Annotated in this window: 47 protein-coding genes (2 of these 47 only partly in view); 30 read left to right on the top strand and 17 right to left on the bottom strand. The window is 69.3% G+C overall.

All coding sequences use genetic code 11. The features are described 5' to 3' along the window. Both zapE and CSC65_RS01250 read right to left on the bottom strand, forming a co-directional pair. Positions 1-443: the 5' end (the start) of a cell division protein ZapE gene (zapE, locus tag CSC65_RS01245; protein WP_162408245.1), read on the bottom strand. Its footprint begins 661 nt before the window's first position; only the first 443 of its 1,104 coding nucleotides appear in the window; its start codon is at positions 441-443; the stop codon falls past the left edge of the window. Continuing rightward, positions 440-1,105: an alpha/beta hydrolase gene (locus tag CSC65_RS01250; RefSeq protein ID WP_162408142.1), complete on the bottom strand. Its 666-nt coding sequence runs from the start codon at positions 1,103-1,105 to the stop codon at positions 440-442. The genes zapE and CSC65_RS01250 overlap by 4 nt, the downstream gene beginning before the upstream one ends. 109 nt (positions 1,106-1,214) lie before the next feature. Between CSC65_RS01250 and CSC65_RS01255 the strand changes: the two genes are divergently transcribed. The 7 genes from CSC65_RS01255 to CSC65_RS01285 all read left to right on the top strand — a co-directional run bounded on the left by CSC65_RS01255 (position 1,215) and on the right by CSC65_RS01285 (position 7,134). Continuing rightward, positions 1,215-2,075 carry an EamA family transporter gene (locus tag CSC65_RS01255; protein ID WP_162408143.1) on the top strand — a complete coding sequence of 287 codons (861 nt, stop codon included), beginning with the start codon at positions 1,215-1,217 and terminating at the stop codon, positions 2,073-2,075. A gap of 82 nt (positions 2,076-2,157) precedes the next feature. Continuing rightward, positions 2,158-2,985, top strand: coding sequence for an NADPH-dependent 7-cyano-7-deazaguanine reductase QueF (gene queF, locus CSC65_RS01260; RefSeq protein WP_162408144.1), 828 nt, complete (start codon positions 2,158-2,160; stop codon positions 2,983-2,985). 114 nt (positions 2,986-3,099) lie between these two features. Then, positions 3,100-3,399, top strand: a complete 300-nt coding sequence (locus CSC65_RS01265; protein ID WP_162408145.1) for a LysM peptidoglycan-binding domain-containing protein — start codon at positions 3,100-3,102, stop codon at positions 3,397-3,399. A gap of 56 nt (positions 3,400-3,455) precedes the next feature. Further along, the gene (locus CSC65_RS01270; RefSeq protein ID WP_162408146.1) at positions 3,456-3,944 is read left to right on the top strand and encodes a hypothetical protein; all 489 of its coding nucleotides are present in this window, start codon (positions 3,456-3,458) and stop codon (positions 3,942-3,944) included. Positions 3,945-4,083: 139 nt separating this feature from the next. After that, positions 4,084-4,854 (top strand): rhomboid family intramembrane serine protease, encoded by a 771-nt coding sequence (locus tag CSC65_RS01275; RefSeq protein WP_162408147.1) that lies wholly within the window; start codon positions 4,084-4,086, stop codon positions 4,852-4,854. Positions 4,855-5,062: 208 nt separating this feature from the next. Further along, positions 5,063-6,253, top strand: a complete 1,191-nt coding sequence (locus tag CSC65_RS01280; protein ID WP_238390224.1) for a glycoside hydrolase family 18 protein — start codon at positions 5,063-5,065, stop codon at positions 6,251-6,253. A 23-nt stretch (positions 6,254-6,276) separates the two neighbouring features. Next, complete coding sequence (locus CSC65_RS01285) at positions 6,277-7,134, top strand: acid phosphatase (RefSeq protein ID WP_162408149.1); 858 nt, start codon at positions 6,277-6,279, stop codon at positions 7,132-7,134. Between the two features lie 466 nt (positions 7,135-7,600). Here CSC65_RS01285 and CSC65_RS01290 read toward each other — a convergent pair whose 3' ends face one another. The 3 genes from CSC65_RS01290 to CSC65_RS01300 all read right to left on the bottom strand — a co-directional run bounded on the left by CSC65_RS01290 (position 7,601) and on the right by CSC65_RS01300 (position 9,114). Beyond that, the gene (locus tag CSC65_RS01290) at positions 7,601-7,918 is read right to left on the bottom strand and encodes a hypothetical protein (protein WP_162408150.1); all 318 of its coding nucleotides are present in this window, start codon (positions 7,916-7,918) and stop codon (positions 7,601-7,603) included. Between the two features lie 52 nt (positions 7,919-7,970). Further along, positions 7,971-8,531, bottom strand: coding sequence for a cupin domain-containing protein (locus tag CSC65_RS01295; protein WP_162408151.1), 561 nt, complete (start codon positions 8,529-8,531; stop codon positions 7,971-7,973). Positions 8,532-8,637: 106 nt separating this feature from the next. After that, positions 8,638-9,114: an Lrp/AsnC family transcriptional regulator gene (locus CSC65_RS01300; protein ID WP_162408152.1), complete on the bottom strand. Its 477-nt coding sequence runs from the start codon at positions 9,112-9,114 to the stop codon at positions 8,638-8,640. Between the two features lie 124 nt (positions 9,115-9,238). On the opposite strand from CSC65_RS01300, the gene phhA reads away from it, so the two are divergent. After that, positions 9,239-10,135: a phenylalanine 4-monooxygenase gene (phhA, locus tag CSC65_RS01305; RefSeq protein WP_162408153.1), complete on the top strand. Its 897-nt coding sequence runs from the start codon at positions 9,239-9,241 to the stop codon at positions 10,133-10,135. Between the two features lie 274 nt (positions 10,136-10,409). Here the strand turns inward: phhA and CSC65_RS01310 are convergent, their stop codons facing one another. After that, positions 10,410-11,837: an FAD/NAD(P)-binding protein gene (locus tag CSC65_RS01310; protein WP_162408154.1), complete on the bottom strand. Its 1,428-nt coding sequence runs from the start codon at positions 11,835-11,837 to the stop codon at positions 10,410-10,412. A gap of 225 nt (positions 11,838-12,062) precedes the next feature. Between CSC65_RS01310 and CSC65_RS01315 the strand changes: the two genes are divergently transcribed. From CSC65_RS01315 to CSC65_RS01325, 3 genes are all read left to right on the top strand, one after another. After that, entirely contained in the window at positions 12,063-14,180 is a 2,118-nt protein-coding gene (locus CSC65_RS01315) for a TonB-dependent receptor family protein (protein ID WP_162408155.1), read from the top strand. A gap of 127 nt (positions 14,181-14,307) precedes the next feature. Further along, positions 14,308-15,135, top strand: coding sequence for a hypothetical protein (locus CSC65_RS01320; RefSeq protein WP_162408156.1), 828 nt, complete (start codon positions 14,308-14,310; stop codon positions 15,133-15,135). Between the two features lie 153 nt (positions 15,136-15,288). After that, the gene (locus CSC65_RS01325; protein WP_162408157.1) at positions 15,289-16,491 is read left to right on the top strand and encodes an amino acid aminotransferase; all 1,203 of its coding nucleotides are present in this window, start codon (positions 15,289-15,291) and stop codon (positions 16,489-16,491) included. A 60-nt stretch (positions 16,492-16,551) separates the two neighbouring features. Here the strand turns inward: CSC65_RS01325 and CSC65_RS01330 are convergent, their stop codons facing one another. After that, on the bottom strand, positions 16,552-16,737 hold the full coding sequence (locus CSC65_RS01330; RefSeq protein ID WP_162408158.1) for a hypothetical protein: 186 nt from the start codon (positions 16,735-16,737) through the stop codon (positions 16,552-16,554). Positions 16,738-16,895: 158 nt separating this feature from the next. Between CSC65_RS01330 and ku the strand changes: the two genes are divergently transcribed. The 4 genes from ku to CSC65_RS01350 all read left to right on the top strand — a co-directional run bounded on the left by ku (position 16,896) and on the right by CSC65_RS01350 (position 22,274). Further along, a complete protein-coding gene (ku, locus tag CSC65_RS01335) occupies positions 16,896-17,837 on the top strand; it encodes a non-homologous end joining protein Ku (protein ID WP_162408159.1) in 942 nt (313 codons plus the stop codon). A gap of 6 nt (positions 17,838-17,843) precedes the next feature. Further along, on the top strand, positions 17,844-20,441 hold the full coding sequence (gene ligD / locus CSC65_RS01340) for a DNA ligase D (protein WP_162408160.1): 2,598 nt from the start codon (positions 17,844-17,846) through the stop codon (positions 20,439-20,441). Positions 20,442-20,526: 85 nt separating this feature from the next. Continuing rightward, the gene (locus CSC65_RS01345; RefSeq protein ID WP_162408161.1) at positions 20,527-21,633 is read left to right on the top strand and encodes a sensor histidine kinase; all 1,107 of its coding nucleotides are present in this window, start codon (positions 20,527-20,529) and stop codon (positions 21,631-21,633) included. A gap of 5 nt (positions 21,634-21,638) precedes the next feature. Next, on the top strand, positions 21,639-22,274 hold the full coding sequence (locus CSC65_RS01350) for a response regulator transcription factor (RefSeq protein ID WP_425501293.1): 636 nt from the start codon (positions 21,639-21,641) through the stop codon (positions 22,272-22,274). A 21-nt stretch (positions 22,275-22,295) separates the two neighbouring features. Here the strand turns inward: CSC65_RS01350 and CSC65_RS01355 are convergent, their stop codons facing one another. Further along, positions 22,296-23,345, bottom strand: coding sequence for an NAD(P)H-dependent flavin oxidoreductase (locus CSC65_RS01355; protein ID WP_162408163.1), 1,050 nt, complete (start codon positions 23,343-23,345; stop codon positions 22,296-22,298). 144 nt (positions 23,346-23,489) lie between these two features. Beyond that, complete coding sequence (locus tag CSC65_RS01360; protein ID WP_162408164.1) at positions 23,490-24,506, bottom strand: sugar kinase; 1,017 nt, start codon at positions 24,504-24,506, stop codon at positions 23,490-23,492. Between the two features lie 253 nt (positions 24,507-24,759). On the opposite strand from CSC65_RS01360, the gene CSC65_RS01365 reads away from it, so the two are divergent. From CSC65_RS01365 to CSC65_RS01380, 4 genes are all read left to right on the top strand, one after another. Next, complete coding sequence (locus CSC65_RS01365) at positions 24,760-27,543, top strand: TonB-dependent receptor (protein ID WP_162408165.1); 2,784 nt, start codon at positions 24,760-24,762, stop codon at positions 27,541-27,543. A 264-nt stretch (positions 27,544-27,807) separates the two neighbouring features. Next, entirely contained in the window at positions 27,808-30,981 is a 3,174-nt protein-coding gene (locus CSC65_RS01370) for a TonB-dependent receptor (RefSeq protein WP_162408166.1), read from the top strand. A 162-nt stretch (positions 30,982-31,143) separates the two neighbouring features. Continuing rightward, entirely contained in the window at positions 31,144-32,208 is a 1,065-nt protein-coding gene (gene pelA, locus CSC65_RS01375) for a pectate lyase (RefSeq protein WP_162408167.1), read from the top strand. 42 nt (positions 32,209-32,250) lie between these two features. Beyond that, positions 32,251-36,078 carry a LamG-like jellyroll fold domain-containing protein gene (locus CSC65_RS01380; protein ID WP_162408168.1) on the top strand — a complete coding sequence of 1,276 codons (3,828 nt, stop codon included), beginning with the start codon at positions 32,251-32,253 and terminating at the stop codon, positions 36,076-36,078. A 116-nt stretch (positions 36,079-36,194) separates the two neighbouring features. On the opposite strand, the gene CSC65_RS01385 is transcribed toward CSC65_RS01380, so the two are convergent. Together CSC65_RS01385 and CSC65_RS01390 are read right to left on the bottom strand one after the other, a co-directional pair. Continuing rightward, on the bottom strand, positions 36,195-36,476 hold the full coding sequence (locus CSC65_RS01385; protein WP_162408169.1) for a hypothetical protein: 282 nt from the start codon (positions 36,474-36,476) through the stop codon (positions 36,195-36,197). 64 nt (positions 36,477-36,540) lie between these two features. Continuing rightward, entirely contained in the window at positions 36,541-37,413 is an 873-nt protein-coding gene (locus CSC65_RS01390) for a rhamnogalacturonan acetylesterase (RefSeq protein ID WP_425501285.1), read from the bottom strand. 293 nt (positions 37,414-37,706) lie between these two features. Here CSC65_RS01390 and CSC65_RS01395 point away from each other — a divergent pair, with 293 nt between their 5' ends. Continuing rightward, positions 37,707-39,317: a family 43 glycosylhydrolase gene (locus CSC65_RS01395; protein WP_162408171.1), complete on the top strand. Its 1,611-nt coding sequence runs from the start codon at positions 37,707-37,709 to the stop codon at positions 39,315-39,317. 25 nt (positions 39,318-39,342) lie between these two features. Continuing rightward, positions 39,343-40,578 (top strand): sialidase family protein, encoded by a 1,236-nt coding sequence (locus tag CSC65_RS01400; protein ID WP_202922806.1) that lies wholly within the window; start codon positions 39,343-39,345, stop codon positions 40,576-40,578. Between the two features lie 144 nt (positions 40,579-40,722). On the opposite strand, the gene CSC65_RS01405 is transcribed toward CSC65_RS01400, so the two are convergent. Together CSC65_RS01405 and CSC65_RS01410 are read right to left on the bottom strand one after the other, a co-directional pair. Further along, positions 40,723-42,360 carry a carboxylesterase/lipase family protein gene (locus CSC65_RS01405; RefSeq protein ID WP_162408172.1) on the bottom strand — a complete coding sequence of 546 codons (1,638 nt, stop codon included), beginning with the start codon at positions 42,358-42,360 and terminating at the stop codon, positions 40,723-40,725. A gap of 2 nt (positions 42,361-42,362) precedes the next feature. Further along, entirely contained in the window at positions 42,363-43,385 is a 1,023-nt protein-coding gene (locus tag CSC65_RS01410; protein ID WP_162408173.1) for an alpha/beta hydrolase, read from the bottom strand. 181 nt (positions 43,386-43,566) lie between these two features. On the opposite strand from CSC65_RS01410, the gene CSC65_RS01415 reads away from it, so the two are divergent. From CSC65_RS01415 to CSC65_RS01455, 9 genes are all read left to right on the top strand, one after another. Continuing rightward, entirely contained in the window at positions 43,567-44,379 is an 813-nt protein-coding gene (locus CSC65_RS01415; protein WP_162408174.1) for a 2-keto-4-pentenoate hydratase, read from the top strand. Next, positions 44,376-45,401, top strand: a complete 1,026-nt coding sequence (locus CSC65_RS01420) for a TRAP transporter substrate-binding protein (protein WP_162408175.1) — start codon at positions 44,376-44,378, stop codon at positions 45,399-45,401. The genes CSC65_RS01415 and CSC65_RS01420 overlap by 4 nt, the downstream gene beginning before the upstream one ends. A 9-nt stretch (positions 45,402-45,410) precedes the next feature. Next, the gene (locus tag CSC65_RS01425; RefSeq protein ID WP_162408176.1) at positions 45,411-45,956 is read left to right on the top strand and encodes a TRAP transporter small permease; all 546 of its coding nucleotides are present in this window, start codon (positions 45,411-45,413) and stop codon (positions 45,954-45,956) included. After that, complete coding sequence (locus CSC65_RS01430; RefSeq protein ID WP_162408177.1) at positions 45,956-47,236, top strand: TRAP transporter large permease; 1,281 nt, start codon at positions 45,956-45,958, stop codon at positions 47,234-47,236. The genes CSC65_RS01425 and CSC65_RS01430 overlap by 1 nt, the downstream gene beginning before the upstream one ends. Positions 47,237-47,324: 88 nt before the next feature. Continuing rightward, positions 47,325-48,383, top strand: a complete 1,059-nt coding sequence (locus tag CSC65_RS01435) for a LacI family DNA-binding transcriptional regulator (protein WP_162408178.1) — start codon at positions 47,325-47,327, stop codon at positions 48,381-48,383. A 143-nt stretch (positions 48,384-48,526) separates the two neighbouring features. Continuing rightward, positions 48,527-49,375, top strand: a complete 849-nt coding sequence (gene kduI / locus CSC65_RS01440; protein ID WP_162408179.1) for a 5-dehydro-4-deoxy-D-glucuronate isomerase — start codon at positions 48,527-48,529, stop codon at positions 49,373-49,375. 147 nt (positions 49,376-49,522) lie between these two features. Next, the gene (gene kduD, locus CSC65_RS01445; RefSeq protein ID WP_162408180.1) at positions 49,523-50,281 is read left to right on the top strand and encodes a 2-dehydro-3-deoxy-D-gluconate 5-dehydrogenase KduD; all 759 of its coding nucleotides are present in this window, start codon (positions 49,523-49,525) and stop codon (positions 50,279-50,281) included. Positions 50,282-50,420: 139 nt separating this feature from the next. Further along, positions 50,421-51,551: a GDSL-type esterase/lipase family protein gene (locus CSC65_RS01450; RefSeq protein WP_162408181.1), complete on the top strand. Its 1,131-nt coding sequence runs from the start codon at positions 50,421-50,423 to the stop codon at positions 51,549-51,551. Between the two features lie 364 nt (positions 51,552-51,915). Then, positions 51,916-53,232: a sigma-54 interaction domain-containing protein gene (locus CSC65_RS01455; RefSeq protein ID WP_162408182.1), complete on the top strand. Its 1,317-nt coding sequence runs from the start codon at positions 51,916-51,918 to the stop codon at positions 53,230-53,232. 87 nt (positions 53,233-53,319) lie between these two features. Here the strand turns inward: CSC65_RS01455 and CSC65_RS01460 are convergent, their stop codons facing one another. The 4 genes from CSC65_RS01460 to CSC65_RS01475 form a co-directional block, all read right to left on the bottom strand. Beyond that, positions 53,320-54,630: a transporter family protein gene (locus tag CSC65_RS01460; protein WP_162408247.1), complete on the bottom strand. Its 1,311-nt coding sequence runs from the start codon at positions 54,628-54,630 to the stop codon at positions 53,320-53,322. Between the two features lie 93 nt (positions 54,631-54,723). After that, a complete protein-coding gene (locus CSC65_RS01465; RefSeq protein WP_238390226.1) occupies positions 54,724-55,557 on the bottom strand; it encodes a hypothetical protein in 834 nt (277 codons plus the stop codon). Between the two features lie 12 nt (positions 55,558-55,569). Then, positions 55,570-56,286 carry a C39 family peptidase gene (locus tag CSC65_RS01470; RefSeq protein WP_162408183.1) on the bottom strand — a complete coding sequence of 239 codons (717 nt, stop codon included), beginning with the start codon at positions 56,284-56,286 and terminating at the stop codon, positions 55,570-55,572. A gap of 164 nt (positions 56,287-56,450) precedes the next feature. Continuing rightward, positions 56,451-57,671, bottom strand: partial view of an adhesin gene (locus tag CSC65_RS01475; protein WP_425501294.1) — the 3' portion only. The gene runs 21 nt beyond the window's last position; 1,221 of the gene's 1,242 nt are visible here — the last part of the coding sequence; its start codon lies off the right edge, out of view — the gene reads right to left on this strand; the stop codon is at positions 56,451-56,453.

Raw genomic sequence — 57,671 nt, forward strand, 5'->3', positions numbered from 1 at the left:
AGCATCGCATCGCCGATGTCGGTGACGAAGAATTCGTCGAGCACCAGCACGCGCACGTTCTGGCGCCATTCGCGCGCGATCTTCACCAGCGGATCGGCCTGGCCGGCGTGTTCGCGCAGGTGTTCGTGCACCTCGCGCATGAAGCGGTGGAAGTGCGTGCGCTGCTTCTGCTCCAGCGGCAGGCCGTCGTAGAACAGGTCGACCAGGAAGGTCTTGCCGCGACCCACGCCGCCCCACAGGTACAGGCCTTTCACCGGCGCCGGACGTCCGCCCAGGCCCAGCTTCGCGCGCCAGCCGGCCGGCGTGGCCGCCAGCAGCTCGCGCTGGATGCGGTCCAGTTCGCGCAGGGCCGGATGCTGCGCCGGGTCGTCGCGCCAGCGTCCGGCGGCGGCACCTTCGGCATAGGCCTGCGACGGCAGGCGGGACGCGGCGGCCTCGCTCATGCCAGCGGCGGCCACGCCTTCACTTCATGCTGGATCGCACCGCGCAGGTCGATCAGCTTGCGGTGGAAGAAATGGCTGGTGTCGACCATGCGCACCAGCTGCGGCTTGCGCGGCAGCGCGTCGATCCAGTCATAGACCGCCTGCGCGTCGACGATCTCGTCGGCGTCGCCCTGGATCACCAGCCATGGCACTTCCGGTATGACGATGCGGCTGAAATCCCAGCCGCGCCCGGAAACGGGTGGCGCGACGGAAATGAGCGCATCCGGTTGCAGCCCGGCCGCCGCGGACAGGCTGACGTAGGAGCCGAAGCTGAAGCCCGCCAGCCACAGCGCATCGCCTGCTCGCGCGGCGCGCACCCAGTCGACCACGCAGCGCAGGTCGTCCTGCTCGCCGGATCCGTGGTCGAAGCCCCCTGCCGACTGGCCGGTACCGCGGAAGTTGAAGCGCACGGTGGTCGCGCCGAGTTCGCGCAGCGCGCGCGCCAGCATGGTCACGACCTTGTTGTGCATCGTGCCGCCCTCGGTCGGCAACGGATGGCAGACGACTGCGACCAGCGGGCGGGCCTGGTCCGGCTCGGGAAGGTCGACGGCGACTTCGAGCGGTCCGGCCGGGCCGTCGAGCAGCAGCGTTCCGGAGTCGAGGGGGAAGGGAGGTTGCGGCATGCGCCCATTGTAGGGCGGGGGCCGTCCCGCTGCTTTCGCGCGATCACGCCGGGCAACGGGGCGAGGCCCGCTCTACAATCTCGCACCCCCGGTCGGCGCGGCGTCTTCCATGCATTTGATCCTGCTCAGCGTGGCCTGCAGCGTGCTGGTGTCGGTGCTGCTGAAGCTGGCACCGCGCCGCGGCTGGGACGTGGCGCAGATGGTGACCTGGAACTACCTGGCGGCCGCCTTGCTGTGCGCCTGGCTGCTGCAGCCGCCGCCGGCGGCGCTGCGCCAGCCCGGCGCGCCCTGGATCGAGCTGCTCGTGCTGGCCGTCGTGTTGCCGACGCTGTTCCTGGTGCTGGCCGCATCGGTGCGGCATGCGGGCATCGTCCGCACCGACGTGGCCCAGCGCCTGTCGCTGCTGCTGTCGCTGGCGGCGGCCTTCCTGTTCTTCGGCGAACGTGCCGGCCCCATGAAGCTGGCCGGCCTGGCGCTGGGCCTGGTCGCCGTGGCCGGCATCCTCGCCCGCCCGGAAAGGGGAGCAATGGCCGATCGCCGCGGCTGGCTCCTGCTGCTGGTGGTGTGGGCCGGGTTCGCCGCGGTCGACGTGATGCTCAAGCGCCTGGCGATGTCGGGCACGCCGGCGACCGCCGCGCTGCTGGTCGCCTTCATGCTGGCGTTCGCCGGGATGCTCGCCTGGCAAGGATGGCGGCGCCTGCGCCACGGCGTGCGACCCGGGCTGCGCCACATTGCCGCCGGTGTACTGCTGGGCGTGCTCAACTTCGGCAACATCGTGTTCTACGTGCGCGCCCACCAGGCGCTACCGGGCAGCCCGGCCGTGGTGTTCGCCACGATGAATATCGGCGTGGTCCTGCTGGGCACGGCGGTGGGGGTGCTCGCGTTCGGCGAGAAGACCTCACGCCTGAATCGCCTCGCCATCGTCCTGGCGGTGGCGGCGATCGCGCTGATCGCGCTGGCGCCGCGCTGAGCTCGCTGCCGGCGGATCGTGGGCTGCGCGCGGGCCCGCCGCAGCCGGCTGCGGTTCGGGCATGCGCGACTAGAATGGGCGCATGAGCACTCCGCACGATTCCAGCCTGGGCCGCGAGGTCGCCTACCCGACCGGGTACGACCGCACCCTGCTGTTCCCGATCCCGCGCGCAGGCGCACGCGCCGAACTCGGCCTGGCCGGCGGCGCAGCGCTGCCGTTCGCCGGCCACGACCGCTGGCATGCGTACGAGCTGGGCTGGCTTGACGGGCGCGGCAAGCCGCGCGCGGCCGCCGCGACCCTGCAGGTACCCGCCAGCTCGCCGAACCTGGTCGAATCCAAGTCGCTCAAGCTCTACCTCAACTCGCTCAACGGCGTGCGCTTCGACAGCGACGATGCGCTGCGTGCGCGGATCATCGAGGACCTGTCGGCCTGTGCCGGCGCGGCCGTCGCCTTCGATTTCGGGTTGCCGCCGATGGCGGGCGGGCGCGACGCTGGCGAGGGCCAGTCGCTGGATGCGATCGAAGCGGACTTCGACGCCTACGGGCCGCCCGACGCCGCGTACCTGTCGGCCGATGGCGAAACCACCGTCGACGAGTACCTGCGCTCGGACCTGCTCAAGTCCAACTGCCCGGTCACCGGCCAACCGGACTGGGCCAGCGTGCACCTTCGCTATCGCGGTCCGCGCATCGATCGTACCGGGCTGCTGCGCTACCTGGTGAGCTTCCGCGAGCACGCCGAGTTCCATGAGCAGTGCGTGGAGCGCATCTTCCTCGACGTGCTGCAGCGGTGTCGTCCCGCCAGCCTGTCGGTGGAGGCGCGTTACACGCGACGCGGCGGACTGGACATCAACCCCTGGCGCGGCAGCGTCGGCATGCCGCCCCCGCCTGCATTGCGTGACCTGCGCCAGTAACTCGGGCACGCGGCGGCGAAAAACAATAAAGACTTCACGAGCCTGAGATGCTTTGTTAACAGGCGCTGTGAGACCGTGGCCGCGCTTCCCCAACTCCCCACAAGGGCCACGCGCATGGGTACCGGAAACAAGCCGGACTTCTCCAACGTGCAGGGCGGCGCGCGCAGCACCGAAACCGAACGCCCGGATTTCTCCAACGTGCAGGGTGGCGTCACCTCGACCGAGGAGATCGTCAATCCGCCGGAGCAGACCTATACGGTCGAGAAGGGCGATTCATTGTCGAAGATCGCCAAGCAGTTCTACGGCAAGGCCAGTGCGTGGCCGCAGATCTTCGAGGCCAACCGCGACCAGCTCGACGATCCGGACCGGATCAAGCCGGGCCAGGTGCTGAAGATCCCGCCTGCACAGGCCTGACCTCCCAGGACCGTTCATACGGATCGGCCTTCCCGAACAACAAGGACCTCCCCGACATGAGCCGCACCCGACTGCTGTACCCGCTCTCTGCCGCGCTGGCCACCGCGCTGGTTCTTTCGGCCTGCAAGAAGCCCGAACCCACGCCGGCCCCCGCGCCGACCGCGACCACGCCTGCGCCGATCACGCCGGCTCCCGCCGCCGCGCCGACCGCCAGCGTCACCGCGCTGGACCTGGGCAACAGCGTCGGCGCCGACAATCGCGTCGCCGCACCCGCCACCACGTTCGCACCGAAGGACACCATCTACGCCTCGGTCACGACCCGCACCAGCGATGCCGCGGCGACGGTGCCCGGCAGGCTCGGCGCGAAGTGGACCTTCCAGGATGGCCAGACCGTGCATGAGGACAGCCGCGACCTGAGCCTCACCGGTGACGGCACCACCGCTTTCCAGATCAGCAAGCCGGACGGTTTCCCGCCCGGTCGCTACAAGGTCGAAATCTCCCTCGACGGCACGGTCGTCCAGTCGAAGGAGTTCGAGGTGAAGTAGGGACGCTCTCTCTCCTGTCTCTCTCCCAGCAGGGTGAGCAAGCTTGGGCGCGGTGCGAACCGCGCCCGTTTTTTTGCACGTCGCCCTTGATTCGTCGCAGCATGGCCGCCATGGATCTGGTTCGAACAAGGGAGTGAACATGAGCCGCGACCCGCTCCAGCCGTCGAGTGCCGCCGAGCGCGACCGTCGCCGGCTCCTGCTCGCCTTCAACCTCAGCCTGGGTTTCATCGGCCTGCTGCTGCTGGTATTCGTCCTGCAACCACGCCTGCCCGTCGGCGCGCTGGCGGTATCGCCTCGCGATCCGGCTGCATTGCTGGGCCTGCTCACCGCCCCCTTGTTGCATGGTTCGGTCGCGCACCTGGCCGCCAACGCGACCGCGCTGCTCATCCTGGGCACGCTGGCCGGCAGCGTCTATCCGCGCGCCACTTCGCGTGCACTGCCCCTGATGTGGCTGGGCTCGGGCCTGGGCGCGTGGCTGCTCGGCGAAGACGGCACCCGCCACCTCGGCGCCAGCGGCGTGACCCACGGCCTGATGTTCCTGGTGGTCACCCTGGGTCTGTTGCGCCGCGACCGCCCGTCCATCGCCGCGGGCATGATCGTGATGCTGTTCTACGGCGGCTCGGTACTGGCGGTACTGCCGCATGGCGATGGCATCTCCTGGCAGTCGCACCTGGGTGGCGCGGTGGCCGGCGTGCTGTCCGGCTTCCTGTTCCGTCGCCTCGATCCGATGCCACCGCGCAAGCGCTACAGCTGGGAGGTCGAGGAAGAACAGCGCGAGGCGCGCGATCACACCGAGCTCGAACCCCCGCCAGCCGAGCATGTGCCGGTGCTGTGGCAACGCCGCGAGGATCCGGCAACGGGCAAGGTCCTGAACTTCCCGCCGCGGCCCCCGCAACCGCCACCGGAATGAGACCGACACGCCAGCGCCACGCGCGCCAGCAAGACAGACGCGCCATGACGCGACCGGCCACGCCTGGTCCGGAAGGATGTCCGGATCCTGTCTCGCGGCGCTGCATTTGCAGCCACCCGCCCGCCATCGGCAGCGACACGCGGCGAGGTTGAGGACGCGGAGGTGGGAGCGCCTATAGTGGCCGGCCTGCAATCGTGATCGGAACGGCATGGCCTCCAGGCTCTCTCGCGCTTCCGTCCTTCTGGCCGCGGTCCTGCTCGCCGCGACGTGGCCGGCGATGTGTCCTGCCTCCAGCGCCTGGGCCGGATCGTCGCCCGAAGTTACGCGACTGAAGGTGATCGGTTACGTGATGGATGGCCCGGCGCTGCCGCAGGTCAGCGCGCACAAACTCGATGCGATCAACTTCGCCTTCGCCCTGGTCGATGCGCACGGCGAGGTGTACCTGCCCGGTGATACCGCCTCCCGGTCGCTGGCGGGACTGACCGCGTTGCGAAGCGGGAATCCGCAACTGAAGGTGTTGGTCTCGATCGGCGGCTGGGGCGCGGACCATTTCTCCGAGGCCGCGCTGACACCGGCATCGCGCGCGCGCTTCACCGACAGCGCGGTGCGGCTGATGCTCGAACACCGGCTCGACGGCATCGACATCGACTGGGAGTACCCGACCCTGCCCGGCCCGGGCATCAGCCATCGCCCGCAGGACCGGGAGAACTTCAGCCTGATGCTGGAAGGCGTGCGCGCGAAACTCGACGCGCTCGGGCGCGAACAGGACCGCCACTACCTGCTCACGATCGCCGCCGCCGACGGCGAGGCCGCGCGCGGCCTGGAGCTGGCGCGGATCGCGCCCGTGCTCGACTGGATCAACCTGATGACCTACGACTTCCATGGCAGCCTCAGCGAGACCACCGGCCACCACGCCGCGCTCGATCGCTCCGCGCTGGCGCCGCCCGGCAGCCGCACCACGATCCGGGCGGTGGACGAGTTCCTCGCCGCCGGCGTGCCGGCGCGCAAGCTCAACGTCGGCGTGGCCTTCTACGGCCGCCAGTTCGCCGACGTCGAGCCGGTGCACAACGGCGTGCACCAGCGCTACGGGCGCTACGTCGATGCCCTGCCGTGGCGCGACCTGCGCGGCATGCCCGGCCGCGATGGCTACGTGCGCCACTGGGACGCGCAGGCCCAGGCGCCGTACCTGTGGAATGCGGACACACGGCATTTCATCACCTACGACGACCCGTATTCGCTGGCGGCAAAAGCCGAGTTCGTGCGCGAGCGTGGACTCGGCGGCATGATGTACTGGGAACACCGGCACGATGCCGGCGACGAACTGCTCGATGCGCTGCGCGCCGGGCTCGATGCGGCCGCCACTGCGACGGACGCCACACCTGCCGGGGCCACGCGATGAAGCGCCTTCAACCACCGATCCGGATGCCCCGCGCGAAGGCGCGGGCATTTCCCGCGCTGCTGGGCGCCCTGCTGCTGGCCGGCTGCACCAGTGCTCCTGCACCGCGCGCGGCGGAGGCGGCGCCCGCACCGGCAGCGGTGCCGGAAATCCGGCCCGGCGTCCCGGCCGGCTACCTGACCGCCGCCGCGATTCCCGACAGCCTCGCGCTGGTGCCGGCGCCGCCGGCGGCCGGAAGCGCGGCCCTGGCGCAGGACCATGCCGTGATGAAAGCCGCGCTGGCGTTGCGCGGCACGCCGCGTTTCCAGCAGGCCACGCAGGATGCCGACCTGGACTTTCCGTTCGCCGCCGGCACCTTCGCCTGCGCACTGGGCGTGGGCCTCGACGCCCAGCACACGCCGGCGACCGTGCGCCTGCTGCAACGCACGCTGATGGATGCGGCGATCTCCACCCGTGCCGCCAAGGAGCGCTACCAGCGCACGCGGCCGTTCGTGGAGAACGCCGCACCGACCTGCACCCCCAACGACGAAGCCGCATTGCGCGGCAATGGTTCCTATCCGTCCGGGCACGTCGCGATCGGCTGGACCTGGGCACTGGTGCTCTCGCAGGTCGCGCCCGAGCGCACCGACGCGCTGCTCGCGCGCGGACGCAACTTCGGCGAGAGCCGGCTGGTATGCAATGTCCACTGGCAGAGCGACATGCTGCAGGGACGCTTCATGGCCTCGGGCACGTTCGCGCGGCTGCAGGCCGATCCGGTCTTCCGCGCCGATGTAGCCGCAGCGACGAGGGAGCTGGCCGATGCCCGCGCGCAGGGCCTGCCCCCGGGGCGCGACTGTGCGGCCGAGGCCGCCGCGCTGGCGCAGCCGCTGCAGGGCGCGCTCTAGCCGGGCGACCCGTCACGGGTGATCGCCGCGGCGCAGGAAAGCCCTGCCCGGCATCGACGAAGTCGCAGCAGACGCTCCCGCAGGTGCGCTTGGTGCGGGCGCCCGGGTCGGGCGCAGGCCGTCATCCGGCCGGTGGCAAGGCGCAGTAGCGATCGAAGGCCTCGACGGTGTTGTCGAAACCCTTCGCCTGCGCCAGTTCCCACGGACGCTCGCACCGGGCGGTATGCCCGCACCAGCGGTAGCCCGCGGCAGGAAGACAGCCGTGCCCGTCGCGATCACCGCCGATGGGTCGTGGCGCCTCGGTCGCGGCCGGCGGCGCGGGCGCCACGGGCGGTGTGCCACATCCGCCCGCGAGCACGCCGGCTACCAGCATGGCGCCGGCAACCCACGGCTTCACCCGGGACCGGGCGAACATAGTTGGAGTCGCACCCATCGATTGCCCTCGCTTGTGCATGCGGCGCACCCGTCAGCCCTTCGGATCGGCGACCGAGATCGACGCGTGGCGCTCGCGGGCGCCACGGGCGATCCGGCACTCCACCTTCACGTCGCGGCCTTCCACGCGCAGGCGGCCCTCGACCGAAAGCGTGTTGCCGCGATCGCTGTATGACGCGCTCCACTGGTAGGTGGTCTCGCCGCGAGCGGTGTAGCGGGCTTCGGCCTCCTGCCGGCACCACGGCACCAGTTCGCTGGCCTGGTGGATCTCGCGCTCGTGGCTGTCCGGATCGTGGGCCAGCGCGGGCAGTGCAAGCCACAGCAGCAGTCCGGTGCCGATCACCTTGCGCATGGTCGCCTCCACGGGATGGTGTTCCCGCGATCTTATCGCCATGTCGGAGCTGTCACGGCGTCGCCGCACCCGATGGCGCTTCGGCCGGCTGCAGCCAGCGTCCATGGCGCATCGCCAGCTTGACCATTTCGTCCTGGAAGGCGGGGTCGCCCCGCTGGACAGTCTTGTGCAGCTCGGCGCGGTCGATGAAGAACTGTTCGAAGCCACCCGGCGTGATGGTGAGCAGCAACCGCACCGGCTGCGCGGTGCGATTGCCCTGCGCATGCGCGGCACCGGGCGGGATGGTGACGTAGGAGCCGGCCGGATAATCGCGCGTGCCTTCCGCGCTGCTCAGGGTGAGCGTGCCTTCGGCGACGTAGTAGCGCTCCTCCATCGCGTCGTGCCGGTGCCAGGGGGTCTGGTAGCCCGGACCCTCGACCAGCTCGATCACCGCGAAGCGACCGTCCTGCGATTCGGCGGGAACCAGCAGCCGGTAGACGCCGGCGTCGTAAGGCACCGGCGGCGTGGATTCGATCGTCCGCGCGGCCACCTGCGCCTGCGATTGCGCCGGTGTCGCAGCCTGGGCCATGGACGCCAGCAACATGGGCGCCAGTGCGGCGGCCAAGACGGTCATGCTCTTCATCGTGGCTCGCCCCTTCACAGTTGGTGTGACCAACGCGCATCGCATCCGTGCGCGGTCACCAGGTCCGGCCAGGACAGCGAGGGCCGGATCGCGTCCCTCAACCCGGCAATGGCAGTCCGCTGAAACCCTTCACCGTGCGCAGCACGAAGCTGGAGTTCACGTCGGCGACGCCTGAGGCGTTGAGCAACCGGTCCAGCAGGAAGCGCGAGAAGTGCTCGAGGTCGCGCACGTACACCTGCAGCAGGTAGTCCATGTCGCCGGTGAGCGCGTGGCAGGCCACCACTTCGTCCCAGTCCTGCACCGCCGCGATGAAGCGTTCGATCCCCGCGGCGCCGTGCTTTTCCAGCTGCACGCGGACGAAGGCCTGCAGGCCCAGGCCCAGCACCTGCGGATCCAGCCGCGCGCTGTAGCCGGCGACCACGCCGGTGGCCTCGAGCCGCTGGATCCTGCGCAGGCAGGCCGAGGGCGACAGGTTCACCTGCGCGGCCAGGTCGGCGTTGCTGGCGCGCCCTTCGCGTTGCAGCAAGGCCAGCAGGCGCAGGTCAGTGCGGTCGAACGTGGGTGCATCGGCCATTTGTTGCTCCGCAACATGTCTTTCGCGCAACAAGATTGCATCCAGAGCCAACATTGCTGCAACTTTGCAATCCTGTTGCGCCGCTTCCCCCCTAGGCTGGGACTCCACCGCAGGATCGACCGCCATGTCCGAAGCCGCCTCCCCGCGCCGCGTCGAACGCGAACAGACCGACAAGGGTTACGTCCCGGTCTACACCACCGCCGTGGTCGAGCAGCCGTGGCTGGACTACAGCGCCGATGACCACGCCACCTGGGGGACCCTGTACTCGCGCCAGCGCGAACTGCTGGCCGGGCGCGCGTGCGACGAGTTCCTCCAGGCGCAGGACGCGATGGGCATGGACGCGCATGCGATCCCGCGCTTCGAGCAGCTCAACGAGGTCCTCGGCGCGGCGACCGGCTGGACCCTGGTCGGCGTGGAAGGCCTGTTGCCCGAGCTCGACTTCTTCGAACACCTCGCCAACCGCCGCTTCCCGGTGACCTGGTGGATCCGCCGTCCCGAGCAGATCGACTACATCGCCGAGCCGGACCTGTTCCACGACCTGTTCGGCCACGTGCCCTTGCTGATGAACCCGATGTTCGCCGACTACATGCAGGCGTACGGCGCCGGTGGGGTGAAGGCGCACGCGATCGGCCCGGACGCGCTGCAGAACCTGACCCGCCTGTACTGGTACACGGTGGAGTTCGGCCTGATCCGCCAGGCCGATGGATTGCGCATCTATGGCGCCGGCATCGTCTCGTCCAAGGGCGAATCGCTGCACTCGCTGGAATCGGCCGCACCGAACCGGATCGGATTCGACCTGGAGCGGATCATGCGCACCCGCTACCGGATCGACACCTTCCAGAAGACCTACTTCGTGATCGACAGCTTCGAGCAGCTGATGGACGCGACCGCGCCGGACTTCACCCCGATCTACGCACGACTGGCGGCGCAGGACACCCTTCCGGCCGGCGGCATCCACGAAGCCGATCTCGTGTACCAGCGCGGCAGCGGCGAGGGCTGGTCCAGCGACGGGGACGTGTGACCGGGGACGGGACGCCTGGCGAGCCATCCTCGTCCCGTCGCGACTGATCCTGACGCCGTCCCTTCGCAACTGTCCCGCCGCCTGCCGCCCCGTTCCCGCTGCCCCTCGCGGCTGTCGTAGGAGCGGGCATGACCGCGACACCGAGGCGGCCACCAGATGCGATGCGTGGTTCCTGCTGGCATGGCCTGCACGCAGGAACGACGGCCGGTGGTTTTGGCTGTGTCGGTGTCGCGGTCATGCCCGCTCCTACGGGAAGAGCTGGCGCCTCGGCGGCCTAGCCGCCGGCGCCCGCCACTCGCAGCGCCGGCTCGCGCGCACGCGGTTGGTACGCTTTCGCCGCCACACCATTCCTGAGCAGCTGCTGTGCCAGCTGCCGCGCCGCCACGCGCAGTTCCGGCACCGCCGTGATCTCCCACAACTGCCCGCGCAGCAGCGGGCCGATGCAGTAGAGGCCGCGCACCGGCGCACCGTGCCGGTCCAGCGCCTCGAACTGGGCGGTCGCGCGCAGGCCCAGGCCGAGCGGATCGGCGCTGATCGTGCCGGCGTCGCGCAACTGCCCGACCAGCGGATGGCTGGTGCGCTCGATATCGGTATCCAGGCCGGTGGCGCGCACCAGCACGTCGTACTGTTCTGCGCTGGCATGCGCCTGGCCCCGGTCGCGGACCAGCACTTCCACGGCCGCTTCGCCCCGGCTCGCCCGCAGCAGGCGACCGGCGCGGATGCGCAGCTGCCCCTGCGCCTGCAGCGCCTGCAGCTCTTCATGCACGCTGGGCGCGATCCGGTGGCGGACGATCTCCCAGTAGGAGCGCAGGTGCCGCAGGAAGCGCCCGCGCTGTTCGTCGGGCAACGTCTTCCAGTAGCCCTGCAGGTAGGGACGCAATGCATCCACCAGGCCACGCCAGTCCGGCACGATCGGCGCGAGGCTGCGCAGCGCGCGCAGCAGCAGGGCGACATCGGCGCTGTTGAGCGCGTGCAGGACGGTCGGCGGCAGCGCGATCGCCGGCCCCGGTTCGGGCAGGTGCGGATGCGGCAGCAGGCCGTGGCGCGACAACGCGGTGATCGGGCCCTGGTGTCCGCGACGCAGCAGGGTGACCACGGTGTCGGCCATGGTCAGGCCGGTGCCGATGATCAGCACGCGCGCATCGTTGGGCACGCGTGCCAGCGCATCCTCGCCGCGCAGGTTGCGCTGCCACGGCCAGGCCACGTACCCGGGGTCCACGAGCAGGCGCGGCCCCACGCCCTGCAGCCGCTGCGGCGGCAGCGTGCCCACCGCCAGCACCACCTTGTCGGTGAGGAAGTCCGAACCGTCGGCCAGCGTCACCCGGAACGCCTCGCCTTCGCGGTCGATCGCCACCGCTTCCCGGGCGACCTGGTTGAAGCCGGCCAGCGAGACCTGCGCGGCCGACTGCAGGCGCGAGTACAGGTATTCGCCATAGACCAGCCGCGGCAGGAAGCTCTCCTCCGCGCGCCGGGTCAGGTTGAGCCAGCGCGCGAACTCGGCCGGCTGGTCCTGGGTTGCGCCCAGTTCGCGTGCTCGCACGTTGAGCAGGTGCTCCGGCCGGGCCTCGCCGTAGGCCACGCCGCGTCCGTAGCCGTCGGGCGTACCGACCAGGCACAGGTCCACGCCGGACGGCGCACAGCGCGCCAGTTCGGTGGCCAGCACGCTGCCGCTGAAACCTGCACCGATGATCGTGATCCGCATGTCCGCGCCCTCCTGCCTTTGCGAGGACGCAGTAGACCCGCGTCCTCGCCGGGACAGGTAAAGTGCGGGTTATCCGACGCACTTTCCATGGCAACCGTTCGGAAGATGCACATGGCCGATTGGAATGATGGTGATTGGTTCTGAGCCGTCGACTTCGCGTCGAGGTGATGCAGGACACGCGTGCGTGGACATCGGCTCACGTCCGCCCCGCTTACACTGCAAGACATGACTCCCCGGATCCGGCGCAACGCCGCCTGCGCGCTCCTTGCCGCCGTCCCTGCACTCGCGTGCGCCACCGATGGCGCCACGCCGTTGCCACGCGTGATGGTGACCGCCAGGATCGACTCGGCACCGGCCTTCGAACTGCCCGCCTCGCTCGACGCGATCGACCTGGTGGATTCGAAGCGGGCGCAGGTCAACCTGTCCGAAGTGCTCGGGGGCGTGCCCGGGGTGCTGGCGCGCGACCGCCAGAACTTCGCGCAGGACACCCAGCTTTCGATCCGCGGTTTCGGCGCGCGCTCGACCTTCGGCGTGCGCGGCGTGCGCCTGTATGCCGACGGGATCCCCGCGACCATGCCCGACGGGCAGGGCCAGCTGTCGCATTTCGCCCTGGCCGCCGGCGACCGGGTCGAGGTGATGCGCGGGCCGTTCTCCGCGCTGTACGGCAACTCCTCCGGCGGCGTGGTCCAGCTGTGGAGCGCCGACGGTACCGACCCGGTGCAGGCGGACTTCCGCGGCACCGCCGCACACTATGGAACCGTGTCCGCCAGCGCTCGCGTACGCGGGTTTGCCGGCGCCACCGGCTACCACCTGGCGGCATCGGCGTTCGATACCGACGGCTATCGCGAGCACAGCGCGGCACGGCGCGAGTCGGCCAACCTGAAGCTGCATCGGGACTTTGACGGCGGCGGCCGGCTGGAGCTGGTCGGCAACCATTTCAACGCACCGCATGCCCAGGATCCGCTGGGCTTGAACCGGGCACAGGTACGGGCCGATCCCCGCCAGGCCACCGCGGCCGCATTGCAGTTCGACACGCGCAAGTCGGTCGGCCAGGACCAGCTGGGCGCCAGCTGGCGGCAACCGCTGGGCCGGACCGGACAGTTGCGCGTGACCGGCCACGGTGGCGCCCGCGATGTGGTCCAGTACCTGGCGGTGCCGGTCGCCGCCCAGGCCAGCACGCTCAGTGGCGGCGGCGTGGTCGACCTGGACAGCACCTACGGCGGCATGGACGTGCGCGCGAGCTGGCAGGGCCAGGCCGGCGCCGGCACGCTCGAGTTCACCCTTGGCGCCAGCGCCGACCGCCAGCGCCAGCAGCGGCGCGGCTACGAGAACTTCGTCCGCGATGGCGGCGCCACCACGACCGGCGTGCGTGGCGCACTGCGCCGTGACCAGCGCGACGTGGTCGACAGCTTCGACCAGTACGCGCAGGCGTGGTGGGAGTTCGCCCCACGCTGGTCGCTCCAGGCCGGCGCGCGCCACAGCACGGTGCGGTTCCGTTCTACCGACCACTACGTCAATGCAGGCAACCCCGACGACAGCGGCGGGGTGGAGTACGCGCAGACCACGCCGGTGGCCGGCCTGGCCTTCGCGGTACACGAAGACCTGCGCCTGTACGCATCGGCCGGGCGCGGCTTCGAGACCCCGACCTTCAACGAGCTGGCCTACCGCGCCGATGGCGGCGCCGGGCTGGCATTCGACCTGCGCCCCGCAGTCAGCCGCAACCTCGAGTTCGGCATGAAGTGGCGCAAGGCCACCGGCGCGGCGCTGGAAGCGGCGCTGTTCCGCGCCGACACCGACGACGAACTGGCGGTCGCGCGCAACAGCGGCGGGCGCAGCAGCTATCGCAACGTCGGCCGTGCGCGTCGGCAGGGCGGCGAGCTCTCCGCACGCCTGCCGTTGGCGGACGCATGGTCGCTGCAGGTGGCCGCGACCTGGCTGGACGCGCACTTCCGCGACGCATTCCCGGTCTGTGCCGGCACCTGCGCCACGCCGAACGCGATGGTCGCCGCCGGCACCGGCATTCCCGGCGTTCCGCAGCGCTTCGGCCAGGTCCGCCTTCAATGGCAGGACGCAGCGTGGGAAGCGGCGCTGGAGACTTCCGCGGTCGGCGCGGTGCCGGTCGATGATCGCGGCACCGAATCGTCACCCGGTTATGGATTGCTGCACGTTGAAGCGGCGCGCACCTGGACGCCGGGACGCGGCCGCCTGCGCGGCTTCGCGCGCATCGACAACCTGCTGGACCGGCACTACATCGGGTCGGTGATCGTCAACGAAGCCAACGGCCGCTTCTACGAACCCGGCGCCGGTCGCAGCCTGCTGCTGGGCATCGAATGGCAGCCATGAGCCCGGCACCGCCACCACGCCGGCTCGGGCGCGCACGATCGCAGGTATAGTCGGCGCGCAAGCTGCTCCGCGGATCAACCGCGCCATCATCGCGGCTCCGCGGTCCCGCCACGGACCTGGGGATCCCATGCCATACGCGTCGCGTCGCACCAAGTGCATGCTGCTGGCCGCATTTTCGCTGTTGCCAGGCGCCGCCTCCGCCGTCGAACCGCTGGACACCTTCAGCGTCAGCATCGGCGGCTACGTCACCCGCTTCGACACCCGCGTGCGCGCCGACGGCGCGTCCTTCGACGGCACCCCCATCGACCTGTCGCGGGACCTCGGCCTGGACAAGGACGACACGATCGGCTTCCTCGGCGTGAGCTGGCGCCCCTTCGGCCGGCACGAGGTCGGCCTGCTGTATTTCCAGAACGGCGTGGAAAGCGAGAAGCGCCTGGAGCGCGACATCGTGTTCGAGGACCACCTCTACCAGGCCTCCGCCACCGTGCGTGGGCACTACGACGTGGATGCGGTCGAGGCCTACTACACCTGGTGGGGCTTCTCGGAGGAGACGTGGGCGCTGGGGCCGCGCGTGGGCCTGACCTGGTACCGGATCGAGCTGGGCATCGAACTGGAAGCGGACGTCAACGGCCGGCCGGTCGGCAGCGGCGGGCTGGAGGACGCCGTCAGCGCCGACCTGCCCGCGCCGACGCTGGGCGCCGCGTGGCGCTGGACCCCGGCCGAGGACTGGCGGATCGTCGCCGACGCCGGCTGGTTCTCCACCGAGATCAACGGGATCGACGGCGACGTCACCTACGTGCGAACTGGCCTGGAGTGGTTCCCGCGGGATCGGATCGGCGTGCTGCTGGACTACACCCTGAGCAACATCAACGCGCGCACCGATCGCGACGCGTTCACCGGCCACCTGGAACTGCGCAACAGCGGCCTGCGCCTGGGCGCGATCTACCGGTTCTGACACACGCCCGGTGGCCATGGGGCTCGGTCACAGGGGAAACGGTCGAGGCCGCGACAGTGGCCTGATAGCATTGCGCGTGCGGTTCGCGCCCCTTTCCGCCCTGCATCACGCGGGCGCCGACATGCCTCCCCCTAACGAAAACAGAGCCAAGCCGTGTCCTTCTTCTCGAACGTCGAACTGGTACCGGGCGATCCGATCCTGGGCCTGACCGAGGCCTACAACGCCGACTCCCGCACCACCAAGGTCAACCTGGGCGTTGGCATCTACTACGACGAGCAGGGGCGCATCCCGCTGCTCAAGGCGGTGCAGCAGGTCGAGCAGTCGCTCGCCGCCGCCGCCCGCCCGCGCGGTTACCTGCCGATCGACGGCCTGCCGGCGTACACCCAGGCCACCCGGGAGCTCCTGTTCGGCAAGGATTCGCCCCTGCTGGCGGCGGGCCGCGTGGCCACCACCCAGACCGTGGGCGGCAGCGGCGCGCTGCGCGTGGGCGCCGAGCTGCTGCGCAAGCTGCTGCCGCACGCCACCGTGGCGCTGAGCAACCCGAGCTGGGAGAACCACCGCGCGGTGTTCGGCGCGGCCGGCTTCGAGGTGATGGACTACACCTACTTCGACGCGGCCAGCCATGGCCTGGATTTCGCCGGCATGCTCGCCGACCTGGGCAAGCTGCAACCGGGCACCACCGTGCTGCTGCATGCGTGCTGCCACAACCCGACCGGCGCCGACCTGAGCGTGGCGCAATGGAAGCAGGTCGCCGTGCTGCTCAAGGAACGGCAGCTGTTCCCGTTCGTCGACATGGCCTACCAGGGCTTCGACAAGGGCATCGCCGAGGACGCCGCCGCGATCGGAATCCTGGTCGACGCCGGCATCGACAGCTTCGTCGTCGCCAGCTCCTATTCCAAGTCGTTCTCGCTGTACGGCGAGCGCGTGGGCGCGCTGTCGATCGTCGCGCCGACCGCCGACGAGGCCAAGGCCGTGCAGTCGCAGATCAAGCGCATCATCCGCACCATCTACTCCAGCCCGTCGGCGCACGGCGCCTCGCTGGTGGCCGGCGTGCTGACCAGCCCGGAACTGCGTGCGGTGTGGGAAGCGGAACTGACCGGCATGCGCGAGCGCATCCACGCCCTGCGCGATGGACTGGTCCACAACCTGGCCGCGCTTGGCCATCCGGAGTTCGAATTCATCCGCCGCCAGGCCGGCATGTTCTCGTACTCGGGCCTGAGCAAGGCCCAGGTCGACCGGCTGCGCGACGAGTTCGGCATCTACGCGGTGGGCACCGGCCGCATCTGCGTGGCCGCGCTCAACCAGGGCAACCTGGAATACGTGGCCAAGGCAGTGGCCGCGGTGAGCCGCGGCTGACGCGCGCCGTCGCCGCCCCGGAACCCGGCTCCGGTCGGGTTTTTTTTTGCTCCTGCCCGCCTACTTCGGATCGGGCAGCTTGGCCGGCACGAAGGGCGACACCGGGTCGCTGGCCGGGAACGTCTCTTCCAGCGCCTCGTCCTGGTTGCGGCTTTCGTGCTGCTTGCGCACCTTGCGCTGCAGTTCGGTTTCCTCGGCCGGGGTGCAGCCCGGTTCGGGGGGATCCTTGCGGTCTCGCGTGGCCATGGCCGATGCCTCGCCGGTTGAAGCGGCCATGCTCGCGCCGGCCGCGGAAAGGGCGCGTGATCCGGTGGTGATGCCATCGTGAGGCGCTGTTCCGCCATCACGATCGCCTGACACCGGGCGTGAAACGCTGCGCTCCCGTCGCGACGCGAGAACCCGCCATGGCCCGACCGATCTGGACCGGCACCCTGTCCTTCGGCCTGCTCAACGTGCCGGTCTCGCTGATGTCGGGCGAGCGCAGGACAGACCTGCACTTCCGCATGCTCGACTCGCGCGACCGCAAGCCGGTCCGCTACGAGCGGGTCAACGCCGAGACCGGCGAAGAGGTTCCGTGGAAGGAGATCGTCAAGGCCTACGAGTACGACAAGGGCAGCTACGTCGTGCTGGAAGAGGCGGACATCAAGGCGGCCGCGCCGGAGAGCCACGAGACGGTGGAGGTCGAGACCTTCATCGATGCGGCGGACATCGACCCGCGCTACTACGAGAAGCCCTACGTACTTGTTCCGGCGAAGAAGGCCGAGAAGGGCTACGTGCTGCTGCGCGAGACCCTGCGCAACAGCAAGCGCGCGGGCATCGCCCGGGTGGTGATCCGCACCCGCGAGTACCTGGCTGCCGTGCTGCCGCAGGGCGATGCGCTGGTGCTGATGCTTTTGCGCTACCCGCAGGAGCTGGTCGACCCGGCCGACTATCCGCTGCCGGCCGGCAAGGCATCCGACTACCGGCTCAGCCCGAAGGAACTGCAGATGGCCGAGCAGCTGATCGACTCGATGAGCGGCAAGTGGGTGCCGGACGACTACAAGGACGAATTCCGCGACCGGCTGCAGGCGATCATCCGCAAGCGGATCAAGGGCAAGGGCAACACCACCGAATTCGAAGACGCGGACGAGCCCGAAGAAGAAGCGGCCACCAACGTGGTGGACTTCATGTCGCTGCTGAAGCAGAGCCTGGACGCCAAGAAACGCACGCCCGCCAGGAAGCCTGCGGCGACGCCGGCGAAGGCCGCAGCGAAGGCCGCCAAGGCGCCAGCGAAGAAGGCCGCGCGCAAGACGGCCACGAAGAAGGCTCCCGCCAGGAAGACCACGGCCAGGCGCAAGACCGGGTAAGCGCCGATGTCGTTGCACGATTACGACCGCAAGCGCGATTTCGCCGCCACGCCGGAACCGCGCGGCGGCGCGCGCGGACGCGGCGCGGCGCGGCGGCCCATCTTCGTCGTGCAGCTGCACCACGCGTCCAGTCGCCACTACGATTTCCGGCTGGAAGCCGATGGCGTGCTCAAGAGCTGGGCGGTTCCCAAGGGCCCGTCGCTGCGCCCCGGCGAGAAGCGCCTTGCCGTGCAGGTCGAGGACCACCCGCTGGACTATGCGGGGTTCCAGGGCGACATCCCGGAAGGCCACTACGGCGCAGGCCACGTCGACCTGTTCGACCGGGGTACCTGGGTGATCGAGGGCGATCCGCTGCTGGCGATCGCCAGCGGCAAGCTCGACTTCGAGTTGCACGGCGGCAAGCTGAAGGGCGCGTGGAAACTGGTACGGACCGGGAAGCAGGCACGGCAGCCGCAGTGGCTGCTGATCAAGCGAAGCGATGCCCACGCCGCCGATACCGAAGCGGACGACCTGGTCGGCCAGCCTTCGGCCCGGACCCGTGGCGCACGCGGCACGGCGAAACCCCGCACGGCGGCGACGCGCAGCACGCCCTCCGCGCAGCGCGGCCAGCCGCGGCACAAGACGCCGCGACGGCAGGACGCCCTCTGGCATCGTCGCGCCCTGGCCCTGCCGGGCGCGCGCGATCACCCGCATCCGCCAGGCTTCGCGCCGGAACTGTGCACGCTGCGCAGCGCGGCGCCGGCCGGTGACGGCTGGCTGCACGAGATCAAGTGGGACGGTTACCGCCTGCTCGCCGAGGTGGTCGATGGCGTGGTGAAGCTGCGCTCGCGCAACGACCTGGACTGGACGGACCGCGTGCCCGGGGTGGCGCGTGCGGTCGCGGCGCTGCCGGTATCGGATGTGCGCCTGGACGGCGAGCTGGTGGTGCTGGACGCGCGCGGCAGCAGCGACTTCTCCGCGCTCCAGCGCGTGCTCGAGGGCAGTTCGCGGCAACCGCTGCGCTACGTCGTGTTCGACCTTCCCGGGTTGGCCGGCGTGGACCTGGCGGATGCGCCGCTGCTGGAGCGCAAGCAGCTCTTGAAGCAGTTGCTGGGCGACGAGGTCGGCACCCTCGCCTACAGCGACCATGTGGTGGGACATGGCGCGGAGGTGTTTGCCGCCAGCGGCAAGGCCGGTTTCGAGGGCATCATCAGCAAGCGCGTGGATGCCCGCTACGCCGCTGGCCGCAGCCAGGACTGGATCAAGGTCAAGCACGAGCAGGGCGACGAATTCGTGGTGGTCGGCTACACCAAGCCCAAGGGCGCGCGCGCGCATTTCGGTTCGCTGCTGCTGGCCCGGCCCGAGGCCGGCGGCCTGCGCTATGTCGGCCGTGTGGGCAGCGGCCTCGATGACGCCGCGCTGCGCGACATGTACCGGCGCATGCGCGCACTGGCGACGGACACGGCGAGCGTGGACTTGCCCGCGCACGTGCCGCTGAGCGTGCGCAACGTGCAGTGGGTGCGGCCGCAACTGGTGGTGGAGGTGGCGTTTCGTGGCTGGGCCAAGGAAGGCCTGCTGCGCCAGGCCAGCTTCCGCAAGCTTCGGGAGGACAAACGCATGGCCGATCTCACCACACCAGGCGCATCGGCTTCGACGCGCACGGGCGCCAGGCCCAAGCGGTCGAAGACCTCGCCGGAGAAGCCGGCGAAGGCGCCTGGCAGGACAGCGCGCACCTCGCCCCGGAATGCGACGAAGGCGCCGCCGAAGGATGCGGTAACCATCACCCACCCCGAGCGGGTGGTGTTTCCCGCCGATGGCCTGACCAAGGGCGACGTCGCCGCCTACTATCGGGCCATCGCGCCCTGGTTGTTGCGCGACGTCGCGCGACGGCCCCTGTCGCTGGTGCGCTGCCCGGACGGCGTGGCGGGCGAATGCTTCTTCCAGAAGCACCACGGCGCCGGTTTCGGCGAGGCGGTGCACGCGTTGCCGCTGCGGCAGAAGAGCGGGGTGGAAGACTACGTCTGGATCGACGACGACGCGGGCCTGCTGCAACTGGTGCAGATGAACGTGCTGGAGTTCCACCCCTGGGGCTCGACGGTGGACGATCCCGAACACGCCGACCGGCTCGTGTTCGACCTGGATCCGGGCGACGGTGTGACCTGGAAGCAGGTGCGCGCAGGCGCACGCGAGGTGCGCGCGCGCCTGCGCGAGGCGGGGCTGGAAGGCTTCCTGCGCATGAGCGGCGGCAAGGGCCTGCATGTGGTGGTTCCGCTGGTGCCGGCCTCGCCCTGGGAGCAGGCGCGCGATTTCTGCGAGGCGTTCGCCCGCGCGATGGAAGCCCACGCACCGGAACGGTGGCTGGCCAGCGCGCGCAAGTCGCAGCGGCAGGGACGCATCTTCCTGGACTGGCTGCGCAACACCCGCGGCGCGACCAGCGTGGCCAGCTGGTCGCTGCGTGCACGCGAGCATGCGACCGTCGCCGTGCCCCTGCGCTGGGAGGAGCTGTCGCGCGTCGCCGGCCCGGGCGAATTCACCCTGGACAAGGCGCGGCAGCGAGCCGCGCGGCTGCGCAAGGATCCGTGGGATGGCATCGACCGCCTGCGCCAGGCCCTGCCGGAGGGCTGACCCGCGCGGCGCACGCCGGGTGCCGGAAGTCACTTCCTGATCGCCGGCCATTGCCAGGCGCGCGCCACCACCGGAGCATGCGCGCATGCGCCAGATGCTCCGGACCCTCCTGCAACCGCTCCCGCTCGCCGGGCTGCTGACCCTGCTCACCGTCGGCTATTCGCTGCGCTTCGTCGATCCCGCGCAGCGCCTTCCCGCGGCCGTGCTGCTGGGTTTCTTCCTGGTGCTGTTCCTGGTGCTGCAGCTGCTGCCCGAGCACCGGCGCATTCCGCAGCACCTGGTCCTGGTGGCGATGCCGCTGGTCGCGATGGCTCTCAATGCGTTCTCCGGCAAGGTCGGCACCGCCCAGGTCCTGCTGGTGATCTGGGCCGCCTGCCTGTTCGCGATATGGCCACTACGCGCGGCCATCGCCGCCGGACTGCTGGCCAATGCGGGCTTCTACCTCCTGGTGCGTCGATCCGGCTTCGACTCGCCGCTGTCGATGGTGCTGATCAACATGGGCTTCCAGGGGCTTGCGGCCATCTGCGTGCACTACGCCCGCTCGGCCGAGGGGTCGCGCGACGCGCTGGCCCGGGTCAACGCCGACCTGCTGGCCACCCGGGCCCTGCTCGCCGACAGCGCGCGCGATGCCGAGCGCCTGCGCGTGGCCCGCGAGCTGCACGACGTCGCCGGGCACAAGCTCACCGCCATGCGCCTGAACCTGCGCGTGCTGGTCGCCGATCCGGCGCTGGGCGGGCGCGAGGAACTGCGCATCGCCGAATCCCTGTCCGGCGAGCTGCTGGCCGACATCCGCCAGGTCGTGCAGTCGCTGCGCGATGACCGTGGCCTGGACCTGGCCACCGCCCTGCGCGCGCTCGCCGCCCCCTTCCCGCGCCCGGCGCTGCAACTCACAATCGCACCCGGAGTCCGGGTCACCGATCCAGCCGTGGCCGAAACCGTACTGCGGCTGGCGCAGGAGGCCCTGACCAACACAGCGCGGCACGCCGGTGCGGACCGGGTATGGCTGCGGATCGAAACAGAGGACCAGCGTTTGCGCATCGACATCCACGACGACGGCCAGTGCGGCGCGCAGATCCGCGAGGGCAACGGCATGTCCGGCATGCGCGAGCGGCTTGCTGCCCTGGACGGCACCCTCGAGGTCGGGCGCACCGCCGAGGGCGGCCTGCGCCTGCGGGCCCTGCTCCCGGCATGAGCACGATGGAACGGCCGCTGCGCGTCGCGCTCGCCGACGACCAGGCCCTGATCCGCGCCGGCCTGCGCGCCCTGCTGGAACGGCTGGGCATCGAGGTCGCATTCGAAGCCGAAGACGGCCAGGGCCTGCTGGACGCGCTGCTGATGCAACCGGTGGACGTGGTCCTCAGCGACATCCGCATGCCGGGCGTGGACGGCATCGCCGCCCTGCGCGAACTGCGCGACGAAGGCGACCGCACGCCGTTCCTGCTGCTGACCACCTTCGACGACAGCGACCTGCTGCTGCGCGCGCGCGAAGCCGGCGCGCAGGGATTCCTGCTCAAGGACGCCGCCCCGGAAGACCTGCATGAGGCGATCATGCGCGTGGCGGCCGGCGAAACCCTGCTCGCGCCGGTCAGCACCGACCCGGTGCGCGCGCGCTACCGCTTCCATGACGAGGCGCCGCCCACCGACACCTTCGGCGAGCGCGAGGTCGCGATCCTGCGCCTGCTCGCCGGCGGCTACTCCAACAAGGAGATCGCCCGCAGCCTGTTCCTGGCCGAGGGCACGGTGAAGAACTACGTGTCCACCATCCTGGACAAGCTCGGCACGCGCGACCGCACCCGCGCCGTGCTCAAGGCGATCACGTTGCGGATCATCTGAGGCGTACGCGAATCGACGACGCTACGCCGTCGATTCCCGGGCTGCGCCCCCCAGCGAGCGGGTGATCGCCGCCGCGTCCACGTTGCGGAACCGGCATGACACGGTCCCGGACCACAGGGGCGTGAAGTCGTCGCGACCCATCGCTTCGGCACGCGCCCGCAACGGCGCCAGCGCCTGCGAGGCCCAGGGAAACGGGGGCGGCAGGTCGGACATCGCTCCGAGATCCCGCATCAGCCGGTTGACGATCCCGCGTGCCGGGCGGCCACTGAACAGGTTGGTCAGTGCCGTGTCGATCGGGATCCGCTCCAGTGCGGCGCGGTGGACTGCAGTGGTGGTCGCTTCCCTGCACAGCAGGTAGGCGGTGCCGGCCTGGACGGCGCACGCGCCCGCTGCGAGCAGGACCTCGACATCGCCATGGTCGCCAATGCCGCCCGCCGCCACGACCGGCACGCGCAACCGTGCACGGAGCTGGACCACCAGCTCGCGCGTGGACGGCGGCGGCACGGGCGCCTGCGAGCGGAAGCCGCCACGATGGCCGCCTGCTTCGATGCCCTGGGCGATGACGACGTCGGCGCCGTTTCGCTCGAGCCAGCGGCCTTCCTCCAGCGAGGTGGCGGACGCGAGGATGGTCGCGCCCCAGGCCTTGATCCGCTGCACCAGGTGGGCCAGTGGCAAGCCGAAGTGGAAGCTGAGGATCTGCGGACGATGCGGCTCCAGCAGGTCCACCGTCGATGCATCGAGCGGGCGGCGGACACCGGCGCCTGTTTCCGCCGGAAGTTCAAGGCCCAGCTCGCGGTAGTAGGGCGCCAGCGCCGTGCGCCAGCGCACTTCGTCCGCAGCTCGCGGCGCGGCCATCGCATGGCAGAAGAAGTTGAGGTTGATGGGCAGGGCCAGCGGCGCGATCCGCCCCAGCAGTTGCCCGAGTGCCCTGGCGTCGAGCAGCGCGCAGGGCACCGAGCCCAGGCCTCCGGCCCGTGACACGGCAATGGCGAGTTCTTCGTCCTGCACCCCGGCCATGGGCGCCTGGATCACCGGCAGCGCCAGCACGCGCAGGCATTCTGGAAGATTCACCGGTCGCCCTCCTGCCCCCGCGTCGCGAGTGTATGGGCAAAGCGCGCGCCTGTAGCGAACGTGCTCGCTACCGCCTGTGCGTCGAGGGGGATGCGGAACGGGCGGCCGAAGCCGCCCGTGCCCGGTGATCCGAGACGGTGCGCGTCAGCGCTTCACGTCGTAGCGCCCTTCGCCGACCAGCGCCTCGACGTCGGCTTCCGACACCAGGTTGAAGTCGCCCGGGATTGAATGCTTCAGGCAGCCGGCAGCCAGGCCGAAGCGGATCGTGCGTTCCGGCGCCCAGCCCTTGATGAGGCCGTGCAGCACGCCGGCGGCGAAGGCGTCGCCGCCGCCGATGCGGTCCACGATCGGGCCCACTTCCTCCTGCGGCGCCAGCGCGGTGCCCTGGTCGCGGCCGACCAGTACGCCCGACAGCGCATGTGCGTCGACGTTGCGCGGTTCGCGGATGGTGCATGCCATCCACTTCAGGTGCGGGAATGCGGCGAAGGCGTCGGCTGCGCCCGCCTGCACCCGCTCCAGCGCGTCGGCCTGCGGGTATTGGCCGCCGAGCACCACGCCCATGTCGCGGTAGTCGGCGAACAGCAGGTCGGCCTCGGCCATCAGCTCGGACAGGATCGCCTTCGCATCGCCTTTCCACACTTCCCACAGCTTGGGCCGGAAGTTGCCGTCGAAGGACACCTTGACCCCCATGGCGCGCGCCGCGCGCGCCGCGGCCAGCGCGGCGGCGGCGGTGTTGGCGCCCAGCGCCGGGGTGACCCCGGACAGGTGCAGCCAGTCGGCGCCCTGCAGCAGCGCCGGCCAGTCGTAGGCGTCAGCGGCGGCCAGGGCGAAGGCCGAACCCGCCCGGTCGTACAGGACTTCGGCCGGGCGGTGGATCGCACCCGGTGCGAGGAAGTACAGGCCCATGCGCCCGGGCACCTTGCGGATGCCGCGGGTGTCCAGGCCATGGCGGCGCAACTCGCCGGTTGCCGCTTCGCCCAGCGCGTTGTCGGCCACCGTGCCTACCGCCGCCACGCCGTGGCCGAAACAGGACAGCGACACGCCCACGTTGGCCTCCGCGCCGCCGATGCGAACCTCCAGCTGCGGGCTCTGCAGGAGGCGTTCACGACCCGGCGCGCTCAGGCGCAGCAGCAGTTCCCCGAAACACACGACACGCGCCATCTTCCCTTCTCCTGAGTGCCGGTTTACGGCACGGATGGTGGCATGTCCCACCGCGTGGGCTGCCGCTGACCAGCGGTGTCAATTCTAGCCGGCCGGACGCGGATCACCAGATGGCGTCGGACCATCCCTTGCTGCGCTGCAAGATGATGCGGCTGGCGGCAGGTGTTAGCTTCCCGTTTGACCAGCGGTGTCATCCGTTGGACCTGAGCCATTCCGACCTTCGCGATTCACCGTATTTCCTTTGGGAGGGGATATGCACACCCGGAACACTCGCCGGAAGACACCGGTTACCCTGCTGGCCGCCTCGATCGGCCTCGCGCTTTACATGCCGTCCTCGTTCGCCCAGGAAGCCGCTGCGGCGCAGGATCCGGCGCCGCAGGCGACCGCCGAAGTGGCGACCGACCTGGACACCATCGTCGTCACCGGCTACCGCGCCAGCCTCGAGCGTGCGCAGGACATCAAGCGCGGCGAGATCGGCATGGTCGATGCGGTCGTCGCCCAGGACATCGGCAAGTTCCCGGACCTGAACCTGGCCGAGTCGCTGCAGCGCATCCCCGGCGTGGTCATCAGCCGTGACGGCGGCGAAGGCCGCCAGATCACCGTCCGCGGCCTGGGCCCGGATTTCACCCGCGTGCGCCTGAACGGGCTGGAAGCGCTGAGCACGGTCGGCAGCACCGACGGCCAGGGCGGCACCAACCGCGGCCGCGGCTTCGATTTCAACGTGTTCGCTTCGGACCTGTTCTCGCAGCTGGTGGTGCGCAAGACCGCATCGGCCGACGTGGACGAAGGTTCGCTGGGCGCCACGGTCGACCTGCGCACCGCGCGCCCGTTCGACTATGACGGCTTCACCGCCGTCACCAACGTGCAGGCCAGCTGGAACGACGCCGCCGGCGCCGCCAGCCCGCGCTTCGCCGGCATCATTGCCGACACCTGGGCCGACGGCAAGTTCGGCGCGCTGCTCTCGGTCGCCTACTCCGAGCGCGAGACGGTCGAGGAAGGCTCCGGCACGGTGCGCTGGGCAAACGGCCCGGCCAACGGCGGCTTCAACCCGAACTCGGCGTTCAAGCCGGCGCTGCAGGCCGACGTCTTCGCGCCGCGCTTCCCGCGCTACACGCTGATGGAGCACGACCAGCAGCGCCTGGGCGTGACCGGCGCGCTGCAGTTCCGCCCGACCGACAGCACCCAGTTCAACCTGGACATGCTGTACTCGAAGATCGACGCCGAGCGCCGCGAGAAGTACATCGAGGCCAACGGCCTGAGCAAGACCGGCGCGGCCGGCAAGTCGCAGATCCTGGTCAACGACGGCGTCGTCCAGAACGGCGGCCTGGTCTACGCGCAGATGGACAACGTCGACATCCGCGCCGAACACCGCTACGACGAGTGGGCGACCGAGTTCCACCAGATCAGCCTCGATGGCGAACACGAGTTCTCCGACAGCTTCACCCTGTCGGGCAAGATCGGCACCTCGAAGTCGGACCACAGCAACCCGGTCCAGGCGACGGTCATGATGGACAAGCTGGACGTCGACGGCTACAGCTACGACTACCGCGGCAACATGAACAAGCCGGTGTTCAACTACGGCGTCAGCCCGACCAATCCGAACGGCTGGACCCTGTCCACCATCCGCCTGCGCGAAAACTACGTCACCAACGAGTTCGACACCGGCGAGCTGGACTTCAGCTGGGTGTTCGGCCCCTCCTTCACCCTGAAGGGCGGCATCCAGGCCAAGGACTACAGCTTCGATTCGATCGAGCGTCGCCGCACCGCGACCGAGACCATCGTGCCGACGTTCCCCGGCGGCACCACCGTCGTGCCGGCCAACATGACCGAGCTGGCCAGCCTGCGCGGCATGACCGGCAACCCGGGCACCTGGGTCGTCCCGAACTTCGACCAGATTGTGGACCTGTTCGGCGTGCTCAGCGGCGAAGGCACCTTCGCCCTGTCCAACTACGCGCCCAGCGACCGCAGCGTGGAAGAGGAAGACCGCGGCGCCTGGCTGATGGGCCAGTTCGCGGCCGACCTCGGCTCGATCCCGCTGTCGGGCAACTTCGGCGTGCGCTACGTCAAGACCAAGCAGTCCTCCACCGGCATCGCCACCGCCAGCGGCGTGCCGACGGCGGTCACGGTCGATCGCGAGTACAGCGACACCCTGCCGTCGCTGAACCTGGTCGCCGAGCTCACTCCCGACCTGCTGCTGCGCCTCGGCGCCGCCGAAGTCATGTCGCGTCCGGGCCTGGGCAGCCTGACCCCGGGCGTCACCGTCAGCGTCAGCGGCAGCGCGCGCACGGTCAGCGGCGGCAATCCGCTGCTGGATCCGACCCGCGCCACGACCGCCGACCTGGGCCTGGAGTGGTACTTCGACGAAGGCGCGATGCTGGGCCTGGCGGTGTTCTACAAGGACATCGACAGCTTCATCCAGAACACCCGCGAATCGCGCGTCTACGCCGACAGCGGCCTGCCGGCCAGCCTGCTCGACGGCACCACCGCCACGGTCAACGACGAGTTCGTGTTCACCGTGCCGATCAACACCCCCGGCGGCGACCTGACCGGCCTGGAGTTCAACTACACCCAGCCGTTCACCTTCCTGCCGGGCATCTGGCAGAACTTCGGCGTGCAGTTGAACTACACCTACGTCGATTCGGAGATCCAGTACCTGCTGTCGAGCGGCGTCGCCGCGCAGAAGACCGCGATGACCGGCCAGTCGAAGAATTCGTGGAACGCCACCGTGTTCTACGAAGGCGAGCGCTTCTCCGGCCGCATCTCGGCGACCAACCGCGACGACTTCCTGATCCAGGTGCCGGGTACCGAGACCGGCTTCAACAGCGCGGCCAACGGCGTTCACGGCCAGAGCGGCACCACGGTGCTCGATGCCTCGGTCCGTTACAAGCTGGCCGACAACGTCGAGCTCAGCCTGGAAGGCAGCAACCTGACCAACGAGCCGCAGGAATCGTGGGTTTCCAACCCCAACGTCTCGCTGCCGCTGGAATACAGCGAGACCGGCCGCACCTTCCTGCTGGGCATGCGCTACACGTTCTGATCCTGTCCATGCAGTCGTGATGCAAGCCGGGGCGGCCCGACCGCCCCGGCTTTTTTTGTCCGCCGCCCGCGCGGTCCGGCCCGGCGGAGTGCACCGATCGCGTGCGTCCAAGGTGCTGCGCTGCAAGATGCCAACCCTCCGGGGCGCTGTTAGTTTTGCCTTTGACCATCGGTGTCATCGACACCAGCCATCGCCGGAACCACGGTATCGCCGTCCGATCCGGCTCCACGCCTGCGCAACGACACTCCTGGGAGGGAAAACCCGATGCAGCATCACGCCAGTCTTCGGAAGACACCGGTTACCTTGCTTGCCGCCACGATCGCCATGGTGCTTTCCGCACCGGTCGTAGCCCAGGAAGTGGAAGCGCCCACGCCCGGCGGGAACATCGCCGACCTGGACAAGGTGACCGTCACCGGCTACCGGCAGAGCCTGCAGAAGTCGCTCGACGAGAAGCGCTTCAGCACCGAGCAGGTGGATGCGATCTTCGCCGAGGACATCGGCAAGTTCCCCGACCAGAACCTGGCCGAGTCGCTGCAGCGCATCGCCGGCGTGTCGATCGACCGCGAAGGCGGCGAAGGCCAGCGCATCTCGATCCGCGGCCTCGGTTCGGACTTCACCCGCGTGCGCCTGAACGGCCTGGAGGCGCTGGCCACCGCCGGCACCGGCACCGGTGGCGTCAACCGCAGCCGCGGCTTCGACTTCAATACCTTCGCCTCCGAGCTCTTCAGCCAGGTCAAGGTCAACAAGACCCAGTCGGCGCAGATGGACGAAGGCTCGCTGGGTTCGACCGTGGACCTGCGCGCCTCGCGCCCGTTCGACTACGACGGCTTCCGTGCGTCGGCCAGCGCCCAGGTCGGCTACGGCGAGCTGACCGAGAAGTTCGACCCGCGCGTCTCGGGCCTGGTGTCCAACACGTGGGCGGACGGCACCTTCGGTGCGTTGCTGTCGGCGTCCTACAGCAAGCGCAACGTGTACGAGGAAGGCTACAACCCGGTGCGCTGGGAGCACGGCAACCACCGCAACTCCAACCAGTCCACCGCCGCCAACAACGGCACCTACGGCTTCTGCTCGCCGGTCGGCTACAACCCGCAGACCCCGCGCAACCCGCTGGCCAACGAGACCCCGGCCGGCAGCGGCTCGCAGGCCAACCAGGACCGCAACAACGGCTGGGGCAGCTTCGGCATCACCTCGACCACCTGCGGCACCGGCCTGCCGCGCCCGGCCAACACGCCGGGGAACATCGCCGCCTACGAGACCGCGACCAACGCCTGGCTGCCGCGCTACCCGCGCTACATCCGCACCGCGCACGAGATCGAGCGCATCGGCGTGACCGGCGCGCTGCAGTGGAAGCCGTCCGACGACACCGTGCTCAGCTTCGACGCAATGTATTCGAGCCTGTCCAAGGACCAGCGCGAGGACTCGCTGGGCGCCAACCTGCACCGCGCCGCCAACCTCGGCGGCAAGACCCAGATCGTGGTGCGCGAGGCCGAGGTCGACAGCATGAACCGGCTGACCTACGGCGTGTTCGACAACGTCGACTTCCGCACCGAGTCGACCGCGATCGAGGAAAGCACCGAGTTCCAGCAGTACAGCCTGACCCTGGAGCAGCACATCAACGACTCCGTCCGCCTGGACGCGCAGATCGGCCACTCCAGCTCCGATTACGAGCGCCCGGTGTTCTCGCTGGTCAGCTTCGACAACCAGAACATGGACGGTTTCGTCCTGGACCTGCGCGGCGACCCGGACATGCCGCGCATGACCTTCCCGTTCGCGCTCAACGATCCTTCGGCGTGGTCGTGGCTTGGCTATGGCGCCGTGCCGGTGAACAGCAACGGCACCGCGCGCGGCACCAACATCAGCGAGGTCCGACTCAACCCGCAGTATGTCGAGAACACGTTCGACACGGCCAAGGTCGACCTCGAGTTCACCCTCAATCAGACCTTCACCCTGCGTGGCGGCCTGGCGTACAAGAGCTACGACATGAGCTCGGAGGAGTACCGGCACATCAGCTACGGCCGCCTGGCGCAGGCGCTGCCGGCCGGCGTGGGCGTGGGTGACCTGAGCACCACCCTGGATGGCTTCGGCAACAACCTGTCGGGCGCCCCCGCCAGCTGGCTGGTGCCGGACTTCAACAAGGTCGCCGAGCTGCTGGACATCTACTGCAACTGCAACAGCGGCGCGCTGGGCGGTGATTACCGCCTGGCCAGCGTCGGCCACTTCGGCGCCTCCAACAACAACTTCGAGGTCAACGAACGCAGCCTGGGCAGCTACCTGCAGCTGGACTTCAACACCGAGCTGCTCGAGCGCGCGTTCCGCGGCAACGTCGGCGTGCGCGTGGTCAACACCCAGATCACCGCTTCCGGCTGGGCCCCGTGCGCGGCGACCAACCCGGCGCAGAATTCCGAGAACTGCGAGGCCTTCTTCGGCGTGGCCAGCGCCACGGCCGCGGCCGGCGACCGCTACCTGGTCTCCACCGAGGTCACCCACGACTACCAGGACGTGCTGCCGGCCCTGAACGTGGCCTGGGACCTGACCGACGAACTCGTGCTGCGCTTCGGCGCGGCCAAGACCATGGCCCGTCCGGCGCTGCTGTACCTCTCGCCGGGCGTCAGCGGCGGCCCGACCCAGTACTTCGACGATGGCCGCACCTACTCGATCAACCTCGGCAACCCGCAGCTGGAACCGTTCCGCTCGACCAACTACGACCTGATCGCCGAGTGGTACTTCGCCGAAGGCGCGCTGCTGTCCGGCGCGATCTTCTACAAGGACATCGAGAGCTACATCCAGCGCACCCGCCTGCTGAGTACCTGGGAAGACATGGGCTACCCGCTGGACCTGCTGCCGGCCGGCTTCGGCCCGGACACCGTGTTCAACGTGCAGAGCTACTTCAACACCCCGGGTGGCCCGTTGAAAGGCTACGAGCTGACCTACCAGCAGCCGTTCACCTTCCTGCCCGGCGCATGGCGCAACTTCGGCCTGCAGCTGAACTACACGCATGTCGAGTCCGAGATCACCTATCTGTTCAGCACGGCGGCCAACAGCAACACCACCGTCGTCACCCAGTACACCAACAACGACCTGATCAACCTGTCGCCCAACTCGTACAACGCGACGCTGTACTACGACGACGGCCGCTTCAGCGCCCGCCTGTCCACCAGCTACCGGGACGGCTACATCAGCGAGATCCTGACCCGCGAGAACGTCTGGGACCTGGACGGCAACCAGCTGATCACGCCGGACGTGACCGGCAAGGACTCGGTGCAGAACGTCGACTTCAACATGGCCTACCGGTTCGGCGACAACCTGACCCTGACCTTCGAAGCGATCAACCTGACCGACACCGCCGATTCGCGCTACGTCGACTCGACCCTGAAGATGCCCGACCGCTACACCGTCAACGGCCGCCAGTACTTCCTCGGCGCGCGCTACAAGTTCTGACCTGATGGCCCGCTCGCGAACGGCCTCCCCCGGGCGCGAACGGGATCTCCACTCGCGTCCGCCGGCGCTCCGGCGCCGGCGGACCGCGGGTGGCCCGTGCTGGAAGATGCGCACCGGGGCCCGCCGCCACGCGGCGGTTCCCGGCCCGTGGAGACCCTGCCGATGACGCCTTCGATCTACCCGCGACTGCTGCTGGTGCTGCTGGCCGCGTTGCCGGCCGCCTGCGCGAGCGCGGCGGCGCCCACGCACGCGGGCGATCCGGTCGCCGAAAACATGCTGTTGCTGCAGACGCCTTCCGGCGGCTGGTCCAAGCACTACCGCGAGAAGAAAGTCGACTACGCGCGGACCTACGACGCGGCCGAACGGGCCGCGCTGCACGCGCCAGGCCGCCACGACGATGCGACCCTGGACAACGAGGCCACGACCCGCGAGATCGCCTACCTGGTGCAGGCGCATGCGCGGACCGGAAACCCGGCCTACCTGGACGGTGCGCGCCGCGGCGTCGAGTACCTGCTGCGCGCGCAGTACGCCAACGGCGGCTGGCCGCAGTTCTACCCGGACCACTCCTCGTACCGGCACCAGATAACGCTCAACGACGATGCGATGGTCCATGCGATCGGCCTGCTGCAGGACATCGCCGATCGCCGCGGCGACATGGCGCTGCTGGCTCCCGAGTACGGCCCCCGCGCCGCTGCGGCCGTGCAGCGCGGCCTGGACAGCCTGCTCGCCCTGCAGGTGCGGATCGATGGGCAGCCGACGATCTGGGCCGCGCAGTACGACGAGACCACCCTGCAGCCGGCCAAGGCCCGCGCCTACGAGCTGCCATCGCTGGCGGTGGCCGAGTCGGTGGCGGTGGTGCGCCTGCTGATGCGCCAGCCCCGACCGGACGCACGCACCGTTGCGGCGATCGAGTCGGCCGCACGCTGGCTGGAACAACACCGCCTGCCCGACCTCGCGCTGCACCGTTTCGACGCCCCCGCCGAGGAGACCGGCAAGGACGTGCGGGTGGTCGCCGAACCGGGCGCCTCGCTGTGGGCGCGCTTCTACGACCTGGAACGGCAACAGCCGTTGTTCGTGGATCGCGACAGCCGGCCGGTGCGGTTCGCCGACCTGCCCAACGAACGCCGGACCGGCTACGGCTGGTACGGCACCTGGCCGGAGAAGCTGCTGGCACAGGAACTCCCGCGCTGGCGCAAGGTCCATGCGGCCGGCGACGCGGCGCCCTGAGGCCACCCATACTCACGCTCATGCAAGTGGAACACCGATCCGATGACTGACCCGATGCGTCCCGCCCTGCTCGCCGTCCTCGTTGCCGCCACCCTGGCCGCCGCGCCCGCCCATGCCGGCAACGACGTCGACCGCACGCCACAGCTGCTGTTCCGCGTCTCGGCCGACGAGGGCTTCGTGGCCGACCACGCTGGAGGCGAAGCGGTACCGAACTTCCAGGACCGGGTGAAGATTGTTCCGACCGGCGTGCAGGGTGGCGCGATCGAATGGGCCGACGACGGCGTACTCGCCTGGAATGCGCCGGGGAACATTTTCGCCGAGCGCGGCACGCTGTCGTTCTTCTGGCGCCCGCGCTACGCAGTGGGCGAGGCGCCGTTCGTGATCTTCCGCGTCGGCTATGCCGACCACAGCAGCTGGGACATGGCCTGGCTGCGCATCGACTGGAACGGCCACGGGTTCGATGCCTTCGTCACCGACGCCAACCTGGCGCGCACGCGGGTGTCGTTCAAGCTCGACAAGGCGCCCGGCCCGGAGGACTGGATGCACCTGGCATTCGCCTGGGACGAAACCCAGGGCGTGCGCCTGTACATCGACGGCAAGGAAGTGGCCAAGGTCGACACCACCGCCGACTACGATGCCGCGCTCGACCAGCTCGGCCTCGCCGGACGGGTGATGGCGCCGTACCAGGTGCAAAGCCGCTACAACTTCCTGCGCGGCAGCGACTTCGACGAGATCCGCGTCTACGACCGCATGCTCGACGCGCCGGCGATGGCGACGCTGGCCCGGCGCGGCGATTTGGCCCGCGCGGTAGCGGCGACATCGGTGGCGATTGGCGACACCGCGCTGCGGGCTGCCTGGCAGCACCGCCATGGCTGGGACCACGGCGCGCCGCCGGCGCTGGCGTCGGCGACGACCTCGATCCGCACGCTCGGCTTCGCCGACGTCAAGGACAAGAAGCAGTGGATGTGGAAGGGCACCGACGGCATTCCCGAGACCACCTGGCCTGGCGTGTACAACCGCTCGCGACTGGCGGGACGCGATGACTACTTCCAGCTGCCGGACTGGAACACCTACGTCGAAGGCGGCCAGGCGCTGGACCTGGCGATGCCCGACGAGCCGTTCAACCGCATCGAGATCCGCGGGGCCGCGTATGGCAAGGCCAGCCACGGCACCGATGTCGCGCACCAGGCTGCGCTGTTCGAGCGTCCGCAGGGCATCGTGCGCAGCGTCGACCAGTTCGCGCCACGCAAGGGCGGCCATGTCCGCTTCACCAACACCACGCAGGAAACCCCGATCCAGGAGATCTGGGCCTACAACGTGACCGATGCGGCCGAGCCGCAAGGCACGGTCAAGCAGACGTATCTCGTCGACAGCAAGGTGCTTCCCGACTACGGCAACGTGCAGGCCTTGCAGCAGTACATCGACGGCCGCTTCCTCCCGGGCGCACGCAGCACGGTGATGGCGCTGCCCAAGGGCGCCGGTTCGCGCAAGCGGAGTGACGGCACCCTGCCGGCTTCGCCAGAACCAATCGTGCACGTGCTCATCCCGTCCAGCGTCGGCGACGCGCCCGCCGCGCAACCGCTGATCCGCAGCTGGGCGCACAGCTGGGAGAACATGTATGACGGCCTGGATGGCGTGGCGATCGACATCCCCGCGCTGGATCTGCCGGCGACGCAGGACGGGCTCATCCCGCTCAACATCCGCATCAAGGATCCGATCTGGCCCGCGCGCGACATGATCGACGTGTCGGTGTCGGTCAAGCCCGGCCAGAAGCGCACGCTGTGGCTGGACCTGCGCGATCGCATCCTCACCGCCGACAGCCTGTGGATCAGCGTCGCTTCGGCCACGCCCGGCTTCAACGCGGCGTCACTCGATGGCGCCGAGATCCGCCTGGTGTTCAAGGACCGGGCGGAAGCGAAGAAGGAGCACGTTGCCGACCGCTTCAACCAGGTGCGCGACAACTGGGGCTTCCTGGTCGAGGAGCACACCACCTCCAAGCGCCAGCGCCTGTACGCGCGCGTCCATGCCGACCTCTCCGACCTGCTGCGCGTCGATCCCGACCACGAGCAGGGCCGCCAGTACTGGAACTACATCAGCTACAACAGCCAGGGCCGACCGGCGTTCACGCTGCCGCAGGCGCCGAAGGGCGTGCCGCAATGGGCGTTCCTGCAGACGCAGGACATGCAGTACGTGCGCCGCTTCATCGACTGGTGGATCGACAACCGCCAGGTCGAGTACGGCGATTTCGGCGGCGGCCTGTCCGACGACTCCGACCTGGTGCAGCAGTGGCCGGGCGCGGCGCTGATGGGCATCAAGCCCGACAGGCTCAATGCGTCGCTGACCGCCGTATCCGATGCGATCTACCGCAACGGCATGTTCGCCCACGGCCTGAGCACGATCGAAACCGACGAACTGCATGCCTACGAGGAAGGCATCAACGCCAACAGCGCGATGCTCTACCTCAACTGGGGCGATCCGCTGACCGTCGAGCGGCTGATGGAAACGGTCAAGGCCTACGACGAGAAGATCATCCTGCCCAATCCGCAGGGCCACCTGTTGTGGTCGAGCAACTGGTTCGGCGGCAACAAGGTCTACCGCGACCCGAACTGGCAGTGGCAGAAGCCCTATTCGTTCCCGGCGCTGCATCCGGCGTTCCTGGTCGGCGACTGGAATGCCGATCCGACCGGTCGCAAGCTGGTCACCGGCCTGGCCGACGGATACCTGGCCCACGCCTACACCGCCGAAGACGGCACCTGGGTGTTGCCGAACGAGATCAACTGGGCCACCGGCAAGACGCGCGGCGGCGAACTGATCAGGGGTTCGGGCGGTGGCGACACCATGCACCTGTTCTGGACCGCCTGGCGCTGGACCGGCGACGAGCGATATCTCAAGGCGCTCGACTACCGCGCCGGCCGCAGCGGGCCGGGCAGCCTGTCCAACCTGGGCGAGAACTACATCGGCGTGCTCGGCCGCCAGGACGATTGGGGCAAGGCACTGGTCGCCGCCGCGGACAAGGGCGATACCGGTTTCGCCAGCCTGGCCGCCTGGCAGGAAACCGGCGACAAGAAGTACCTGGAGGCGATGCACGCCGAATCGATCGAGCTCAAGGCGCTGCGCGAGTACATGGTCACCGAGGGCCACTGGTGGTCCGATCGCGTGGAATCGGCCAGCGAGCTTCTGCAGCGCGAACGCCTTGGCGGCGTGGCGCTGGAACGCAACCAGTCGTATCCGGGGCATACGGTGAGCTGGCGTTTCGCCCGCGAAGGCGGCGCCGAGCAGGTCGCGATCCTGATGCCCGACGCACGCCGCGACCGCTTCAAGGTGATCGGCTTCAACCTCGACGGCAAGGCGCATCCGGCGACGCTGACCGGCTGGAACGTCGAACCGGGAACCTGGCGCATGACGTCGGGCGTGGATCGCGATGGCGACGACCGCATCGACGGCAAGGCCGCCACGCGCGAATTCACCCTGGAGAAGAGCAATTCGGTCGACGTGCTATTCCCGCCGATGCAGACCGTGGTGATGGAGTTCGAACTGGTGGAGAAGGGCACGGCCGTGGAGACGCGTCCGGACCTGGGCATCGGCCGTGGCGATGTACGCGTGGCCGGCGATGCGGTCGAGGTGACCGTGCACAGCCTGGGCCACGTGGCGACCGGCGCAGGTTTTGCGGTGCTGGAAGACGCGCGCGGCCGCGAGCTGGCGCGCGTGGCCGTGCCGGCGCTGGCCGCGCCGACCGACCTGCTGCCCAAGACCACGACGGTGTCGCTGCCGCTTGGTGGCCGCAAGGCCGAGGGCCTGTTCGTTCGCGTGGCTCTGGAAGGCCAGGCCGAGGAAGTCACGCACTTGAACAACCGGCGCTCGGTGCACTGAGTTCGGCGTGAGCGCAGGCAAACGAAGAAGGCCGGGCTTGTCCGGCCTTCCTCCTTTTTTGGAACTACGTGCCGCGGAGCCCAGGTCCACCTTCACGGCGCCGGGCAAGCCCGGTTCTACAAGGGCAGCGCCTTGGTCAAGGCGACCGTCGCCAGCGCCGCGACCAGCCACGCGGCCACGCGCTTGAGCAACGCCGTATCCAGCCCGTCGCGGGCGGCCGACTCGCGCGGCGTGTTGAAGCCCACGACCAGCGCATGCGCGGGCAGCGCGATCACCAGCAGGAAGGCGAAGATCCAGTTCAAGGTGTCATCACCCAGGCGTGGCCAGAGCAGCGGCATCACCACGCCCGCGAATACACCCGCCAGCGCGGCGGTGACGGGCGTGGGCGTGATCTTCATGCGCGGCATCCTGTCCGGTTGTTTCCGCAGTCTAACGGTCGCGCGAGGGAAGCCGGGTCGTCCTTCATGGAATCAGGTTGCGTCGCAGCGCCGGCACCTGCCGCGCGAGTTCGTCGGCGACGGTGGCGGCGAAGAAGTCCGCGCCCTCGCGACCCAGATGGGTGTAATCGAACGCGGCCTTGGGCGTACCCATCGGCTCGACCGCGGCATTGTCCTGCGCCACTGCGCGCGTCGGCGTCGGCTTCGCCACCGCATCGACCGTCATCGGGGGCGGTGCGCCGATGGTGGTGCCGGCCTGTGCGGCGGTGACCTGCGCGGGGAGCGGCCGCGCCTGGGCGAAGCGCATCGCCTGGACCGGACCCATGCCCTGCACCGCGGCGACGCTGCGCGCGTGGAGGTCCACCAGCGGCACATCGAGTTCGGCGGCGACCTTGCGCGTGGCGTCGGCCCACGGGGCGAGATCGTCGATGAGCACGCCGTCCTTGAACTGGCGCCGGGTCAGCGGGGTCAGCAGCACCGGCACGGCACCCGCAGCGCGTACTTCGCGAACGTAGCGGCGCAGGTTCTCCGGGAACTCGGTCGCCAGGTCGGTCGAACGGCCGGGCTTGCCCGGCTGGTCGTTGTGGCCGAACTGGATCAGCACATACACGCCACCGGCGTAAGCATCGCCGCGCATCTCGTGCAAGGCGATGTCCCAGGATCCTTCGGCGCGGTAGTTGTAGGTGCTGCGCCCGCCGCGGGCCAGGTTCACGCAGGCCAGGAACGAGGCCACGTGGTCGGCGCAGAACGACGGGCCCCAGCCGCCCTGCACCGCGGTGGTCGAATCGCCGACCAGGATGATCTTGCTGGCGCGGATGGGCGTGACTGGCGGCCGTTCGGCCACCGACGGATCGACCGTGGCCTGGCTGGCGGCGGCACAGCCCAACAGCAGCAGCAATAAGGGCAAGCGGGAAAGGCGGCGGCGAGCGGCGGTCGAAGGGTCGGGCATGGCGTCTGGTCTGGTTTCGGAAGAGGTCCGGCGGACCGGGACCGGAGTGGACTATCGGTGTCATCCGGCCATGGCGAACCACCCGCGGACAATCCGACTTTAGCCGCGCCCGCGCCGCGCACCGTGTTGCGGCGCAGGATGCCGGTAGCGCATGCGGTCTGCTACGGTCGACTGACCATCGGTGTCATCCGTGGTTTTCGCGACTTCGCACCGCCTCCCCCGCGCCCGCCCAAGGACCAGACATGGCCCTCCGTCCATTTCATTCCCTACTGTTCCTCACACTGCCGCTGCTCGCGACCCTCGCACTGGCGCCCATCGCCGGCGCGGTCGATGCCGCCAGCCCGTGGAAGCGTGGCATCGAGCACCAGCGCCAGGCCGACCTCGGCGACGGCACCTTCCTCAACCCGGTGTTCGCCGGCGACCGGCCCGACCCGTCGGTGCTCAAGGACGGCGACGACTATTACCTGACCTCGTCCTCGTTCGACGCTTATCCCGGCCTGCCGATCTGGCACTCACGCGACCTGGTGAACTGGCAGCCGCTCGGCCACGCGATCACGAAGAACGTCGGATCGATCTGGGCGCCGGACATCATCAGGCATGGGGACCGCTACTACATCTACTTCCCCGCCCGCACCGGCGGCACCGAGGGCGTCACCCGGAGCAACTACGTGGTCTGGGCCGACGACATCCGCGGTCCCTGGAGCGAGCCGGTCAACATCGGCCTGGGCAAGTACATCGACCCGGGCCACGCGGTCGGCGAAGACGGCAAGCGCTACCTGTTCCTGTCCGGGGGCGACTACGTGCAGCTGGCCGACGACGGCCTGAGCGTGGTCGGGGAACCGAAGCACGTGTATGACGGCTGGAAGTATCCCGAAAGCTGGGACGTGGAGGGCTACGCGCAGGAAGGCCCGAAGATCAACAAGCGCGGGGACTGGTACTACATGACCACCGCGGTCGGCGGCACCGCCGGCCCGCCGACCGGGCACATGGTGATCACCGCGCGCTCCAGGTCGATCCATGGCCCGTGGGAGAACTCGCCGCACAACCCGATCGTGCGCACCGTCGACCGCAGCGAGCCGTGGTGGTCGCGCGGACACGCCACCGTGATCGAAGGTACCGACGGCCGCTGGTGGACGATGTACCACGGCTACGAGAACGGCTACTGGACGCTGGGCCGGCAGGCGCTGCTTGAACCGATCGAGTGGACCGACGATGGCTGGTTCGTGGCTAGGGGCGGTGACCTCGGACAGCCGCTGAAGAAGCCGGGCGGGGAGTCGGTGGGCCAGCACGGCATGGCGCTGTCGGACACGTTCGACGGCAAGCGACTGGGACACCAATGGTCCTTCTTCAATCCCGCGCAGGACGAGTACCGGCGCCTGTCGTTCGGCAACGGCACGATGAGCGTGCAGGGCAAGGGCAAGACGCCGCGCGACAGCTCGCCGCTGACCGTGATCGCCGGCGACAAGGCCTACCAGTTCGAAGTGGAGATGGAGATCGAACCGGGTGCGATCGGCGGCGCGCTGCTGTTCTACAGCGACCGCCTGTACGTGGGCGTGGGCAGCAATGGCGAGAAGTTCGTCATGCACCGCTACGGCCAGGAACGCCCGAGCAACGGACTGGCCGCGGGCAAGGGCGGCAAGCTGTGGCTGCGGGTGACCAACAACCAGCACATCATCACCTTCCATACCAGCACCGACGGCAAGACCTGGGAGAAGTACCCGGTGCAGATGGAAGTGTCCGGCTACCACCACAACGTCGCCGGCCAGTTCCTGGCGCTGAAGCCGGCGATCTATGCCGCCGGCGAAGGCAAGGTGCACTTCCGCGACTTCAGGTATCGCGCGCTCGACTACTGAGCGCGGCCACAGCTACGTGACTCGCATGTTGCCCGCCATCGCGTTCGCCATCGCGGCTGCGGCCGCGATGATCCCTGCCGCGCAAGCCGGGTACCCGACCTCCGTGGAGGCCGCGCCGTACTCGCTGGCACCCGGGCTGTTCGAGCCGGCTTCGCCGGACCTGGGCCTGCGCCGCGCGCCGGGCACCGAGGACATCACGGTGTTCGCGCCTGCCGCCGGGGAGGGACTGTTCAACAACGGCGCGGTGCTGGTCGGGTTCAAGGGCCGGCTGTACGCGCAGTGGCAGAACTCGGCGCGCGACGAGGATTCGCCCGACACGCGCGTGCTCGCCAGCCACAGCGACGACGGCATCCACTGGAGCGCGCCGCAGGTCCTGGTGGCGGCCGGCAGCGGCGACACGATGTATTCCAACGGTGGCTGGTGGAGCGATGGCCAGACGCTGGTTGCCTATCTCAACGTCTGGCCAACCGGCTTCCAGTCGGGTGACGGCGGCTGGACCGAGTACATGCTCAGCCGCGATGGCGCGTCCTGGTCGGCGCCACAGCGCGTGCTCGGCGCGGACGGTGCGCCGGTCGAGGGCATCATCGAACAGGATCCGCATGCCCTGGCCGGTGGCCGCGTCATCACCGCGTTCCATACCCGGCCGGGGATGATCGTCGCGCCGTTCTTCACCGACGATCCGCTCGGCATCAGCGGCTGGCAGCGCGGCGCGATGGCCAACCTGCCGCACGAGGGCCGGGTCAGCCGCGAGCTGGAACCGAGCCTGTTCCTGCGCCGTGATGACGACGGCGCGGAGTGCGCGGTGATGGTGTTCCGCGACCAGGCCAGCAGCTTCCGGCAACTGGCCAGCGAAAGCTGCGATCGCGGCGAGCACTGGACGACGCCCGCGCTGACCGCGATGCCCGACGCCCGGGCCAAGCAGAGCGCCGGCAACCTGCCCGATGGCACGGCGTTCCTGGTCAACGCGCCCAACATCGATCGCGTGCGCATCCCGCTGGCGGTGACGCTGTCGAACGACGGCGAATGCTTCGATCGCGCCTTCCTGCTGCGCGGACGGCGCGACCTGCCCGCACTGCGCCACGAGGGTCGCTACAAGCGACCTGGATACCACTATCCCAAGAGCGTGGTCTGGAGCGGCTTCCTCTACGTGGCCTACGCCATCAACAAGGAAGACATCGCGCTCACCCGCGTACCGGTGTCGTCCTTGCAGGATGAAGCCAGGCGAGGCGCCGACTGCAGCGGCAGCATTTCAGCCCCGTAGGGGCGGGCATGACCGCGACACCGACACCGTCGGCAGAGGCGTAAGCGGCGTCGCGAGTCCCACGCCCGTGTCGCGGTCATGCCCGCTCCTACAGGAGGCAACACGCACTGCGCGCACATGCCGAACCCAGCGTCGCGCTGGCGCCTACATCGTCCCGCGCTGCACGAACGGTGCCTGCTGCCAGAACCGGCGCTCGCCACCCCGCGGGTCGTCCGCCAGCGTCGCTGGCACGTCGAACAGCAGCGTCTGCCGCCGCGCCATCGTGTACGGCTCCCAGCGCGCGAGGCCGGCGTGGTTGGGATCGCCATGCCGGGCCAACGCCAGCAGGGCATCGCTCATGCGGTCGGCCAGTGCCTGCGCATCGGCGCCGTCTCCGGTACGCGAACCCGGCTGGCGCACGTTGTCGAAAACCAGCGGGATATCGAGCGTGTGGAAGGCGCGGAACTTCCCTTCGTCCAGCGGCGAACCCCAGTCCAGCTGGTACGCCCAGGTCGGTGCGGCCCCGGCCGGCTGGCGTGCGCGCGCCTCGAGCTCTTCCACCGCGCCACGCCAGGAGCGGCCGGCGGTGGTCGCGGCGAAGAACACTTCCGACGGCGTGTACTGCGGATAGAGGCGGCGGTACTCCTCCACCACCAGGTCGCTGCGGATATCGACGAACTGCTGCCGCTCCAGCCGCGCCGGCAGCTCGTCCCAGGCCAGCGCGAAGTTCTTCGCGTCGTTGCCCAGGAAGGCGCGGGTCTCGTCGCGGGTGTTGCCGATCACCATCGGGATCGCCATCGACTGCGCCGGCGCGTCGGGCCAGAACGGATGCCGTGGTACCACTTCACCGTCCATCACCGGGCCGAAGTACAGGCGCGTGTCCTCCACGCGCGAGAAGTCGCGCACCATGGTCGCCTCCAGGAGCTGCGCCGCCGGCAGCGCGCGCAGCCGTGCGATCGCGTCGGGCGCGGCCGGATCAAGGCCCAGCGTGGCGATGAACAGCTGCGCGCGTTGGGTCGCCGCACGCGGCCCGGCCGCGGTGACCTGCTGCCCGCTCATCGTCCAGGCGCGATGGAACAGCCCGCGCGCAGCCGGCATCGCCATCAGCGTGGCGATCTTGGCGCCGCCGCCGGACTGGCCGAACACGGTGACATTGGCCGGGTCGCCACCGAAGCCGGCGATGTTGTCGCGCACCCATTGCAGCGCCAGCACCAGGTCGAGCTGGCCCGCATTTCCCGACGCCCCGAGTCCGCTCCCGGCGACCTGGCCGAGGTGGAGGTAGCCGAAGGCGTTGAGGCGGTGGTTCACGGTGACCACGACTACGTCGCCGCGTTGGCACAGGCGCGTGCCGTCGTAAAGCGGATTGCTGCCCGAACCGGTGTCGTAGCCGCCGCCGTGGATGTAGAACAGCACCGGTCGCTTGCCGCCGTCGCGCAGGGCGGGCGTCCACACGTTGAGGAACAGGCAGTCCTCGCTGCCCGGACCGTCGTTGCCACGCTGCGGTGCAGAGCCGCCGAAGGCCAGCGCCGTGGCGACGCCGTTCCATGCGTGCGGCGCGCGCGGCGCCTGGAAGCGCGTAGTCGAGGTGTCCGCGCCGTAGCGGATGCCCCTGAACACATGCAGGCCTTGCTCGCGCGCGCCGCGCACGCGTCCGGCGCGGGTGGCGGCGACGGTCGTGGCTTCGCCGGCGGCGAACGCGACCGGCGCCATGCCCACCAGCGCGAGCCCGGCGCCTGCCACCTGCAGCAGGCGGCGACGTCGCGGGTCCAAGGGCAGGGCTTCGTCGGGGGAAAGGTCGGTCATGCTCACTCCTGGAGAGGCGCCGCCGGCAGCGGCGCGTGGGCGCGGATCCATGCGATAGCCAGCTGCGGCCAGAGCGCCAGGGTTCCACGTGCCTCGCGCACGCCGAAGCCATGCCCGCCATGTGCGTAGAGGTGGGTTTCGTGTTCGATGCCGGCACGGCGCAGGGCGGCTTCGAATAGCAGCGTGTTTTCCACCGGCACTACCGCGTCGTCCTGCGCATGCAGGAGGAAGACCGGCGGGGTCTTCGCGTCGACGCGGTGCTGCAGCGAATAGGCGGCTACCGACCTGGCCTCGGGCGCGTCGCCCAGCAATTTCTGTCGTGAGCCGGGGTGGGCAAGAGCGCCCATGTCGATCACCGGATAGACCAGCACCGCATACGCCGGCCGCGCCTCCAGCGCATCGGCCGCGTCGACCGGCGCATGGAGGCGCTCGGCATGCCGCGTGGCCAGGCTCGCAGCCACGTGGCCGCCGGCCGAGAAGCCCATCACGCCGAGGCTGTCGGCATCGATGCCCCAATCGCCCGCATGCCGGCGGATCAGTCGCATCGCCCGCTGCGCGTCAGCCAGCGGCACGTCGCGCGCTTCGCGATGACCCTCGCCCGGCAGCCGGTAACGCAGCACGAACAGGGTCAGCCCGGCGTCTTCCGCGAAAGCCGGCACCAGGGCGCTGCCCTCCTTGTCCAGGACCACGCGCTGGTAGCCGCCGCCGGGGATGACCAGCAGGGCACGTCCATCCGGGCGGGTCGGGCGGTAGACGGTGAGGGACGGCACGCTGATCGCGTCGGCATAGCGGTCGGGCAGGGCCGGGTCGGCGCTGCGTTCGACCACGCGCTGGTCCAGCGCCAGTCCCTCGGTGCCGGGCGGCGTCGAAGGCCACAGCGGCACCTCGACCGGAGCTGCCGACAAGGCCGGTGCCGCCGCCGACAGAGCCAGAAGCAGCACCACCCCGACAACCCCGGACAACGGCCTGCATACCCCGCGACGGGCAGCGGGAAGGAGCTCGAATTGGCGGTAAAGCGCGGACATGGAACCCCCGTCGGGATGTTGCATTGCAGCGTGCAGTGGCGCATTGACGCAGTGCACATTGCGGCATGACACCGGTTTACCATATACAGCTTCCACGGCCGCTGTCGATCCGCGGCGCAACACGCAAAACGCACATTTCCCGGGAGACACCTTGAGCACGCTTACAGGCCATCAGGACGATATGCCGGCTTCGCCGGAGCTGTCCGCCATCGCGGACAGTTTCGTCGCCGCCCGGCGCAAGGGCGCCTCGCTGGAGGGCTTCCCCGGCAGCATCCCGGACGACCTGGTCACCGCATATCGGGTCCAGGATCTGGCCATCGCCCAGTGGCCCGACCAGGTGGTCGGCTGGAAAGTCGGCTACATCGCCGAGGAGCGCCGCGACCTCTCCGGGGACGAGCGCCTGCTCGGTCCGGTCTTCGCCCGCCAGCTCTGGAATGCTACCGGTAGCAGTACGCCGATTCCGGTGTTCGTCGGCGGTTTCGGCGCGGTCGAGGCCGAGTACGTCCTGCGCCTGGACGCTGACGCCCCGGCCGGCAAGCTCGACTGGACCCCGGCCGAAGCCGCGGCCCTGCCGGCGACCCTGTACATCGGCGTCGAGGTGGCCAGCAGCCCGCTGGCGACGATCAACCAGCTTGGCCCGCGCGTGGTCGTATCCGATTTCGGCAACAACAACGGCCTGATCCTGGGCGCGGAAGTGCCGGACTGGACCGCGCGCGACGAGTCGTCGCTGCTGGCCGAGACCTTCATCGAGGACGCCAGCGTCGGCACCGGTGGCGCGACGCGCCTGCCGGGCGGCCTGCGCGCCGCCTTCGCCTTCGCCCTGTCGCGTTCGGCCAGGCGCGGGCGCCCGCTCAAGGCCGGCGAGTACGTCGCCACCGGCAACGCCACCGGCATCCACGACATCGCCGCCGGGCAGCGTGCCCGCGTCGTGTTCCAGGGGCATGGCACGCTCGACTGCCACGCCGTGCCCGCCAGCGAGGAGAGCCCCGCATGACCACCGGCCTGACCCGGCGCCGCCTGCTGCTGGGCGGCGCCAGCGCCGCCTGTGCGCTGCCGCTGGCCATGGGCAACCGTGCCTTCGCCAGCTCGGACAAGATCGACGGCGCCGGCCACCGCGTCCTGACCGCCAGCGACGTGCATGTCACCGACTACCCGACGGTGGAAGCCGTGCGCTGGATCGGGCAGACGCTCGAGCGCGAGACCGGCGGCCGGCTGAAGATCCGCCTCTACCACTCCGGCCAGCTCGGCCGCGAGGCCGAGGCGATCGACATGGCCCGCTACGGCGTCATCGACATCACCCGCGTGTTCTCCGGCGCGCTGAACAACGCGTTCCCGCTGACCCAGGCGCTGTGCCTGCCGTACGTGTTCGACTCGATCGACCACATGCGCCGGGTGATCGACGGCGACGTCGGCGACGAGGTGCTGCGCAGCTTCGAGACCCGCGACCTGGTCGGCCTGGCGATCTACGACTCCGGCGCGCGCTGCTTCTACAACACCAAGCACCCGATCGTGGAGCCCGAGGACCTGCACGGCCTGAAGATGCGCGTGGCCGCCTCGGACATCTTCATCAAGCTGGTGCGCCTGCTGGGCGCCAACCCGACGCCGATGTCGCTGGGCGAGACGTTCTCGGCGATGGAGACGCACATGATCGACGGCGCCGAGAACAACATGCGCAGCTTCCACTCCAGCCGCCACTTCGAGGCGGCCCGGTACTGGTCGGAGACGCGCCACTCCTACGCCCCCGACGTGCTGATCATGTCGCGCGAGAGCTTCCTCTCGCTGACCCCGTCCGACCGCGAGCTGCTGGTGCGCGTGGCGCGCGATTCGGTGCCGGTGATGCGCGCCAAGTGGGACGAATCCGAAGGCGTGGCCCGCAAGGCCGTGCTCGAGTACGGGATCAAGACCAACGACGTCGACCTGCCGGCATTCCACAAGGCGGCCCAGCCGCTGCTGGACGAATACCACCAGAAGCCCGACATCGAAGCCCTCTACCGTCGCATCCGCGACCTCGCCTGAACCGGACCCATGACCGAGACCGCAAACAACGTCCCGGCCAGCGCCGCACAACGCGTGCTGGACCGCATCGCAGGCGCCGTCATCGCCGTAGCCGCCATCGCCCTGCTCGGGCTGGTGGTGGTGCAGGCCTGCCAGGTGTTCACCCGCTACGTGCTCAACGACTCACCCAGCTGGACCGAGCCGGTCACGCTGCTGCTGCTGGCCACCGCGATGAGCCTGGGCGCTGCCGCCGGCGTGCACACGCGTCGCCACTTCGGGTTCTTCCTGCTGCACGACCATGTCCGGCCGGCGATCCGCCGCGCCATCGACGTGGTGGTCGCGCTCATTGTTGCCTGCATCGGCGTGGTGATCGCGTACTGGGCTGCGATCCTGCTGCTTGACGGGATCGACATCCGCATCGCGGGCGCCAGCCTGCCGCAGAGCATCAACTACCTGCCCCTGTCGGTGGGTGGCGTACTGATGTCGCTGTTCGCGATCAACCAGCTGGTGCTCTCGCTTGCGCCACACCCGGCCGTCGCGACATCGCAGCCGGCACCGCAGGACGGAGACCTCTGATGGCCATCGCGTTGTTGTTCCTCGTATTTGCAATCCTGCTGGTCATCGGCGTGCCGGTCGCATTCGCCCTGGCGGCCGCTTCGCTGGCCGCGTTGCTCTACCTTGACCTGCCGTCGGTAGTGATGGTCCAGCAGATTTCCGCCGGCACCGGCTCTGCGTCGCTGATCGCGATTCCGCTTTTCATCTTCGCCGGCGAGATCATGATGCGCGGCGGCATCTCCGAGCGCCTGATCTCTCTGGCCTCTTCGCTGGTCGGGCGCATGCGTGGCGGCCTGGGTCAGGTCTCGATCCTGTCGTCGCTGTTCTTCGGCGGCGTGTCCGGCTCGGCGATCGCCGACGTCTCGGCGGTCGGCGGCACGATGATCCCGCAGATGGTCAAGCGCGGCTACGACCGCGACTTCGCCGTCAACGTGAGCATCACCGCCGCGCTGGTCGCCCTGCTCGTGCCGCCGTCGCACAACCTGATCCTGTTCTCCGCCGCGGCCGGCGGTGGATTGTCGATCGCTCGCCTGTTCGCCGCCGGAATCATGCCCGCGCTGCTGATGACCGCCGCCCTGATGGTCACCGGATACGTGGTCGCCCGCCACCGCGGCTACGGCACCGAGCCGTTCCCGGGCTGGCGCGCGGTGCTGGTGCGGCTGGTTTCGGCGCTGCCGGGCCTGGGCCTGGTCGCGCTGATCTTCGTCGGCATCCGCGCCGGCATCTTCACCGCGGTGGAATCGGCGGCCATCGCCGTGGTCTACGCGTTGCTGGTCACCGTGGTCCTGTACCGCCAGCTGCGCCTGCGCGAGTTCCGGGAAACGGTGGTGCATGCCGCGCGCAGCACCGGCGTGATCCTGTTCGTGATCGCAACCGCGGCGGTGTTCGGCTGGCTGCTCGCCTACCTGCAGGTCCCGGCGGCGGCGGTCGAGTTCCTGCAGTCGTTTGCGCACGACAAGTTCATGGTCCTGCTGATGATCATCATCATGCTTCTGCTGCTGGGCACCTTCATGGACTTGGCGCCGATGATCCTGATCTGCACGCCGATCTTCCTGCCGGTAGCCAAGGCCTACGGCATCGACCCGATCCACTTCGGCCTGGTGCTGGTGCTGACCGGCGGCATCGGCCTGGTGACCCCGCCAGTGGGCTCGGTGCTGTTCATCGGCACGGCCATCGGCAAGATCACCATCGCCCAGAGCATGCGCACCATCTGGCCCTTCTGGCTGGCCGGCCTGTGCGTGCTGCTGGTCGTGGCCTTCTTCCCCCAGGTTTCGCTCTGGCTGCCGGACCTGCTGGCCTGAGCCCGGCCCGCGTCCGCCACTGCGGCGGACGCAGCCGCCAGGTCCCGGCTCCGGCTAGAATCGACCGATCCTTCCGCTGAACGCCCCCATGCCCGCGCGCGCTCCCTCCGCCACACCTGCCTCTGGCCGGCTGCCCTCCGGCAAGACCGCCACCATCAACGACATCGCCCGGCTGGCAGGCGTCTCGAAGAAGACCGTCTCGCGGATCATCAACCACTCGCCGCTGGTCCGTAAGGACACCCGGGAGAAGGTCGAGTCGCTGATGCGCGAGGTCGGCTACGTGCCCGATCCGCTGGCGCGCGGCCTGGCTTTCCGCCGTTCGTTCCTGATCGGCATGGTCTACGACAACCCCACCGCGCAGTACATCGTCGACATGCAGTACGGCGCGCTGGACGCGCTGCGCGAGTCGGGCTTCGAACTGGTCGTGCATCCCTGCGACACGCGCAGCCCCGGTTACATCGATGGCGTGCGCCGCTTCGTCCAGCAGCAGAAGCTGCATGGCGTGATGCTGATCCCGCGCGCATCCGAAGACCAGAACCTGGCCGACATGCTGGCGGAGATGAGCTGCCGCTATACGCGCATCGTCCCGGTCGGCTTCGAGGATACCGACGGCCGCATGATCGTCACCCACGACCGCGACGGCGCGGCCGAGGCAGCCGACTACCTGCTGACCCTGGGCCACCGCGACATCGCCCTGATTACCGGTCCGCTGGCCTACCGTTCGGCGATCGAGCGCACGGCGGGGTTCGTGGATACCCTGGCCAAGCGCGGCATCGAGGTGCCGAAGTCGCGGATCATCGAAGCCAGCTACACCTTCGAATCCGGCGTGGCCGCAGCCGAGAAGCTGCTGGCCGGGAAAGACCGGCCGACCGCGATCTTCTGCGGCAACGACGAAATGGCGGCCGGCGTCTACAAGGTCGCCATGCGTGCCGGGATCAACATCCCGCGCGACCTGTCGGTAATCGGCTACGACGACAGCCCGCTGGCGGCCCGCCTGTGGCCGTCGTTGACCTCGGTGCGACGCCAGACCCGCGACACCGGCCGGATTGCCGCGACCATGCTGATCCGCACCGACAACGCACCGTTGCCGGTGGCCAGCGTGCGCCCGCACCTCATCGTCCGCGACTCCTGCCAGCCTCCCGCCTGACCCCAGCCGCCCATGGGCAGCAGCGCTGGGCGATTTGCCGCACCGCGGAATGACACCGGTTACCGTCCTTCGCTAGAATGGCACCCCAATGCACAAACCACGCCCCGCCAACGCGGGGTGCGCACCACCCGAGGAGCCCCACGATGTACCAGAAGACCTATTACGCGACCCATCCCGGCGTCATGCAGGGCGCAAGCAACGACGAACTGCGCGACCTGTATCAGATCGGCGACCTGTTCGCCGCCGACGAAGTGCGGCTGAACTACACGCACTACGAGCGCTTCGTGATCGGTGGTGCCGCCCCGGTGGGCAAGTCGGTGTCGCTGCCCAAGCAGACCGAGCCGGCCTCGGCCGCGGGCAAGCCCTTCCTGGAACGCCGCGAGCTGGGCGTGATCAACGTCGGCAACGGCGCCGGCACCGTCACCGTGGACGGCACCGCCTACACGCTCGGTCCGAAGGACGGCCTGTACGTGGCGATGGGCAGCGAGGACGTGAGCTTCGCCTCGGCCGATGCCGCCAATCCTGCCAAGTTCTACCTGACCTCGACCCCGGCGCACGCGCGCTTCGAGACCAAGCAGCTGTCGATCAAGGACGCGGTTGCGCTGGAGCGCGGCGCGCTGGAGACCAGCAACGAACGCACCATCTACCAGTTCATCGTGCCGGCCACCTGCCAGTCCTCGCAGCTGCTGCTGGGCCTGACCGTGCTCAAGCCGGGCAGCGTGTGGAACACCATGCCCCCGCACCTGCACGACCGCCGCAGCGAGGTCTATTTCTACTTCGACCTCGGCGCCAACGACCGCGTCTACCACTTCATGGGCCAGCCGGACCAGCAGCGTCACATCGTCATGCAGAACGACGAGGCGGTGGTCTCGCCGCCGTGGTCGATCCACATGGGTTCGGGCACCAGCAACTACGCCTTCATCTGGGCGATGGGTGGCGAGAACCTGGACTACACCGACATGAAGGTGCTGGACATCTGCCAGCTGAAGTGAGGCGGCGCGCCGCCGGCACCGGCGGAGACGCTGCACGTAGGGCGGGGCGTGCCCCGCTTGCTCCACCACAACGCGCCGGGTGATCGAGAGCCCGGCTTCCCAGAATGTGTCCAGCGGGGCGAGCCCCGCTCTACGAAGGAACCGCTCATGGCAAGCAATCCGTTCAGCCTGCAAGGCAAGGTCGCGCTGGTCACCGGCGCCAACACCGGCCTGGGCCAGGGCATCGCGCTGGCGCTGGCCGCCGCCGGCGCCGACATCGCCGCCGCCGGCATTGTTCCTGCCGACGAGACCGGCGAGAAGGTCAAGGCGCTCGGCCGGCGCTTCCTCAACGTCGACGCCAACCTGATCAGCATCGAGCCGGTCACCCGGATCGTCGAGGAGACCGTCGCCGGCCTGGGCGGCCTGGATATCCTGGTCAACAACGCCGGCCTGATCCGCCGCGCCGACGCGGTCGACTTCAGCGAGAAGGACTGGGACGACGTGATGAACGTCAACATCAAGTCCGCGTTCTTCATGTCGCAGGCCGCCGGCCGGCATTTCATCGCCCAGGGCCGCGGCAAGATCATCAACATCGCCTCGATGCTGTCGTTCCAGGGCGGCATCCGCGTGCCGTCCTACACCGCCTCCAAGAGCGGCATCGCCGGCATCACCCGGCTGCTGGCCAACGAGTGGGCGGCCAAGGGCATCAACGTCAACGCGATCGCGCCGGGCTACATGGCCACCGACAACACCGCGCAGCTGCGTGCCGACGAAGACCGCAACAAGGCGATTCTGGACCGCATCCCGGCGTCGCGCTGGGGCGAGCCGGCCGACCTGGGCGGCACCGCCGTGTTCCTGGCCAGCAGCGCCGCGGACTACGTCAATGGCGCGGTGATCCCGGTCGACGGCGGCTGGCTGGCGCGCTGATCGGCTTCGGGCCGCGGGCCGCAGCCGCCACTCCGGTGCCGGCTGCCCCCCTCTCCGGACCCGCGGCCGGAGCCGATACCGACGATGCAACACCCCGCCCGGCCTGGCCGCTGGCGGGGTTTTTTTCGAGGATGCCCGCATGATCGTCCGACTGCTGCCGCTGGTCTTCCTGCTCGCCGGCCTTGCGGCCCCGGCTGCGGCCGATGCCGCGCCGCGCCGCGTGTTCATCGCCGGCGACTCCACCGCCGCCGAATACGGTCCCGAGCGCGCGCCCCGCAACGGCTGGGGCCAGCAGCTGCAGGGCTTCCTCGACCCGGCCTATTTCGAAGTGCGCAACCACGCGATCGGCGGACGCAGTTCGCGCAGCTTCATCGAGGAAGGCCGGCTGGAGCCGATCGCCAAGGCGCTGCGCAAGGGCGACATCCTGCTGGTCCAGTTCGGGCACAACGATGCCAAGTACGAAGATCCGAGCCGCTACAACGAGCCCGCGCAGGCCTACCCGCAGTGGCTGATGCGCTACGTGGCGGCCGCCCGGGAACAGGGCGCCACCCCCATCCTCCTGACACCCGTGTCACGGCGCGTCTGGGACTTCGGATCCCTGCTGGATACCCATGCACGCTACACGCAGGCGGTGCGCGAACTGGCCGGGCGCGAGCAGGTCGCGCTGATCGACCTCAATGCCAGCAGCACCGACTGGTTGCGTGCGCTGGGCGACGCGGCGTCGACCGCGTACTTCGAGCACGTCCCGGAACGCGGCGTGCGCGATGACACGCACTTCAGTGCCGCCGGCGCGACGATGGTCGCCTGCCTGGTGGTGCGCGACTGGAAGGCCGTGGATCCGGCACTGGCCCCGCACGTGGTGCGCGACACCGACTGCGGCGCGCCGTCCAGCGCGCGCGCGGACCAGACCGCGCAGAACAACCCTTCCTCGGTGGTGCACGAGCGCGATTTCGCCCGCCAGCAACCCGGGCCGCATGGCGGACCGGGCACGACCACGGCCTACCCGCTGTTCGCCGATGCCCCCGGCCTGCCCTTCGTCATGCGCAAGCGCGTGCTGCACCCGGGCGCCGGCATCGGCCTGCACCAGCACCACAAGGACGAGATCTATTACGTGGTCGCCGGTCGCGGGCGCTACGTGCTCGACGGCCGCCAATACGAGGTGGCACCGGGGAACGCCATGCTCACCCGTGCCGGCAGCACCCACGCGATCGAGCAGGTCGGCGAGGAGGACTTGGTCCTGCTGCTCGCGTATCCGGCTTCACCTCGCTGACTCCTTCAGCATCCTGAAGCTGGACGCGGCTGTCCTCTGCGTCCGGCCATCGGCGTTCTTCCGGATACAGCCCAGATTCCACAGATACGTGCGGGCTGAAGCAAGCTTCCGGGGGAAGACCATGTCACACCGCCACTGTCCGCCATTTCCGATGCGATCCCGCAAACGGCGCCACCGCTGCGCGGTGGCAGGCAGACCGCGCTGACCCATCGCGCACGGCATCCGGCCGGCGAGCCCGGCCGCACCTTTTTCTTTTTCTTTTAGCCCTTTGTCATGGAGCGATGGCAGGCTGCGGTGGAGGGCGCCCCAGGGCGTCCGCCGGGAAGGCATCCCCGCGGCCAGGCGATACCAGGAGCAAGGAACGATGGCGGCAGTTCCCGAAATCCGTCCCCGGTGCATGATCTGGCTGGGCCGGCCCACGATCCAGGAGCGCGAGGTACTGGCCGCCGCAGGCTGGGACCTGCGCGTGATCGAGAACCCCTGCGACACGCGCATCGGCCTGCGCGGCAGCGACCGCGTCGCAGCGCTGATGGACCTGCGCCATGCCGATGCCGAATGGCTGGCGGCGATGCAGGCGCTGCTGTCGCGCCATTCCGATCTTCCGCTGGTCGCGTTCGGCGATGAAGCCGGCCCCCTTGATTCCGAATGCCTGCTGCGGCTGCGCGAACCGCTGGACCTGGCGCAGATCCAGCGCCTGGCGCAGATCATCGACGGCGACCACCTGGTTCGCGGCAGCGCCAGCACCGATTCCCTGGTGGGCGGCAGCGCCGCGATGCTTGCGGTACGCGCGAACCTGCACAAGTTCGCGCCCGTCGAGCTGCCGGTGCTGGTCACCGGCGAAACCGGCACCGGCAAGGAACTGGCAGCACGCGCCCTGCACGAGATGTCGACGCGCCGCGGGCGGCCATTCGTCGCGATCAACTGTGGCGCGTTGCCGGCCAGCCTGGTCCAGTCGGAGCTGTTCGGCCACGAGAAGGGCGCGTTCACCGGCGCGGCTGCCCGGAGGATCGGCCTGTTCGAGGCCGCCGATGGCGGCACCGTATTCCTGGACGAAATCGGCGACCTGCCGCTCGATGCACAGACCAACCTGCTGCGCGTGCTGCAGGAAGGCACCTTGGAGCGGGTCGGCAGCCACCATACGATCCGCGTTGACGTCCGGGTGGTCGCGGCAACCCACGTCGACCTGGAGGAAGCCGTCACGCAGGGCCGGTTCCGCCAGGACCTGTTCTACCGGCTGGACGTGTTGCGCCTGCACATGCCGCCGCTGCGCGAACGAGGCGACGACGTGGAACTGCTGGCCAAGCACTTCCTGGCCCGGTTCCGCGAGCAGCACCGTGTACGCGCGCGGGGCTTCGATGCTTCGGCGCGCCGGGTGCTGCGCAGCCATGGCTGGCCGGGCAACGTGCGTGAACTCATGAACCGGGTGCGCCGGGCGGCCGTGGTGGGCGAAAGCGACCTGCTCGACGCGCAGGCCTTGCAGCTCCAGGATGCCGCCGAAGCTGCCGCCAGCGACGGCCTGGGCGAAGTGCGCGTGCAGGCCGAACGCGAGGCCATCCTGGCGACGCTGCGCGACTCGGGCTTCAACGTCAGTGAATGCGCGAGGCGGCTGCGGGTTTCCCGCGTCACCGTCTACCGGCTGTGCAAGAAACATCGGCTGGCGCTCGGCGCGCTGCGCCCCTGACTGCGTCGTCCTGCAATGGTGGAGCGCGCGCGGTGAGACCTGCCCGCCCTGGCCGCCTGGGGCTGCGGCCTGGCGGGCAGGGAACACCTACAGCGAGTACGGCACCCTGAAGCCGAGGCTGAAGTCGGGCGCGTCAGGCGTCAGGCCGATTCCCAGCAGGCCCACCATGGTCGCGTTGGGGTTCAGCGCGTAGGTCACGCCGAGATTGAACATCGCCGAATTGGCGTCGCTGCCGATGACCTTGTTCCAGGGTGTTCCCTCGCCCCGCGTCTGCGCGCGTGCGCTGAGTCGGTTGCTCAGCGACATGCTGAAACTGGTCCGCTCGTTGAACGCGAACGCCACGCCGCCGCCGAAGTAGAACGAATCCCCCAGCCTGACGTCACCCGGGTTGACCGTATCCGGGTTGTTGTCGATGTCGTCGAAGCTGGTGGTGAACGAGTAGGTGTAGCCGATGTTCCCGAACAGGATCGCCGGGTCGCTGGTCTTGACCGCGGACACGCCGATGCTCGCCTGCCATGCGCCGTTGCCGGTGGGTTGCTCGTCCGGCACCGCGAAGCGGATGAAGTCGTCGTCGTCGCGCTCGAGCACCGTCCACGGGATCCCGTAGGGTTCCTGCCCGGTGGGCATGGTCACGCCGAAGTTGAGCACGGTCTCCGGCCGGCTTCCCTGCTCGGCCAGCAGCCGGTAGTTGGCACTGGCGGTGATGTCGCCCAGGCCATTCCCGGTGGTTTCCTCCTGCGCGATGGACGCCGCTGCGCCGCCGGCGCCGCCCTTCTGGTACACGGTCTTGCGTGCGATGTAGGGCACGTCCAGGTTCAACGTCAGGTTGGGGCTGACGCCCCAGCGGGCGGCGAGGTTGTAGTTCAACGTGTCCGACTCGACGTTCTCGACGGCGATGTTGCCGAGGAAGATCGCATCGAGGGCCAGGAAACCGTTGAGGGTCAGCTGCTTGCGATCGTAGCGGTTGTAGGTGAGGCCGTTCTCGATCACCAGGCGCTGGTCGAACAGCGTCCGGGTCGCCTGCTTCACGTCGGCTACGCTGCGCGACATCGGCTCGCTCTGGGCCTGCTCGGCCTCGGCGGCGGTGCTGGCGTAGCCGGCCGACGATGGCGGCGGCGCGGCCGCTGCTCCCGGCGTCCCCGGTGACGGTGCCGCGGTCGGGGCCGTTGCCGGCGCCATCGCTGCACCCTGGGTGGCAGTCGGCACCTTTCCGGCCAGGCGGGCCTGGAGCGCCTGGACCTGCATGTCCAGCTCGCGCAAGCGCCGCACTTCCTGCGCGTAGCTGGCCTTGAGCTCGGCCAGCTGTTCGCTGAGCTGCCGCAGGTCGGCTTCGTCCGCCGGCGATCCGGCCTGTTGCGCCGAAGCGAGAGAGGAAAACGTGAGGCCGATCACCGCCATGATCGCGCCGCTCAATGCTGGAACCGATGAACCCTGCCGCTGTTGCTTCCTGACCACGTGACTGTCCCCCGCCGTTCCTGGCTGTGTATTCGGTTAGTACCCGATCGCGATTCCGCGGCTCAGCGAGATCGCCTGGGCCACGTTCTGGCCCAGCGCTGCGCGACCCTGGGACGAATTGCGGACCAGGTCAAGCTCCATCCAGTTGCTGGCCTGGTGTCCGTCGACCGCCAGCTGGATCGTCTGCCCCATGCCGCTGTGGCTCACCCACTGTTCGACGGCGCCCTGTCCATCGATCTGCAGCAGCACGCGGGCGGCGTTGTCTTCCAGCAGCGCCGTGGCCGTCATGCCCGCCGCGCTCGTCGTGGCAATGCTGGTTGCGGCGATGGCGTGCGGGGTCGAAGCGTCGGGCGCCGCGGCGAGCGCGAGCGAATCGGCCGGCGGCGACGCGGGGGCCTCCTGCTGTTCGCGCACGGTGATCTGCGCGGTGTTCTGGGCGACATTGCCATCGCCGGCGACCTGCACGCTCTGGACCACGCCGCTGACATTGGCCAGCCCGGCGTTGTCGATCTCGCGCTGGCCCGAAGGTATCGGCGACGGGGCATCGACCGCGGTGATGCTGACGTGCGGCTGGAAGGTCACGGTCGGCTTGCCCGGCGCGCGCCCATCCATCGTCACGGTCATGCTGCTCTTCAGTTGCTGTCCGGCCTGGGTCTGCCAGGTGGACACCATGGTCACGCCGAACCAGGCGACGGTATTGCTGCTGACCGTGTAGCGGCCGCGCATGTCGCCCATTTCCTCGTCGGTCAGCTCGGTCAGGCCACTGCCGCCCTGCGGCGCCGCCGGCGGCGCATCCTGCGCCAGCGCCGACATGGCCGCCGGCGCGGTGGCCAGGCCGATGGCAAGACTGAGGATCCGTTTTCCGTTCATGTTTCGATGCTCCTAGAACAGGTCGGCATGGCTGAAACCGAAGTCGAGCAGCTCGGCGTCGGTGATTGGTCCTTGCCGCGCATACAGCGCCCTGGCGCTGGGCTTGCTGCTGGGCTGGAGCAGCACCGTGTTTCGATCGAAGTCGGTGCCGATAACGACGAACACCGCGCGGGACGGCCACGCTTCGAGGAAAACGGGCAACGGCATCACCCGGTTGCCGAGGATCGGATCGCCGATCTCGACCTGGTCGCCGATGATCTGCTTGAGTACGACGAAATGGCGGAAGCCATTGACGTCCATCAGTACCAGGCTCGGGACCCGCAGCGAACGCAGCTTGTCCTCGTCGACCCGGTAACCGCGCCCGCGCATGCCCAGCGATTCGACATAGCGCTTGATGTCCAGCAGCGAGAAGCCGCGCTCGCGCACCACGTCCGCATCGGCCATCGCGAGCATGCCTTCGATCACCGTGTTCTCGTCCGCATCCAGGTGGTAGGCATGTCGCAGGATGGTCGCCAGCGATGCCGCCGCGCAGCTGTAATCGGTCTGCTGGCGCACCAGGTTGCGGAAGCGCGACTCGCGCATGCTCTCCACGGGCGTGTGGTACAGCGCGCCGTTGGGTAGTACCCCGGCGAAGGCCACGTCCGCGGCGCGTGCCGGCTGCGCCGGCGCAAGCTGCAGCGCCAGGACTACCAGCGTCAGGGCCAGGCTCGGCAGCACGGGTCGCGACATGGCGGCGTTTCCTCGGATCCGGGTGTGTTGCGAATAGGTCCGCCGTCGAGGAGTGGAAGCCCCGCCCCGCGGGGGAGGCGGGGCGGGGCATCCGTGATTTCCCGGCCACGGCGGATGGACGGGAGTCACTCCTGCATCCCTTGCGGGATGTTCAAGCGGTTGTGTTACTCGCCACCGCCACCGCCGCCACCGCCACCAGCCGAAGGCTGGGCCACGGCCAGCGACAGGCTGTTGGCCTGCTGGTTGCCGGTACCGGCCGACACGTTCACGCCGATGTTGCCGGACGCGCGCGCGAAGGCGTCGCCGGACAGCGAGGCGGTGTTGGTCGCGGCAACCACCGTGTCGATGGTCGGCACGGCCAGCACGCCGGACAGCGAGGCGCTCAGTGCGTCCGGACCCAGCTCGCCGAACGTGATGGTGCCTTCCTCATCCGAATCGAAGGCGATGCCGCCGACGCCGGGGGCGTAGGGATTGTCGACCGCATTCTGGATCTCATTGTCCATGTCGATGTGGCCGGTCTCACCGCCAGACGGGTGGTCGAGGCCGCCATCCCACGTATCCAGGTAGAAGTTGTCCTTCTGGTAGGAATTGCCGGTGCCCTGATAGGTCACCTGGCCCAGGCTGCCGCGGATGTTGCCCTGCAGGCTGATCCCCACTTCACGCAGGCCTTCCTCGACCTTCGGCGCGTTGGACACCGCGTTGCCCGACGACATCTGGTTGGAGCTGACGGCCGCCGAGGCATACCGCGAGGTCGCAACCGAAGCGGCCAGGCCGTTCTTCTGCTGGTTGTTGTTGCCCGAGGTCACGTTCACGCCGATGTTGCCCGTGGCGTCGGCGAACGCCGCATCGGCCACGCCGGCGGTGTTGGTCTGGCCAAGGTTGCTGGTGGCGTTGCCGCTGCCGCTCTGCTGCACGAACACCTTCGAATCCGCCAGGCCGAACGCGAAGCTGGCATCGGCCGCCGACAGCGCGGCTGCATTGTCCTGCTGGTTGTTGTCGCCAGCGCCGACGTTGAACTGCAGGTTGCCCTGCGCCGCGGTGGCGGTGTTGTCGCCGATCGAAGCGTCGTTGGTCAGCTCGTCGTTCATGCCGAGGTTGCCGCTGTTGCTCTGGCGGTTGTCGATGACGGCGATCGCGGCCGAATCGATCTCCAGGTCACCGGACACGGTCGGGCTGCCGGTGAAGTCGATGTCGGAGGTCAGCGACAGGTCGGACTCGAGTTCGGCCGAAACACCATGCTCGTCCACTTCCTTGTCGATGGTGATGTCGTGGTCGACGTTGACGTCTTCGTCGTGGTTGATGTCGGTGTCGACGACGTTCCGCTGGTAATCCCATCCCATGTCGATGTCGACATTGCTGTCGATGGTGCTGTTCCTCTCGAACGT

It is taken from the genome of Pseudoxanthomonas daejeonensis (assembly GCF_010093205.1).
GTDB lineage: Bacteria > Pseudomonadota > Gammaproteobacteria > Xanthomonadales > Xanthomonadaceae > Pseudoxanthomonas > Pseudoxanthomonas daejeonensis.

Bases quoted from the DNA above. Each gene is read 5' to 3' on its own strand.
- CSC65_RS01450 (WP_162408181.1), top strand. From the start codon at position 50,421: ATGATCGTCCGACTGCTGCCGCTGGTCTTCCTGCTCGCCGGCCTTGCG.
- CSC65_RS01425 (WP_162408176.1), top strand. From the start codon at position 45,411: ATGACCGAGACCGCAAACAACGTCCCGGCCAGCGCCGCACAACGCGTG.
- CSC65_RS01320 (WP_162408156.1), top strand. From the start codon at position 14,308: ATGCCATACGCGTCGCGTCGCACCAAGTGCATGCTGCTGGCCGCATTT.
- CSC65_RS01455 (WP_162408182.1), top strand. From the start codon at position 51,916: ATGGCGGCAGTTCCCGAAATCCGTCCCCGGTGCATGATCTGGCTGGGC.
- CSC65_RS01420 (WP_162408175.1), top strand. From the start codon at position 44,376: ATGACCACCGGCCTGACCCGGCGCCGCCTGCTGCTGGGCGGCGCCAGC.
- CSC65_RS01265 (WP_162408145.1), top strand. From the start codon at position 3,100: ATGGGTACCGGAAACAAGCCGGACTTCTCCAACGTGCAGGGCGGCGCG.
- CSC65_RS01460 (WP_162408247.1), bottom strand. From the start codon at position 54,630: ATGGCGGTGATCGGCCTCACGTTTTCCTCTCTCGCTTCGGCGCAACAG.
- CSC65_RS01385 (WP_162408169.1), bottom strand. From the start codon at position 36,476: ATGAAGATCACGCCCACGCCCGTCACCGCCGCGCTGGCGGGTGTATTC.
- pelA (WP_162408167.1), top strand. From the start codon at position 31,144: ATGACGCCTTCGATCTACCCGCGACTGCTGCTGGTGCTGCTGGCCGCG.
- queF (WP_162408144.1), top strand. From the start codon at position 2,158: ATGAGCACTCCGCACGATTCCAGCCTGGGCCGCGAGGTCGCCTACCCG.
- phhA (WP_162408153.1), top strand. From the start codon at position 9,239: ATGTCCGAAGCCGCCTCCCCGCGCCGCGTCGAACGCGAACAGACCGAC.
- CSC65_RS01360 (WP_162408164.1), bottom strand. From the start codon at position 24,506: ATGGCGCGTGTCGTGTGTTTCGGGGAACTGCTGCTGCGCCTGAGCGCG.
- CSC65_RS01330 (WP_162408158.1), bottom strand. From the start codon at position 16,737: ATGGCCACGCGAGACCGCAAGGATCCCCCCGAACCGGGCTGCACCCCG.
- ku (WP_162408159.1), top strand. From the start codon at position 16,896: ATGGCCCGACCGATCTGGACCGGCACCCTGTCCTTCGGCCTGCTCAAC.
- kduI (WP_162408179.1), top strand. From the start codon at position 48,527: ATGTACCAGAAGACCTATTACGCGACCCATCCCGGCGTCATGCAGGGC.
- ligD (WP_162408160.1), top strand. From the start codon at position 17,844: ATGTCGTTGCACGATTACGACCGCAAGCGCGATTTCGCCGCCACGCCG.
- CSC65_RS01285 (WP_162408149.1), top strand. From the start codon at position 6,277: ATGCCCCGCGCGAAGGCGCGGGCATTTCCCGCGCTGCTGGGCGCCCTG.
- CSC65_RS01255 (WP_162408143.1), top strand. From the start codon at position 1,215: ATGCATTTGATCCTGCTCAGCGTGGCCTGCAGCGTGCTGGTGTCGGTG.
- CSC65_RS01350 (WP_425501293.1), top strand. From the start codon at position 21,639: ATGGAACGGCCGCTGCGCGTCGCGCTCGCCGACGACCAGGCCCTGATC.
- CSC65_RS01300 (WP_162408152.1), bottom strand. From the start codon at position 9,114: ATGGCCGATGCACCCACGTTCGACCGCACTGACCTGCGCCTGCTGGCC.
- CSC65_RS01365 (WP_162408165.1), top strand. From the start codon at position 24,760: ATGCACACCCGGAACACTCGCCGGAAGACACCGGTTACCCTGCTGGCC.
- CSC65_RS01250 (WP_162408142.1), bottom strand. From the start codon at position 1,105: ATGCCGCAACCTCCCTTCCCCCTCGACTCCGGAACGCTGCTGCTCGAC.
- CSC65_RS01380 (WP_162408168.1), top strand. From the start codon at position 32,251: ATGACTGACCCGATGCGTCCCGCCCTGCTCGCCGTCCTCGTTGCCGCC.
- CSC65_RS01405 (WP_162408172.1), bottom strand. From the start codon at position 42,360: ATGACCGACCTTTCCCCCGACGAAGCCCTGCCCTTGGACCCGCGACGT.
- CSC65_RS01410 (WP_162408173.1), bottom strand. From the start codon at position 43,385: ATGTCCGCGCTTTACCGCCAATTCGAGCTCCTTCCCGCTGCCCGTCGC.
- CSC65_RS01280 (WP_238390224.1), top strand. From the start codon at position 5,063: ATGGCCTCCAGGCTCTCTCGCGCTTCCGTCCTTCTGGCCGCGGTCCTG.
- CSC65_RS01400 (WP_202922806.1), top strand. From the start codon at position 39,343: ATGTTGCCCGCCATCGCGTTCGCCATCGCGGCTGCGGCCGCGATGATC.
- CSC65_RS01295 (WP_162408151.1), bottom strand. From the start codon at position 8,531: ATGACCGTCTTGGCCGCCGCACTGGCGCCCATGTTGCTGGCGTCCATG.
- CSC65_RS01290 (WP_162408150.1), bottom strand. From the start codon at position 7,918: ATGCGCAAGGTGATCGGCACCGGACTGCTGCTGTGGCTTGCACTGCCC.
- CSC65_RS01415 (WP_162408174.1), top strand. From the start codon at position 43,567: ATGCCGGCTTCGCCGGAGCTGTCCGCCATCGCGGACAGTTTCGTCGCC.
- CSC65_RS01465 (WP_238390226.1), bottom strand. From the start codon at position 55,557: ATGAACGGAAAACGGATCCTCAGTCTTGCCATCGGCCTGGCCACCGCG.
- CSC65_RS01345 (WP_162408161.1), top strand. From the start codon at position 20,527: ATGCGCCAGATGCTCCGGACCCTCCTGCAACCGCTCCCGCTCGCCGGG.
- CSC65_RS01430 (WP_162408177.1), top strand. From the start codon at position 45,956: ATGGCCATCGCGTTGTTGTTCCTCGTATTTGCAATCCTGCTGGTCATC.
- kduD (WP_162408180.1), top strand. From the start codon at position 49,523: ATGGCAAGCAATCCGTTCAGCCTGCAAGGCAAGGTCGCGCTGGTCACC.
- CSC65_RS01270 (WP_162408146.1), top strand. From the start codon at position 3,456: ATGAGCCGCACCCGACTGCTGTACCCGCTCTCTGCCGCGCTGGCCACC.
- CSC65_RS01435 (WP_162408178.1), top strand. From the start codon at position 47,325: ATGCCCGCGCGCGCTCCCTCCGCCACACCTGCCTCTGGCCGGCTGCCC.
- CSC65_RS01310 (WP_162408154.1), bottom strand. From the start codon at position 11,837: ATGCGGATCACGATCATCGGTGCAGGTTTCAGCGGCAGCGTGCTGGCC.
- CSC65_RS01470 (WP_162408183.1), bottom strand. From the start codon at position 56,286: ATGTCGCGACCCGTGCTGCCGAGCCTGGCCCTGACGCTGGTAGTCCTG.
- CSC65_RS01275 (WP_162408147.1), top strand. From the start codon at position 4,084: ATGAGCCGCGACCCGCTCCAGCCGTCGAGTGCCGCCGAGCGCGACCGT.
- CSC65_RS01315 (WP_162408155.1), top strand. From the start codon at position 12,063: ATGACTCCCCGGATCCGGCGCAACGCCGCCTGCGCGCTCCTTGCCGCC.
- CSC65_RS01370 (WP_162408166.1), top strand. From the start codon at position 27,808: ATGCAGCATCACGCCAGTCTTCGGAAGACACCGGTTACCTTGCTTGCC.
- CSC65_RS01395 (WP_162408171.1), top strand. From the start codon at position 37,707: ATGGCCCTCCGTCCATTTCATTCCCTACTGTTCCTCACACTGCCGCTG.